Source organism: Agriterribacter sp., assembly GCF_035497235.1.
GTDB lineage: Bacteria > Bacteroidota > Bacteroidia > Chitinophagales > Chitinophagaceae > Agriterribacter.
In genome coordinates this window covers 1-57,671 of record NZ_DATJEB010000043.1, presented here as the reverse complement: position 1 = coordinate 57,671, position 57,671 = coordinate 1, and the positions used below count along the sequence as shown (strand labels likewise).

Here is a 57,671-nt window from a genome sequence, read left to right as displayed (position 1 = left end):
TACCGAACCGGTTGACCCCTCACATCCTTTTAAGGGAAGGTATATTGCGCTTTCATTCAAAGAAAATAAGTTTACAACAACTTCACCCCATTCGGCGCTCCTCAATTATGGAGAGGCTTTTGTTTTGCTCGAAAAAGACAGGGATGGTTTTGCAAAAATAAAAAATGTAGTAAAGCAAAAACCGGACGCCGCGCTTGATTATGTACAGGCTTCCATCAGCTATATTGACAGAAAAAAGGATACAGCAGTCATCCATCTGCAATACCCTTTTGATGCATTTTATATGGATGAATTTAAAGCACCCAAAGCAGAAACGGTGTACCGTGAAAGCACCAGGGATTCAACCCAAAAAACTTATGTGGTAGTAAGCATTCTAAACGGTGATGCTGTAATAAAGGATGTGATGATCAATGATCAATCTATACGGCAGGCAATCAGTCAAATGGATGGCGCCGAATAAATCGCTCCTTCACTTCACTCTTTTCACCTTTCTCTTCTCTCTACCTGATCTTTTCCTTCACCAATTCCTTTACTTTGTCAATAGGCAGTCTTTCCTGTGTCATGGTATCCCGGTAACGGATGGTAACGGTATTGTCCTCCTTGGTTTGGTGATCCACTGTTATACAAAAAGGTGTACCTATGGCATCCATACGGCGGTAACGCTTACCAATGGTATCCTTCTCTTCATAAAAGCAATAAAATTCATCCTGGCAGTTCCTCATAATATCCCTGGCAATTTCAGGCAAGCCATCTTTTTTGGTTAAAGGGAGTATAGCCAGTTTTACAGGCGCTATTTTAGCAGGGATACGCAACACGGTGCGGCTGTCGGCAGACCCGTCTTCTTTGGGAATCGTTTCTTCTTCGTATGCGTTGGAGAGTATGGATAAAAACATCCTGTCTAACCCAATAGATGTTTCCACTACATAGGGAACGTAATTGCCATAAGGCTTACCGGTTGCTGCATCAATATCATTATCATAATACTGCAGCTTCTTTTTGCTATACAACTGGTGCTGGCTCAAATCAAAATCACCCCTGCTGTGTATGCCTTCTACTTCTTTAAAACCTATAGGAAATTCAAATTCTATATCACAGGCTTCCTTAGCGTAGTGGGCTAATTTAACATGATCGTGATACCTGTATTTTTCAGCCGGCATACCTAAACTTAAATGCCACTGCAATCTTGCTTCTTTCCAGTACTTATACCATTCCCCTTCGGTGCCGGGCCGCACAAAGAACTGCATTTCCATTTGCTCAAATTCCCTCATCCTGAAAATGAACTGACGCGCCACGATTTCATTCCTGAATGCTTTGCCGGTTTGCGCAATGCCAAAAGGAATTTTCATGCGGGCTGTTTTTTGTACATTCAAAAAATTTACAAAAATACCCTGGGCGGTTTCGGGCCGCAGGTATACCATGTTGTCATCTGCATTTTCAGCGGCCACTGCGCCGAACTCGGTTTTGAACATCAGGTTAAACTGGCGTATATCCGTCCAGTTGCAGGTACCGCTGATGGCGCATTTGATGTTATGATCTTCGATGAGTTTTTTTAACCCGGCAAAATCATCTGCCGACAGCAGGTTGTCCATTGAAGCCAATAAGGCTTCTGCCGCTTTCTCAGACAGGGTTTCCGCATGTGCTTCAATTAAATGATCTACCCGGTATCTTTTTTTACTGTCTTTATTATCTATCATAGGGTCGCTGAAATTATCAACGTGCCCCGATGCTTTCCAGGTGGTGGGATGCATAAAAATAGCAGCGTCAATGCCTACAATGTTTTCATGCAACTGGGTCATGCTTTTCCACCAGTAGTCGCGGATATTTTTCTTTAACTCAGAACCCCAGGGGCCATAATCATATACCGCGCTCAGCCCATCGTAAATTTCGCTACTGGGAAATACAAATCCATATTCTTTGGCGTGTGCTATTACCGCCTGAAACTTGTTATTATCGTTGGTTGCCATAAGGGCGCAAAGATAAGAGATAAGATGAATTTATGAAGGGCAATCAGCCTTCAGCTACAAGCCATCAGTGGTGATGCAGATTGCAGGGTACAAGTTCCAAGGGAATGCCCCTGAAACCTAAGACCTGTAACCTGCAGCTTTTAACTATACCTTACACGCCTTTTTATAATCGTTTTTTTGCAGCCATTGCAAAACCTTATCCCGCTGGTCGCCCTGCACAATAATTTCGCCTTCTTTCACCGATCCTCCCGTGCCGCAGTAGTTTTTTAATTTTTTGCCCAGCGGTTCAAGATCAGCATCCTTGCCTTTAAATCCGTATACAATGGTTACTGTTTTCCCCGCACGCCGTTTTGTATCCAATACAATTCTTAAGGGCTGTTGTGCCGGGGGTAAGGTACTGATGTCAGCACTTTCTTCTTCAAAAGAAAAGGATGGGTTGGTGCTAAACACATAGCCCCGGGTATCGGGTTTATTTTTTTTAGACATAATAAGAATGTTTTCAGATCAATACCGCTTTTAGGCTTAAATCGGCACTAACCGCATGGTGAATAACGGCGCCCACGCTCACAAAATCCACTCCTGTACGGGCATAGTTAACAATATTTCCCAGGTTAATGCCCCCGCTGGCTTCGGTTTCAAATTTTCCATTAATTACCTTCAGCGCTTCTGCAATCTGCTCCGGTGTAAAATTATCAAGCATGATCCGGTCTGCCCTGCCAAAAGCCACTACTTTTTTTACATCATCCAGATTCCTGGTTTCTATTTCAATTTTCAAGCCCGGTTTTTTTTCCTGCACATAAGTATAGGCTTTTGCCAGCGCTTTTTCAATACCTCCGCAATAATCAATATGATTATCTTTCAGCATAATCATATCATACAATCCCATACGATGATTGAGACCTCCGCCGATCCGCACCGCTTCTTTTTCGAGCAAACGGAAATTAGGCGTGGTTTTCCGGGTATCTAACAGTTGGGTATGATAGCCTTTTAGCAAATCCGTATACTTACGGGTAAGCGAAGCTATACCGCTCATACGCTGCATACAGTTCAGCACCAGCCTTTCGCATTGTAATATAGTATGCACCCTGGCTTCCACTTCAAAAGCGGTTTCGCCAATGCCCATTTCATCTCCATCCTTTTTGAAAGCAGCGAACAGGATATCCGGCTGCATATGCCTGAATATTTTTTCAGCAACTTTCATTCCGGCTAAAATGCCTGCTTCTTTTATTTTCAAGATAGCTTTACCTTTTACAGCAGGTGAAATGCAACTTAATGTGGAATGATCACCATCGCCGGTATCCTCCTGCAAAGCATTTTGTATGAGCAATGCAAGCGCTTCTTCATATGTTGTCATAAAGCAAATCTAAATGAAAATACAGAAAATGTTCATCGAAGAAATATACACTAAAATCGAAGAAAAGATTACGTACAACGAATAGATTACGCAACTGCTGAAATATTGGCAATCTTTGTATTGTCAACGTTGCTACACCTTCAACCCAATAACTGAGAAAACCGGAACCCTGAAAAATTACCGAAATCTTTAATCCAATACCTACAGAAATAGCTGATCTCTATCCCCTGAACCAAATCCAAAATCCTGATCCCCTGGAAAGACAAACTTTCCAGCCTCTTTCAATTGCTATGAAAACCAAAAGCATCTATCGATTTTGAAAACCACCAACAGCCTGGACATGTTACCGCAGACCACCCAAACGATATAAAAGCACACCTCTGATCAAAGAATTATTAAACCGGACGCTATCGCCCGGTTTAATGCATTTTAGCCAATTCACTTTTATTTAAAAAGCCTTGCGTCAAACTCAAAAAAAAGCGCGGATGCCACATCTACCCTTTCGAAATCAGGGTGAGCAGGATTAATCAATACATTATATTCCTGATGAATAATGGCAGAAGGTAATTTTAACAACAGCGACTCTCCGGAGCCTAACCAGGAGTCGCCTATAAACCGGCAATAGTCAATATCTGATTGCCAGTTTTGCTTTAAACCGGCATCTGGCAAGGTTTTTACTTGTATATCCGGTACTTTTATGGTTAATAAGATGTTCGTCCTTATTTCATCGTAACTGGCTTTATGAATAAGCAACTCAAGCAGCGATAAAGAGATAGAGCAACTGCAGTATAACACGGCATTCCCTTTACTGTTCCACCGGCCACCATAACGGCGTGCCCCTTTTCCTGAAATATCTTTACTGTATTTTTCCAATGTAAACCTATACAGCATCATATAAATATACCGTGTTGAATTCGACCTATTTCCTCAGTTAAAAGCTGGATACCTTTTGTAGAAGTAAGCGCATCAAAACCCAACCTCATACCCAATATGTTTTTTTCCCGCTTCAACCAGCGGTAAAGGGCATCGGTATCCGAAAAAGTTTCCTTCCCCAAATCAATCAGTTCACTGATATGCAAAATACGATCGGCGTAAATACCTTCAAAAAAAGAATTATCCCGGGCGTAACGCTGAATGGTTTTTTCGGAAAGATGCAGGATAGCACCCCATTCCTTTTGCGTAAAAGGAGCAAGCGCGGCTATTTTCTCAAACTTCTTATAGGAGAAGCTATCCGTAACCGGTAATGCATTTATCCTGCCGTACACGGCCAAAGGCTCTTCCACCCTGGATTCAAAGTCTTCGGGTTTATCTTGTACCAGCTTCTTCTTCTTTCGTTTCATATAGCGTCATTTACACCCCCAATGTACGACAATTGTCTGATACAAAAAAATATTTTTATCGTTGTACCTGGTTGCAGAAAATTAAAAAGCCGCTGCCAACCCGCAACAGCTTTTTAATTAAACTATATGTTTTATTGTTCAGCTAAAAATTAAACCCTAATCTGAGTCCAAGCAAACCCACCTTCGTATCGAAGTCTTTAAGATGGGTAGTTTCGTAACGAATTCCGGCTTCAAACTTACCCAGGTTAACCCCTACGGAAGGCGCATAGGTAAAGCCTCCGGCCTTCTCTTTAACGATTTCATCGCTTTCACTGCCGGCATCGGCCGAATAAACGGTATAAGCGGCATACCCGGCTTCTCCCATCACAAAAAACTTTCCGGCAAAAATATATTTATAACCGAGCCGTAATGGAATATGAGAGCCTACTTTGATATCATCTTCAGATAAAGATTTAGGTATTACCAGCAATGCACCGGGGGAAAAAGTGGCATAGCCCGGACCGGCTTTAACGGAAAATCTTAGGCTCAGTCCAAACTCAGAACTAAATACGCTTTTAAACCCGGCATCTCCCATTACGGGTCCGCCTTCAAATCCAAAACCAAAGCTGAATGGCTTACCGTTTTTTTGAGCATGCGCCTGGCTCATGTAAACAGTTGAAACAGCAGTAACAAGGAGTAGCATTATTTTTTTCATAGCATAGATTTAGCATAAAACGAATGCATGAAAACAAAATTGCATAAAAGCAATGGCTATGCCTGCTTTTAAACCGTTTCAGTTATGAAAGAAGTAGGGAGACCCGGAGTTTATCTTTTACGGAGTGTATAATTGAGCGGAGTGTCTATTTTGTTTTGCTCTTTGTCGAGCATTACAATTGTTGAATCATCTTGTTTTAAAAAGTATTTAGGCTCATCCGGTCTGTCATAGTTCAAAAAAAACACAGCAGCGTCCTTATCCGTTTTTATCCCTTTTATTATATCCCACTTGCCTTTGCTGGTAAATGTGGTATCGCCGGTATTGATACCCAGGTAGGTTTCTTTTAAAATATAATTGTTATTATCGGCATTGGCTACATCCTGGTATAATGTTAACTCCATTTTAATTCCTTCACAATCAGCGCAGGGTAATATGCCTTCAAACACGCCAATAAGCATACGTGTAGCATCCGGCTCTCCGGGCACCCGCGTTTTTACTGCAAGGGCCGAATCTATATCAGGATTGAAGGAGGGAGTAATTTCGGGACGGCTATTGCAGGCAATAAAGAATAATAATATAACACAGGCAGGCAGCAATATTTTTTTCATACGTCCTTATCTTTTATTAAAGATAAAAAAATAAGATTACCCGGCACACCTATTCTGGTAGGGGGTTTTGGATGTTATTGCACAGGAACATTAATTCAGGTTATTTTATATTACAACCCCAATACCTGTTTTAATTTCAGGTATCCCGTTTTACTCACCGGAACCTTTAACCCGGTATGTAATATTGCTATATAATTTTCCCTTTCGTAGGGGTCGAGGCGGGTAACCTGCTGTATATTTACCATATAAGAACGATGCGTACGTATAAACTGGCGGACATCCAGTACTTGTTCAAAATATTGCATGGTTTTATTTTTCAGGTGCGTACCTGATGCCGTATGTATTTTCACGTAGTCATCAGCGGCTTCAAGGTATTGTATATCGTGTACCGGTATAATTTTTATTTTACCATTACTCTTCACTACTATACGACAGTGCTGAAGGGGTGCCTGGGCAGCCGTTTCTAATAAAGCCGGCGTAAACAGCGCGTCCGTATTGTTAGCCCGCTGCGCTAAGGATTTCTGAAGCGCTTTATCAAAGCGTTCTTTATTAAAAGGTTTTAACAGGTAGTCTATAGCGTGGGTTTCAAATGCACGGATAGCATATTCATCAAAAGCAGTTGTAAAAATAACCGATGGCGGCCGATCAATAAGCTCCAGCATTTCAAACCCGTTGATTTTCGGCATTTGTATATCAAGGAATATAAGGTCGGGCTGGTGCTGCATAATAGCTTTTACACCTTCAAATCCATCGCGGCATTCTTCCAGTACCTCTATCTGTGCATGATTCTGCAAATACTCCTTTACGATGCTTCGCGCCAATGGTTCATCGTCTATTATTAATACCTTAATCATTGTTGAGGGATTTTTACCTGCGTAATAAAAATATTTCCCACAGCGAAAATGCTGAGCAGATCATTCCTGGCAAAGAGGAGTGATAGCCTTCTCTGCACGGAGCTTAATCCAAAGCCCGTTCCTCTTTTAGGTTGTGAAATTTCCGGATCGAAAGGATTTTTCACCGTCACTATAAGCATCTGCCCATCCACAGCAGTATCAATACTAATGGTAATATCACCTGTAGTATCATACAACCCGAATTTAATAGCATTTTCTACTACGGGCTGAAGCAACATGGCGGGTAATGTCATAGACAGCGCCGGTGCTTCAATTCTGATATCCGTTGTTAACCGCCGTCCAAATCTGACTTTCTCTATATCCAGATACAGTTCAAGATATTGTAACTCTTCTGAAAGCATTACCCACATGTGCTCTTCTTTTTTGAGCGTACTTCTCAAATAATCAGATAATTGCTGTATCATTCTTCTTGCTTCAGCAGGCTGGCTGATGACAAGTGCACTGATAGAATTTAAACTGTTGAAAAGAAAATGAGGCTGCAGTTGCTGGCGCAGCTTGTATAATTCCGCATCCCTTACAATTTTCTCTGATTCATTTTTCCTGCTTTCCTGCTCCTTTTGTTCTTCAAGGGTATACCCCAATACACTGATCAATATTACACATCCCGAAACAAGTATGGCTATAGCAAGCCTTATGGGCAAAGATTCATTAAAAGTACTTACCGAAAACTCATCTGCAACATACGGTAATATCATTTTTGCACAGCCCAGCCACAGCAGGGCAAAGCCAATGCACATCAGAAAAAGGTAAGTAAATGACTCCTTACGTGGCAGGTAATACCGGAGACTTGTTATGATGAGCAGCGACATTCCGGCAAGTAAAATATTGCATACTGCACTGTCTAACCACGATGCCTCAAAACTATAACCCCACTCCTGCAGTACCCATGCATGTATGGCAGACCAACTGATCCAGAATATTATAAAATAATACCTGTATTTACTTATAGATAATGCTGATACCGCCACAATATTGATTTTATAAAGCCTGCAAAAAATGCGGGGTGCTATTCAATTGCAAGTTCGCCGCTCTTTTATGTACCAGCTCGGTATAAAGCTCGCCATTTTCCTTTTCTTCAATCCTGCTATACAATTCGGTGCCATCAATCAATTCTGCGATTCTGTATAGCTCAGAAACATTAACGAATTGCCACTGTACTAATTTTTGCGAATTATTATAAAAGCTGTCTTCTTCCTGCTTACCAATAGCAAAAGCTTTCTCAAAAGCCTCCGCATCATCCGGCGCTGCAATCAACCTTAGTTGTTCATCAAACTGCGGCGTATGATCTCCTTCGCCACAAATAATTCGATATACGATTTTCGCGAGAAACCAGTTCATACATGTTCAATTTTGCAGTTAATAACTTTTAATTTCTATACCGCCAAAAATGGTGGTACCATCAATAACCAATACCCTGTTGGGATCGGGGGCAACGTTAGACGGAGACCTTTTATCTTCAAATCCGCCGAAAATAGAGGTAACGGTTGATTTAATAGTCCAGTGAGCAGGTACAATCAGCTTGGTGCCTCCAAAAATTTGTGTAATATCCAGTTTAACCCTGCCCGATAATTCGGACTGGGAGCAGTTAATCTCCGTTCCGCCCATAAAATTGGTAATATCACCTCCCTTAAAATTTTTGGAAAGAATCACTTTTTTTGAACTGCCCAGAATGGCTGTGCTGTCTATAAAATCATCCTCATCATTCCGGTTATATGCTGCATCCTGCTCCGGGTTTGGGATATCAGGGGAGCTCATGTTTTTTTTTTCAGCATCGCTCCCATCCCATCCCCATCTTTCCCGCATCCACTTTTTCCTGGAACCAGCACCAAAGATCATAAACAAGCCTACCGAAATAATGACAAACGGCCATATAAAAGGCTTAAGATCGGCTCCGGGAACAATTTTATCTGCCAGGAAAATACAACCCAGTCCAATTAGTATAACCCAGCCGGGCCCCCTAAAACCATGTTTTAAACCTGTAAATACCCCTACTGCTATTAAAATCATTGGCCAACTCAGCACCCATGAGGGGAAATCGAAAACGGTTTGCCGCAAAATAGCAGCTACTCCTATCAGCAATAAAAATAATCCTGCCAGCACCGTGCCTGTTCTGCTTTCGTTGCAATGTCTTCTGTTTCGCATGTTATCTATAATTTTACACAAAACTACATTGTGCCGTAGCTTGTTACAAGCATATATAGGCTATACTACTTTAATTACCGGTAAAACCCGGATTTTCCCCGGTAAAAATGCCGAACCGCAACGCTTATCCAAAAAAACAACGGTAAATACCTCTTTAAAGATGACTAAATCTTCTGTATGCTATATGCTTTTCAGTACAACCAGTAATTTCTGAAAAAGAAATCAAATAAATTTAGTATTTCTCATTTGCCATTTTCTATTTTCTGCTTCCCAACTCCTATCTTTGCGGCAAATTTCAGGTAACCATGTCTTCAAAATGCCTAAAGTCCTTATTGGTGGCGGCTTTCAGTATATGTATAGCCTTTTATTATAATGCATCTGTTGCACAAGGTGCAGCTAATAACGGGGTTACAGAACAGCAGCACAATGCAGGTCAAAAAGAAGAGGGAGATTTTGATGTTGCAGGTACTATTTTAGATCATATACGGGATCATCATAGCTGGCATTTATGGGGTCATACTGCTATACACCTGCCTGTTATTTTAAAAACAGATAAAGGCTTTGAAGTGTTTTCCTCTTCCAAATTATCAGATGAGCATCATCAGCCGGCAGTGTATAATGGCAACTATCCCTACAAATTAATGGAAGGGAAGATTAAAATAATGAATGCGGATGGCAGTGTAAATGCGGAAGCGTCTAAAAAAGTTTTTGACATTTCCATTACCAAGAATGTAGTTTCCATGTTCATTACTGTTTTCCTGCTCATTATTATTTTCCTGGGAGTAGCCAGGGCCTACACAAAAACAGGCGTTACATCCGCTCCAAAGGGTTTTCAGTCGTTCATTGAGCCTGTCATCATATTTATAAGAGATGAGGTGGGTAAACCTTACCTGGGACATCACGCGCCACGGTTCATGCCATTCCTCCTTACCATATTCTTTTTTATATGGATCAATAACCTGCTGGGATTGGTTCCTTTTTTCCCGGGTGGCGCCAACCTGAGTGGCAATATCGCTTTTACTTTTACCCTTGCGCTGTTCACCTTTGTGATTGTAAATGTTAACGGGAAGAAAGATTACTGGAAACATATTTTCTGGATGCCGGGGCTGCCCACACCTATGAAAATATTTTTGATGCCTATTGAATTACTGGGCGTTTTTATAAAACCCATTTCGCTGACCATCCGGTTGTTTGCCAATATTACAGCCGGGCATATACTAGTATTGAGCTTAGTTTCCCTCATCTTTATTTTTAAAGCTGTGGCGGCATCGGCAATGGCGGTTCCTTTTACGGTTTTTATAAGCGTTATTGAATTGCTGGTAGGTTTTATCCAGGCTTTTATTTTTGCGATGTTATCGGCATTATATATTGGAATGGCCATTGAAGAGCATCATGAACAGGATCTGGTATTATAATCGTTTTTATTCACTTTTAAATATTAAAAAATGGTAGTAGGAAGTGTTGCTGCAATAGGTGCAGGTTTAGCAGCCATTGGTGCAGGTATCGGTATCGGCCAAATTGGTAAGGGCGCCGTTGAAGGTATTGCCCGCCAGCCGGAAGCTGCCAATGAAATCCGTACCAACATGATTGTTGCTGCGGCGTTGGTAGAAGCGGTATCCTTGTTTGCAGTGGTTGTTGCCCTGCTTGGCAATGGCTAAACAAATTTCATTTTGTACAGACCTTTAGCACAGGGCGAAGAGGTCTGTACCTTTAACGTACATTTTTATTCAGCATAAAGCATATTATATGTTATTAGAAATAAACCCCCTGGTGCTTCCCGATCCCGGATTAATGATATGGTCAGCACTGGCATTCCTGATCCTCCTGTTTGTGTTAGGCAAATTTGGATGGAAACCTATTATGAAAGCCATTAGTGAAAGAGAACAGGGAATTAACGATTCTTTGGCCACGGCCGAAAAAGTAAGAGCGGAAATGGCACAGCTAAAAAGCGATAACGAAATATTATTAGTGCAGGCCCGCGAAGAAAGAGCGCAGATATTAAAAGAAGCCAAAGAAATAAAGGATAAAATGATTAATGAAGCCAAGGAACAGGCTAAAGAAGCGGCTGTTAAAATCATGGGAGATACGCAACAGGCAATTGAAAATCAGAAAATGGCCGCTTTAATTGACCTGAAAAACCAGGTGGGCAACATGGTGGTAGAGGTTTCAGAAAAGATATTGCGCCGCGAATTATCAAATAAACCGGAACAGGAGAATTATATAAAGCAACTGACCAGCGAAATTAAACTGAACTAAATTTTGAGAATGAAAATCATGTGAAGCAATCTTCAGTTTAGATTTTCAAATTTTCAAATTTTCAAATTAATACAATGCTCCAACCACGTTTAGCCGGAAGATATGCCAAAAGCTTGATTGATTTAGCGCAGGAGCGCAATCAACTGGAAGAGGCATACGCCGATATTATTTTTTTACAGTCTGTTTGCCGCCAAAGCCGCGAGTTTGTAACCCTCATGCGCAGCCCTGTAATAAATGCAGATAAAAAAAACAGCATTTTAGATGCTATTACTAAGGATAAAGTGGGAGTGCTTACTGCAGCATTTAATAAATTACTGATACAAAAAGGCAGGGAAAGCATTTTACCCGAAATCATAAACGCATTTATTGATCAGTACCATACCATCAAAGGCATTCATAAAGTAAAATTAATTACTGCGGAACCCATAAGTGAAGCATTGCAAAAAGCCATTATGCAAAAAGTAAAAGCAGACGCTGCGCTTCCGGAAATAGAGCTGGAAACAGTGGTGAAAGAAGATCTGATAGGAGGCTTTGTACTGGAATTTGATAATAAATTAGTAGATGCCAGTATACTAAGGGATCTAAAAGATATCCAAAAACAGTTCAGAAGCAATATATATGTAAAGAATATCAGGTAAACAATACCGCCTGTTTAATATAAAAATTGATTAACAATAATACAAAAAATTAAAGGATATGGCAGAAATTAAGCCCGATGAGATAAGCGCGATACTGCGGCAGCAGTTAAGCAATTTTGATGCAGGCGCCGACCTGGAAGAAATTGGCACCGTATTGCAGGTGGGGGATGGTATTGCCCGCATTTACGGCTTAAACAATGTGCGTGCCGGCGAGCTGGTTGAATTTGACAATGGTGTTAAAGCCGTGGCTTTAAACCTGGAAGAAGATAATGTGGGCGTGGTACTGATGGGTGAATCGTCCGAAATTAAAGAAGGACATAAAGTAAAAAGAACCGGTAGCATTGCCTCACTGAAAGTAGGTGAAGGGCTGGTTGGTCGTGTAATTAATGTACTCGGTAACCCTATAGATGGTAAAGGCCCTGTTACAGGCGAACTGTTTGAAATGCCCTTGGAACGCAAAGCGCCAGGTGTAATTTACCGTGAGCCGGTAAAGGAACCATTGCAAACAGGTATTAAAGCTATTGATGCCATGATTCCCATTGGCCGCGGCCAGCGTGAGCTGATCATTGGTGACCGGCAAACAGGTAAAACGGCTATTGCCGTTGATACCATTATCAATCAAAGAGAATTTTACCTGGCAGGTAAGCCCGTATATTGCATATATGTGGCATGCGGACAAAAAGCTTCTACTATCGCCAACGTGATGAAAACGCTGGAAGATAATGGCGCTTTGGAATATACTGTTATTGTTGCGGCTTCCGCCTCCGACCCTGCTCCGCAGCAATTCTTTGCACCCTATGCAGGAGCGGCTATTGGTGAGTTTTTTCGCGATACCGGCCGGCCGGCGCTGATCGTATATGACGATTTAAGTAAACAGGCAGTAGCTTACCGCGAGGTATCCCTGTTGTTACGCCGCCCCCCGGGCCGTGAAGCATACCCCGGTGACGTGTTTTACCTGCACAGCCGCCTGCTGGAACGCGCCGCAAAAGTGATCAGCGATGACGCAGTAGCCAAAAACATGAATGACGTACCCGATAGCATCAAGCACCTTGTAAAAGGTGGTGGGTCCTTAACAGCACTCCCTATTATTGAAACACAGGCTGGTGACGTATCGGCATATATACCCACTAACGTAATTTCCATTACCGATGGGCAGATATTCCTGGAATCGAATCTTTTTAATGCAGGTATCCGCCCGGCCATTAACGTGGGTATTTCGGTTAGCCGTGTAGGTGGTAATGCACAGATCAAATCCATGAAAAAGGTGGCGGGAACGCTTAAGCTCGACCAGGCTTTATACCGCGAAATGGAAGCTTTTTCCAAATTCGGCGGCGACCTGGACGCTGCTACCAAATTAGTATTGGACAAAGGTGCCCGTAACGTGGAAATCCTTAAACAACCGCAGTATTCCCCTTTTTCGGTGGAAAAGCAGGTAGCCATTATTTACCTGGGTACACAGGGATTATTAAGGGATGTACCTGTAAATAAAGTAAAAGAATTTGAGGAATTATTTCTGATAGAAATGGAAAATAAATTACCCGATGTGCTTAATGAGTTCAAAAGAGGCAACCTGCCTGAAGAAGGTGTTAAGAAAATGACGGAAATAGCAAAAGCGCTTATGTCGAGATATAAGTAAGCCATTATATTGATTTTTATACAACAGCCCCGGTAAATTTTACCGGGGCTGTTTACGTTTTAACAGTAGTTCAATACGCTTCTTTATATACTTTCAGCCGGGGTGCATACGTTATAGCGTAGCGAAAATAAGTGTATCCCATTATTCAGTTGATATATGATAACTGGCAGGAATTTTAGTCGAAGAAAAGAGCAGATATATCGAATAGCAAAAGTATAAGGGATTACACGTAATAGCTTTGTTTCAGGAAGCGCATTTTCAGACTATCCAACCTTTTGAAAGCCATAAATACTGGCAATATGAAAATACATTTCTACCCTTCACGAAAATTATGGTGGCAAAAAAGTAGCTTGGTGATCACCATGGCTTTCCTCTGCATTACAACCTATGCACAACCACCATTAGATTCAGCTACCCATTCATGGCCGGTTAGCATTGGAAGGCCTTGCGGGGGTGGAACAAGTACCTGGTCTGCACATGTTTTTAAATATAACGGTATTACCCAAACATTAACAGATTTTGAGAATTGTATTCCAGACCTTAGAGGTCCTGGGTTCAGCATATACGGCGCCGGTATTTCTTTCAATCCGGCAGACCACATGTTATACTATTACCGCTATACCGGGGGAGATACCTATGTTTGGCGTTGGACCCCCGGCAGTGGATGTCCACCACGAACAGCAGTTTTTCAGACTTATAGCAATAAAGCTATCCTCGGATTTGCCTTTGATCCCAGCGGGCTATGTTATCAGTTGATATTTACAGGATCTTCTTCTCCTTACGGTATCGCATTAAGGACTGTTGATTTCACTAATGGTACTTTTGGCCCGCAAAAAAACATTACACTACCTCCGGGAGTCACTATTACTTCACAAAACGGAGACCTTACACTTAGTCCGGACGGAAAGATGCTGATGGTATGGGACAATAAATACATATCGGTTAACTATCAGGATTATGCCACACCTAATTCATTAAACGCCACACTAATTGCCAACTTATCCGGTAACCAAATCATTGGGTTAAATTTTGCAGAGGGTAAACTCATAGCTGCTGACAACAACAATAAATATTGGGACCTTAATATCCTTACCGGTACTAAAACAGCTATCAATCAGTCACCCTGTTACCAGAGTAACGACCTTACTGAAATCATTTCGGGTATTGGTATTGCCAAAAAATTGTCATCGGCTATCCCCACCGGTGTTCCGGGACAGTACAATTTGAGCTACGACATTTTTGTGAAAAATTATGGTGGCTGGCCAATAGAAAATCTGCAGGTTACCGATGTGCTAAGAGGTAACGGCGTCACTTCACCCTTTACTGGTGCAAACAACCCATCCAACATTACGGTTACGCTTATTGATAACCCTGCAGGTGTAGCGCTTAATCCATTATATAATGGTTGGACTAATACCAAATTACTTGATACTTTACAAGTATTACCCAATGTTCCTGTGGCCAACAACCATTTTACTATCCGGATATCTTTCAGAGTGAGTAGTATTCAAATAGGAAAAGTGTATAACAACAATGCTAAAGCTTCAGGTAATGGTTATGCGTACTGGCCCCTGCTGGACATCTCCACTAATGGAGATAACCCGGATCTGAATAACAATGCTAAACCCAATGACCCGGGCGAGAATCAACCCACTCCTTTTGTGGTATTAACCACTGCCGAAATGCCCCCCTGTGAGGCATTGAACAAAATATTATATAAACAGGAATTTGGAACGGGTACCACCATGACTACAAGCATACCCGCAGCTACGGGATCCGCGGGTACAGCAGCCACTGACTATACAGGAAGTACCACGCAGCCATTAGATGTAGAACAATACGCGCTTACTAATAACGCCAGCAATGGTAACACTACACGCTGGATCAGTCGTACCGATCATACCGGCAACTCAAACGGAAGAATGATGGTAGTGAATGCTGATGTAAAATCAAATAAGGTTTACAGTGATAAAATAAATATTTCCTGTGGTAATTTGAAATATTCATTATTCGCCTTCGTATCCAACATCTCTAATTCAACCTATGCGAATTTTTGTGATGCCTTTGGCGGAATAGTGAAACCCAAACTTACCTTTACCGTAAAGGATGCGGCCTCCGGACTCATCATTACCACGCTCACAACGCCAGATATTATAAACCCCAACTGGGAACAATACGGTATGAAGTTCGTAATGCCGGCAACCGTAAATGGCAACCCGGTTACCCAAATCATTATTGAAATTACCAACAATGCGCCTGGTGGTTGTGGTAACGACCTCGCAATAGATGATATTCAATTTGGCTTATGCGACCCTACCCCTACGGTATCGGTTAACAATACTGCCGGTTGCACCAACGGCATAACCACCTTCAGCGCAGCGCTGAGCGATCCGACAGTGATTTCAGGAACCCTGCAATATCAATGGCAGGTAAGTACTGATAATTCTACTTGGACAGATATTTCAGGTGCAAACAGTGTAGATTACACCATCAACCCAGTGCAACCTTCAGATATTGGTAAATACTACCGTGTACTTGTAGCCGCTGCAGGCAGTATCAGTAATGTAAATTGCCGGTATACATCCAGCAGCTTCCAGCTTGCAGCTAAAACGCTGTCAACCGCACCAGCAGGCATTGACGCTTCACCGGCTCAAACTACCTGCCCGGGCAATGCTGTAAACCTTACGGTACAAGGTGGATCACTGGGCACCACCGCGGTATGGAGATGGTACAGGAACAGTTGCGGCGACACGCTTATCGGCACCGGCAATATGATCTCTGTGCTGCCTGCACAAACTACAACCTATTATGTAAGAGCGGAAGGTGATTGTAATACTACTGCCTGTGCACAGGTAACCATAAACATTATACCATGCGTTATTCTGCCCGTTGATTTCCTTCAGTTCAGCGCCGTGCAGCGCGCCTATTCGGTAGACCTTGACTGGAGAATTATTACTTCCGAACTAATCAGCCATTTTGAGGTGGAACGATCCGAAGACGGAAGCCATTTTAAAAAGATAGGCACCGTAACGGGTTCCGTTCCTAAAAATGCAGCGGTAAAATTCAGCTACCAGGATGCAGCTACTGATATGAACAGTAACATTATTTATTATCGTATTAAAGTCATTAGCAAAGACGGGGTAAGTAAATACAGTAATATTCTTACGGTACGTATTTCTTCAGTAAACAATGGAAAATTAAAGATCAGCCCTAACCCGGCATCATTTTCCGTAAACATCAGCTTCTACTCCGCGCTGCGCGGTACAATGGAGCTGCAGCTATTAGATATGACCGGAAAAGTAGTGTTACACGAACAGCAGATGATAGCATCAGGTCAGAACAGTATTACACTTAACCAGCTAAGCCGCCTGAGTGAAGGCATATACACTATACTTGTTCGTACAGGCGACAGGTGGGAAAGAGAGCGGATTGTTATTAAACGATAGCTCAACAACAAGTGACCGGCAATAATATCCTCTCTTAACAGGGAGGATATTTTTTTAAGAGAAATTTCTAACGCCACATCGAATGCCTGTGTGTATTTTCATTATTAACTTCGCTGCATGACAAGAAAAGCGCTTATAGAACAAATTCATTTAAAAAAATCCTACCTGTGTGTAGGGTTAGATACAGACATTACTAAAATCCCCAAACATCTTTTATCGCTGCCCGACCCGGTTTTTGAATTCAATAAACAGGTCATTGACGCTACCAGGGATTATTGCGTAAGCTATAAAATAAATACCGCCTTTTACGAAAGCCAGGGTATTAAGGGATGGGAAGCAATGGAAAAAACAGTGAACTATATCCCTCCTACCCATTTTACCATTGCGGATGCCAAGCGCGGAGATATTGGCAATACCTCTTCCCAATATGCCAAAGCTTTTTTTGAAGTTTTAAATTTTGACGCCATTACCGTAGCGCCTTATATGGGTGAGGATAGTGTACGCCCTTTCCTGGAATACCAAAACAAATGGACCATTGTATTAGGACTTACCTCCAACCCCGGAGCCAGAGATTTTGAATTGCAGCAAACCGGCACAGAAAGAGTATACGAAAAAGTACTGCGAACAGTGTCCGGCTGGGGCTCACCGGAAAACCTGATGTTTGTAATAGGCGCCACACAGGCTGATGAATTCACTAATATCCGCAACATATTACCCCATCATTTTTTCCTGGTACCCGGCGTTGGTTCCCAAGGAGGCAGCCTGAAAGATATTTCTGATAAAGCCATGAATAACGATTGCGGTATACTGATTAATGTTTCACGGGCTATTATTTTTGCCGGCAAAAAAGAAGATTTTGCCACGGAAGCAAAGGCAATTGCAGCACAATATCAAAGGGAGATGAGCGCCTATATAAAATAAAAAAAGCGCAACTACCTATTAGCTGCGCTGTATAAATATTGTTCCTTTATTTATCCGGGAAAGAATATTACAGGCTGAATAAACCTCCGTTATCTTCAGATGAAGAAGGAGTGTCTGCAGAAGGCGGGGTTGGAGAAACCACAGGCGCTGCAGCAGGTGCAGCTACCGGTTTTTTAGCCGGAGCTTTCTTTTTGAGGGCTGCCTTTTTCGCCACTTTCTTCACCGGAGCAGCCTTCTTTACTGCTTTTTTAGCAGGTGCTGCTTTTTTAGGCGCTGCTTTTTTTACCGCTTTCTTTGCCGCTTTTTTAGCAGGTGCCGCCTTTTTAGGTACTGCTTTTTTTACTGCCTTTTTAGCGGGAGCTTTCTTTTTAGGCGCTGCCTTTTTCGCTGCTTTCTTAACCGCTTTTTTAGCAGGCACTGCCTTTTTAGGTGCTGCTTTTTTTACGGCACTTTTTTTCTTTGCTTTAGCCATGATTGTTAGAATTTATTGTGTTTGAAGAAGTGATTTATTGATGCAGAAAATTAGGTAATAATATTTATAATATTAAAAAACATGGTTATTTTTTTTATAGTTGCATACAAAAATCATACACTATTTAATAAACAACTAACCGCTCCTCGTTTTCCCAACCCGGCGGAGCACCTAAGTCATACACCGCCTCCGGATATAATACGGAACAATCGCCCTCTTCTATAAAAATGCCGGTAATGCCCTGCAACAGGTGTTCCTTCAAATACATAGGCACAATAACAATTCTCTTATAACTTACCGCCGAGGCTCCAAAATAGCCCAGCGCCAGCTCATCAGGACGATGTACGTTGTATATATTACCTTCCAATGGAGCAGGCAAAGGGTCGAAAATACTTCCCGTTCTGGCTGTTTGCTCATCAACCTTTTGCCAGAAAATAAAGGACTCCCGGCTTAACGACAGTTGCTTTACTTCTATATAATGCCTGCCAAACCAATATATAGGAGAGCGATGAACCCAATGATGCAGGATAGGCTTCCCATTCAGAGACTGATCGGACAATACATTAATCGCACTGCTCCTGCGGAGCTGTCTGCAATACTCACCAATTTTACAATAAAAACCACAGGACACTCCTGTAGCTTTTCGCGGCAGCATACTTTCAGCAGTCCACCGGTAATAATTACCGGGCGTTGCAGGATCATTGGTATTGGCATATACCAGGAAACCGGTTGGTGTTCTTGCCGTATACATGGGATCAACCTCCACACTCAGGGAATCAATAGCAGGAACAGGAAAAATGGTTTCGGGCTTCGATTGAAATGTATTTCCATCGGAGAGCTTTATCGTAAGCTGGTATGTTTTACCTGTTTCACCGCTGAAATCCATGTCTGTACTTTCATAAAAACCATTACTTGTTCTGGTAAATGAAGTGCTTCCGCCTGCATTATCGCTTAATATAACTTCAGCATCGTTAATATACAACTCACCGGGAATAGCATTGGTATGTGTAAATTGACCGGAATACATAAGCTTTACCGTATAGGGAGGCGGATCTGTTGTAATGCTTCCTTCTACCACAAGCCTGGGCGTAACGCGTCTTATAGGAACCTCCACCTCCTGCTCACAGGCAGTAAAAAAAAAGACAAAAATAAACCCTAAAATAGAATATGGTAACCAGCAGAATTTAACCATATGCGTTTTAAAAATTGTAGTTCCAGGTTATCGAAGGTATAATCGTTCCCAATACGGTAAGCCGGTAAGCGTATAATCCCTGTCCCGCTTTTTTAAAGTACAGTGAATAAGGATTTTTACGGGCATAAACATTATACAGGGAAATATTAATCACACTATATTTTTTTTGCGCGGCGTATCGTCTTGAATCATAGGAAAAAGCTGCATCCAGCCGGTGATAATCAGGGAGCCTGTCTTTATTACGCATAGAATAATCCGGTATCACTATATCATTGATTACATAATTTCCATCCGGGAAACTGGATGGTCTTCCGGTTATATAAACGAAATTAGTGGCAAAGCTCCAACCTTTGCCTAAAAGTATCCTTCCGGTGAACGACAAATTATGCGGCCGATCGAAATTAGACGGGTAATATGCCCCGTTATTCACCATTTCTAAAGGAAAGGCTGTTATTACTCTGTGTAATGACCTTGACCAGGTATAAGCCACATGCCCTGTATAAATACCACTGGCCTTTTCTGCCGAAACTTCAATGCCGTAAGCTTTTCCGTTAGCCGGCAATAAGTCTGATTCGATATATGGATTTAATATAAGCATTGCACCCTTCTTATATTCAACCAGGTTTTTAACTTTCTTATAATATACTTCTGCGGAAGCTTCAAACATATCATTATTAAAATTCCTAAAAATGCCTGCTGCAACCTGGTCACCAAGTTGCGGAGGCGTATAGGGTCCGCTCATTTTCCAGTAATCAACCGGCGTAATAGCAATCGTATTGGATACCAGGTGGAGATATTGGCGGCTCCTGTTATAGCTCAGCTTTAGGGAGGTATTACTGTCGAGCCCAATATTAACAGCTACCCGCGGTTCCCAGCCGCCATATCGTTTAATTATCTTCCCCTTAGTATAGATAAGAGTATCATAAATGGTTTCTTTAGACATGGGATAGCCGGCTTCATATACATAAACACTATGCGGCCCTTTATAGCTGAACGAAGCATATCGCACTCCTGCCTGTATAGCCAGGTTTGAAAAAATATTCCACTCATTATTGATATACCCGGCCAATTCATTGCCTGTTTCTTTTTGCATGGCAAATGTATTGATCACCGAACTGGCGGCACGGGGGCTATTGCTACCCGGATTAATGCTGTAATAAGCAGTACTGCCACCCCATGAAAATGTTGCATTGCGATGCACCCGGGCGCTAAAATTAAGCTTCACTTCTTTCTGATCTATTGCTGTACGCAGGTTAAATTCATATTTTTCCCTGTTACCCCGGATATCGGAAATAAAAGCGCTGTAGTTAGCAATAACCTGGTAGTTTATGTTTTGTATTTTACTTTTCCATTGCAGGACCGCAAGGTTGGATTGCCAGTGGTAAGAAGTATCCTCAGGGAATTTAAAAAAATCATAGCTCCTGTATAAAGTAAGGCTCAGTTTGCTGTTGAGATCTGGGTTGTATGAAAGTTTGGCAATACCATCATAAAAAAAAGCATTGCTCTTTTTTATATCGCCTTTAAACATGTTCATCATCACCTTTGGATAAGCAACTCTTCCGCCTATAAGAAAGTTTATTTTTTTTCCTACAGGGCCATCCGCGAAGAATTTACCGCTGACGGGACTTACAGTGCCTGTAAACCTAACAGCCGAATCATTTCCATTTCTTGCATCCAGGGCAAGCAGCGAGGCAACTCTTCCTCCATACCGGGCCGGTATACTTCCCTTATACAAAGTAAAATCCCGCACCGCTTCGGGACTTATAGCCGAATAAAAGCCAAGCAGGTGTGAAGTATTAAACAAAGGTGTTTCATCCAATAACACCAGGTTCTGATCGGCATTTCCTCCCCGCACATTAAAGCCTCCCGCGCCCTCCCCTGTAGTAGTTACGCCGGCGGCGAGGCTCAGCATCTTAATAATATCCGACTCCCCAAAAACCAATGGCGTTTTTTTTAACCGGGCAACGCTAACCGTTACCGTACTCATCTCCAAATCCGCAACGTTGGCTTTCCTGTTGCGCGAGGCCACCCGTATTTCGGGAAGTTCATCCGGCGGGTTACGCTTCAGCGCTATGTGCAGCAGGGTATCTTCAAGCGGATAAACGGTTAACGAAAAGGTTTTATACCCGAGGTATGAAAAAAATAGTTCCTGTTCATCAATAATTATTCCCAGTATAAAGGCTCCCCTTTCATTTGAAGTAACGCCTGTTTTGCTTTTTTTACTGGACACGCTTACACCCGAAAGCGGAAGCCGGGTATCAAAGTCTATAACCTGCCCTTTTATTGATAGGGTATTTTGTGCTGATGTGGAAACAGACAGGAGTATAAGCACGTAAAGGATTGGAGCTATAGCAAAAACATTATACCGCATAAATCAGGAGTGGTAATACTAAAGGTATTAAATATCCTGTTGCATAGCGGTAAATAGCATATACCCGCAACTCATGCAACAAAAATGGGATATGCAGGCAAAAAAACACAGAAGCAGGAAGACACGTAATAATAGTATATTCCATTTTCGTGTCCCGGAGCTTCTGTGATTCAAAAAATAGCCCGGTTTTGTTAACCCGGGAAAAATTACATTACAAATTAGGCTGGGGTGTATACCGCAAATAAGGTTTTATAATCTTCACACCCTTGGGAAATTTCTTTTCCGCATCTTCATTCGAAATAGAAGGAACAACAATCACATCTTCAGTTGGCTTCCAGTCTGCCGGAGTTGCTACACTGTAGTTAGCGGTTAATTGCAGGGAATCAATAACGCGCAATACTTCATGAAAATTCCGGCCGGTTGATGCAGGATAGGTGATCGTTAGTTTCACTTTTTTATCGGGTCCTATAACAAATAAAGAACGTACGGTAAAGTTTTCAGACGCGTTGGGATGAATCATTCCATAAGCGGTAGCTACTTTCTTTTCAGGATCGGCAATAATCGGAAACCGAACATCCGTATTTTGTGTTTCATTAATATCTTTCACCCATCCAATATGCTTATCCAGCGAATCAACACTTACCGCCAGCACCTTCACATTACGCTTCGCAAACTCATCCTGCAATAAAGCGGTTTTACCCAGCTCAGTAGTGCAAACAGGAGTGAAATCGGCAGGGTGGGAAAACAAAACGCCCCAGCCATCGCCGAGAAATTCGTAAAAATCAATTTTACCCGCGGTTGTTTCGGCGGTAAAATTTGGCGCAATATCACCTAAACGCAAACTCATAATAGATCATTTAAAAGTTATAAAAGGATTGCAAAGATATTCTTTTCCTACCATTTTAGTGGACTATAGAGTTAAAAAAAATTAAATTGTTCTTGCACGGGCTATGGCATCTTTACCAAACCTGTCTTTAACGGCATCTATAGCATTGTATAGGTCCGCCTTCTTTTCACTGTTTTCAAAAAGATTGGTTTGCCTGGCTTCGCCGGTGAACTCACTTAATCTTACGCCCAGCAAACGAACAGGCTGCCCCTTCCGGTAAAGCTTATGAAAAAGCGCCTTAGCCGCCGGTATAAGTTCATCATCATAGCAGGTATAGGGAATAGCCATTTGGCGCGATGTAGTCTCAAAATCGGGATACCTGATCTTTACGGCTATACAACCAGCCATTTTATCATCCTGCCTCAGTTCATGGGCTATACGCTCTGTCATACGTACCAGTTCACTCATAATAAAATCCATATCGGTGCTGCTCACTTCAAACGTATTTTCGGTAGAAACAGATTTAGCTTCATAATAAGGAACCACCTCTCCGTGATGAATCCCCCGGGCTTTATTCCAGAGTTCCGGCCCATAGCTACCCAGCAAAAATTCCAGGTCTGATAACTTCCGGCTGCTTATATCTCCAATAGTTTGTATACCAATAACCAATAGATGCTGGTAGGTTTGCTTTCCAATGCCGGGGATAGCATTAACGGGTAAAGGTGAGAGAAATTCCTCTTCCATACCAGGTTTCACCTGCATATAACCATTGGGCTTAGCCGCATTGGTTGCCATTTTAGCGATCATCTTATTAGGTGCCAGCGCAAAGGAGATAGGCAAACCCGTTTTATCAATAATTTCCTGCCGCAGGTCAATGGTCCATTGCCAGGGATTAAAATACCTGTTCATGCCGGTAAGGTCAAGATAAAATTCATCAATGGAGGCTTTTTCAAATAAGGGTGCCTTTTCTGCTATAATCTCGGTAACCCACCTGGAATATTTGCTGTACTCGCCCCTGGTTCCTTTCACTACTGTTGCCTGCGGACATAACCGCATGGCCGTAGCCATTGGCATGGCAGAATGGATCCCATATTTGCGGGCTTCGTAACTGCAGGCCGCCACTACGCCTCTTTCCTTACTTCCTCCAACAATCAGCGGTCTGCCCTTCAGCGAAGGATTATTGATACATTCCACAGATACAAAAAATGCATCCAGGTCGAAATGTGCTATAGTGCGTGGCTGAGACATGGCTGAAAGAAAAGAAATGTAATTTACTGCATTCGCAACAATATAGCCGCGGCTATGCCTGCAGTTTCCGTTCTCAGGCGCGTATTACCAAGGCTTACAGGCTCAAAGCCGCCCTGTATTGCCATATCAACTTCCGCAGGCGTAAAATCGCCTTCCGGGCCTATACAAACTATCTTATCCCCGGCAAGCGCCGCCGCCCCGGCAAGCCCGCTTTTAGCTGTATCTAAGCAATGAGCAATATACTTATTAACGCCGGCTGCCCCACTGATCCATTCTGTAAAACGCACAGGTTCGGGCAATTCGGGCAACCAGCATTGCTGGCTTTGCAGCATAGCGCTTACCAGAATATTCTTCATTCTTTCCATACGAAAATGGATCCGTTCCGTTCTTTCGCAAATAAGCGGAATGATTGAACTAACGCCTGTTTCAGTAGCTTTTTCAAGAAACCATTCAAACCGGGATGCATTTTTAAGCAGCGAGATGGCAATGGTAACCCGGGGCTGCCGCACAGGAACATCTGATTCGTCTTCAATATACACACTGCACCCTTTTTTATATTGCTCTTCTATCCTTGCCGTAACTTTTTTTCCCCTGCCATTTGTGAGACAAAGTCTATCGCCCTTTTTCATACGCAATACCTGGCTTACATGCCTGGCTGTAGCCTCATCTAACGCAAGTACAGCGCCGGAGGATGATATATCTTCAGCATAAAAAAAGGGAAGCGCCATAACTTAATTTTTTAAAACGGCGCTTCATCATCAAATTGTCCGTCATTCATTTTGCTGCCCTTTTGAATAAACAAACGGGCGTTATTATCTGCTCCATCGCCTGGCACGGGTTTCCAGTTGCCCTGGGGCGCTCCCATACCTCCAAAATCATCGCTTTCCATTTCCGTAAATTTCTGAATATGCAATAGGGCCCGGAGTTTAATGGTTTCGAGCGTACCATTACGATGTTTGGCTATACGCACATGCGTTTCACCTTTATTACTTTCGCCAAATTCGTTGGCGGTAATATTGTAGTATTCCGGGCGATATAAAAACATAACCATGTCGGCATCCTGCTCAATGGCGCCCGACTCCCTCAGATCGCTCAATTGCGGCATTTTATCGCCTTCCTTCCGTTTTTCTACTTCACGGCTCAACTGGCTCAGCGCTATAATGGGTATGCCCAGTTCCTTTGCCAGTCCTTTCAGGTTTCTTGAAATGGTACTGATCTCCTGCTCGCGGTTGGAGCTTCGTTTATCGCCTGTACCGCTCATTAACTGTAAATAATCTATAATAACCAGGCTTACATTATGCTTATTTTTTAACCGCCGGCATTTGGCTCTTAATTCAAAAATATTCAGCGCCGGCGTATCATCTATAAAAATGGGCGCATTTTGCAAACGTTGAATACCGTTACGGTATAACTGCTGCATTTCATGTTCCTCCATTTTACCACGGGCAATTTTCTCGAGCCATATCTCGCTTTCGGCGCTTAAAATACGCTGCACCAACTGTCCGGCGCTCATTTCAAGACTAAAAAAAGCAATGGGTGAAGGCTTGGTAGCATGCAGGGCTGCATTACGGGCGAGGTTAAGCGCAAAAGCTGTTTTACCCACCGATGGACGAGCTGCCAGAATAACCAGGTCGGTAGGCTGCCATCCGTAGGTTATCCGGTCTAAAGAAGGAAAGCCGCTGGGCACACCGGTTATATCTTCCTGCCGGTTACGCATATCTTCAATCCGTTGTATGGTTTTTACCAATACGGTATCAATACTGTCGAAGTTTTTGCGCAGGTGATTATTGGTGATTTCAAAAAGCTTGCTTTCCGCCTCATCCAGCAAATCAAACACATCGGTTGAATCTTCATACGCATCGCTGATCACTTCACCGCTGATGCGGATAAGATCGCGCTGAATGAATTTCTGAAGTATAATGCGGGAATGGGTTTCTACGTTTGCAGAAGATACCACCGCATTGGTAAGTTTGGTTACATAATAAGGTCCGCCCACCAGTTCCAGCTCCTCCTTTGTTCTTAATTCTTCCACCACCGTAAGCAGGTCAATGGGCATGCTCTTTTGTGCCAGGCTTTGCATAGCACGGAAAATACGCTGATGCGCGTCTACGTAAAAACACTCGGGTTTTAATATTTCAATCACCGTATCAAAGGCTGATTTTTCCAGCATAATAGCTCCCAGTACCGCTTCTTCCAGGTCGCGTGCCTGTGGCGGTACTTTACCGTATACCATTGAACTCAGGTCGAGGGAACTTTTTCGGCGGGCTTTACGGTCTTTATTAAGATTAGTAAGATGATCCATTAAATGCTTTTATATATAGTAATCTGTTATACGCTGGCTGCCTGTCAACAGTATAGTATCCGCTTATACAACCTGCATACTTCACTTCCCCGAATTAGCCGAATTGTATGGAACGATGCTTATACTCCTGTATGATTGATGCTAATGTTAATGCATTATTACCGGAATGTTACCAACTGCGTCAGGAAGGCGAATTTAATACCATTGATTTTTGATAACCAAATTACAACTCTACTTTTTTTTATTAATTTATACCAACATGCTTTTACACCTGTTTAACAGGGTTTTCCACTTTTATTTTCCATTTATACACAATTTACCGAAAAAGTATTGCCGATAAGGGAAATAATGCACACCGCTTGTGCGAAACAATTCAGTATGAATTTTTTGGCCGGCCTATTAAAATAACAGTATGGACTTACAGGCTTTTTCAGCGCGCGGCGCAATTTAATTATCTTTGCCGCCACTTTATATTTTGGTATTGAAATTGAAAAAGAAGTAATCATTATATGACCATCAGTTACAACTGGCTCCGCGAATATCTACCGGTAAATATTACCCCTGAAAAATTAGCTGTTATATTGACCTCCCTGGGCCTGGAAGTGGAAAATTTTGAACAGGTTGAAGACGTAAAAGGCAGTTTGGAAGGACTGGTGATAGGAGAAGTGCTGGAAACAGAAAAACATCCTAACGCCGATAAACTTAGGCTAACCAGGGTAGATACAGGTGCAGAAGAACCGTTGCAGATTGTGTGCGGCGCGCCCAATGTTGCTGCCGGTCAAAAGGTAGTGGTAGCGCCTGTTGGAGTCACTATTTACCCCTCTAAAGGCCAGCCGCTTATCATGAAGGTAGCCACTATACGGGGTACAGAAAGCTATGGAATGATTTGCGCTGAAGATGAATTAGGGCTTGGCGACAGCCACGATGGCATAATGGTTTTGCGCGATGATGCAAAACCCGGCACGCCGGCGGCGGATTATTTCCGGCTGCAAAGCGACTGGATTTATGAAATAGGACTTACGCCTAACCGTATGGATGCTATGAGCCACCTGGGCGTTGCTAAAGACATATGCGCTTACCTGAGCGTTCACGACAGGAAAGATTACCCGGTTAAATACCCCTATAACAATCATTTTAAGAAAGACAGGCAGGGCGCTGTTATTGAAGTAAAAATAGAAAACCAGAAAGCATGTGAACGATATAGCGGCGTTCTTATAGAAAATGTAACCATTACAGAAAGTCCTGAATGGCTAAAGCGGCGCATCAGGGCTGTGGGATTACGTCCTATCAGTAATATAGTAGATATTACTAATTTCATATTACATGAAACAGGCCAGCCGCTGCATGCTTTTGATGCAGACCAGGTAAAAGGGAATGCCATCATTGTAAAAAACCTGCCCGAAGGCACTCCTTTCATCACTTTAGATGAAAAAGAAAGAAAGCTGCACGCCGGTGACCTGATGATATGCAACGGCAATGGCGAACCGATGTGCTTTGGTGGCGTATTTGGGGGCCTGCATAGTGGCGTAACCGCCGGCACCAAAAATATTTTTATAGAAAGTGCATGGTTTAATCCTGTTACTATCCGCAAAACCTCCTTCCGGCATAATTTACGCACCGATGCCGCTGCCCGCTTTGAAAAAGGAACAGACATCAGCAATACGGTAACCGTGCTAAAAAGAGCGGCATTACTGATAAAAGAACTGGCAGGTGGAACAATAGCATCGGATATAACGGATGTATACCCCGATCCCAAAGAAAAAAAACAGATCATTCTTACTCATCAGTATCTCAAAAAACTAAGCGGCAAAAGTTACCCTCCCGATACGGTAAAAACAATACTAACGCATTCAGGATTTGAGGTAATACAGGAAGACACGGATAAAATACGGGTAGCCGCTCCTTTCAGCAAGCCCGACATTGAACTACCCGCCGATATTGTGGAAGAAATTATGCGGATTGACGGCTACGACAATGTAGCCATCCCCGGCAGCATTACCATCAGCCCCTCTGTAGAAACCATCGCTTACCAGGAAGCATTAAAAGAAAAAATTGCTCATTACCTGGCGGGCAACGGTTTCAATGAAATATTTACAAACGCTATTACCAACAGCGCCTATTTTGATGAAGCTACATTGCGAACCTCGGTAAAAATGCTGAACAGCCTGAGTGCCGGATTAAATATTATGCGGCCCTCCATGCTGGAAACCGGGCTGGAATGCCTGGCCCACAATATTAACCGTAAAAATAATAATCTCCGCCTGTTTGAATTTGGAAAAACCTACCATACCGGCGGAGTTGGACAATACAAAGAAAAGGAGAAATTATGCCTGTATATAACCGGAATGATAAAAGAAGCCTCCTGGAAAGCGGGGGAAGATAAAAGCGACTTTTACTACCTGAAAGGAATTGCTGAAAGCATTTTGCATGCTGCGGGCTTATCCCATTACCAGTTACAGCCCACCACAGTTCCGCACCTTACATACGGATTGCAAATACGTATCCATACCGACACGGTAATAACACTGGGGCTGGCAGACGCATCGGTTGTAAAACAATTCGACATTAAGCAACAGGTTTGGTATGCTGAAGCAGAATGGGAAAAAATATACCACCACGCGTCAAAACAACAATCCGGATACACCGAAATACCGAGGTTCCCGGCAGTTCAGCGCGACCTTGCCATTGTGGTGGATAAACAACTGCCTTATGAAAAAGTAGAGCAGGCTGTTAAAAATACAAACATAAAAAAACTGCAGGCTGTAAAACTATTCGATGTATTTGAAAGCGACAAGCTGGGCGCCGGGAAAAAATCTTTTGCCATCAACCTGACATTCTTAGATAACGAAAAAACACTGACGGATAATGAAATTGACGGCATGATGCAAAAGATCATGCATACCTTTGAACAGGAGTTACCGGCAGAAATAAGAAAATAAACTATACCTTTTTTGCTGTGTTTGCATGAGCCACCTTAATGAACATATTAGCCGGGTAAACGAAAAGCTGCAATTGCTGCTCAAACAATATCATACATTGGTAAAAGAAAATGACAGGCTAAAGCAGGACCTGGAACAAATAAAGGCGAGTGAGCAAAACATGAAGGAAAAAGCGGCAGGGTTACAACAACAGGTGGAGATAGCGAAAATTTCCTCTGGACAGGCAGGACAGGAAGTTAAATCGGAGCTGGAGAAACGGATTAATACCTATATTAAAGAAATTGATCAATGTATTGCTTTGCTGGGAAATCAATAGTTAAATTCTTTTTACCAGTCGCATGTGCTGCTCCTCTTTTCCTCCCGACAGTTCCAGCGTATACACGCCATAGGGTAAATCGTTCAAACCATCCCAGCAAAAAGAGGTTTGCGCCGGCACTACTTCCGTTTCAAACATGCTGCACACTCTTCCTTTATCGTCCTTAAGTACGGCCCTTAAAGAGGAAGCAGTAGCATCGCTTAGTTCAAAAATCAGGGTGTCAATAAAAATCAGGGATTTTAGTTTTGCAAACATTGGGGATGGTTTTTCGGTTTTAGATTTTATTAATTGCCGGGAGTTATTTTTACTATAACGCAATAAAATCAACTTACTGTTGATAAACTGTGAATAAATTTAACACTAATATTCAGCATATGCAAACGCTCATAGCTATTAATATCGGTATTGGCGACAGAACGTACAGGATTAAAGTAGCGCCTGAAGATGAAGAACAGGTAAGAAAAACCATCAAAATCATTAATGATAAGGTCATTGAATTTAAAACGGAATTTGCAGGTAAAGATATGCAGGACTATGTATCTATGGTGTTGCTATGGTATGCAACCCAGCTACAGAGCGGAAAATCAACGGTTTTGGAAAAGGACGTTACGGAAGCGCTTTCAAAAATAGAAGGGCAACTGAATAAAACGCTTGGGCTATAATACGCCGGCCGGCAGCATACATACGTTTCCGGGCTGCTATTATTTCAACGGGCTATGCCTGTGTATTGGCGCTTTTAAAGAGCCACATATTTTATCAAACATCAACCTCAAAAATGGCTTAATTGTTCAGTCAAATCCCCGTCAGCGTTTAACCGTAACGGAATGGATCAACTGCCCGCCGGCATCATACTCGTCTGTTGAAACCATCGCTCCTCCGTGCGCATAATGCTTCCACTTTCCCGAAAAGAACCCCAGGCTGTACACCCCTTCACTCTTTATGCTTCCATCTTCATAATAATACATTGCGGGTCCTTCAAAGCTACCCTGGCTGTTGAGTTGCAATTTACCTTTCAATTGCCCATTGGCATAATATTCTGCGTAAGCTGTTCTAATATTTTTACGAAACTGTACAAAGCCGGTTATATTACCCGCGGTATCCTTCATGATTTTAGAAACAAGGCTATCTTTGCGGGAATAGTATTGTTCTGCACTGTAAAATTCCCCCGCACCAATTATCCGGGTAAAACCGGTATCGCTGTTATGCCGTATAGCATCAAAGAATACCTTATCTGTTTTACTGATTCCGGGAGGTAAATGATTTACTGTGTTTTTACAACCCATAACCAATATCGCCGCTACAACAGGAAATATAAAAAATTTCATACAATAAAAGTATAAGAAAGCAGCCCTGTAAAAGGCTGCTTATTGCTTGTATAATATAACTTGCGTTTTGGACGTTACTAAAACACATAGAAACAGCAACATTAACAAACCGGTTTTCATTTCCGAACATCCAAAACGCACGTTAACCTATTGTTTTAATTAACAAAAGATGTCCAGCCTTTCCACCACTCCCCTTCAGGCGTACCCGCAGCGCCTACCGCGCCTCTGAAAGTAACAGGCGTAAACCCACTGGCCACCTTAGCGTACGTAAAACTGGCGGAGTTCAGCAAAGGCGATCCGGCCAGCGGTGTAAAATCAGGATTGGCATAATTAAACGCGGCCGCAAGCTTCACTTCCCCGTTTTCAGCCAGTATCTCATTATTATATGCAGCGGTACCAAACCAGTTGCTCACATCGGCATTCGTCCATCCTGTTGCGGTGCCGGTGTTATCAGCGAACTTAGTGGGCGCCGCACAACCGGCAATGGTTGTATTCTGGATTACCAGTTTTCCTGCCGTAATATTTCCCTGAACAGGCGTTCCTTTACTGGCATCAATCAGCAAGCCGGTAGGCCAACCCATTATAACAGAATTGAAGATAGAAGTGCTGGTATTCCGCCTTAATTGTGCGGCTGCATTATATAAACTATTGCCGGTATTGTTTGCTTTTTCACGGGGCCCTATAGCCGTTATATTACTGAATACCGGCGCGGTTTGAGGAGTTAAATCACTGCCGTTGGCATCATTGTCGCTTTCAAACGCTTCTACTTTTGAAATGTCGGCGCGGGATGAATCCCTCAGCACTATACCAAACTGCACATTTCCACGGTAGCCGTTATCGCTGTCAAAATCATCGTCTAATGTTTTATAGGCAATTAAATGGCTGCAGTTTACGGTACCGCCAAACCATTCAAAAGCATCATCTAATGCATAGCTTACCTGCACATAATCAATAGTAGTGCCATTACCTACGCCACCAAAAGTAAGTGAGTTCAATTCTTTATCGGGGAGAAAAGCGTATCCTGCATATTCTATTCGCACATATTGCAGTGAGCCGGAGTTATCTGCATCATCCGCTCCGCCATATAGTCCTAACCCGTCTGCGTTGTTAACACCGCCTTCAATTTCTCCAATACCTGTAGTACCGTTAAAGGAATTGTTTGTTTTTGCGCGTCCCAGCAATACAATACCTCCCCAGTCGCCGGCAGAAGGCGTTGAGGCATCCGATGTAAATACAATAGGTTTTTCCTTTGTTCCGTTAGCAATCAGCTTAGTGCCACGGGTAATAATTAATGCGCCCCGGGTAGCTTTTTCTCCTTCAATCCTTGCGCCTGCTTCAACTGTTAAAGTAGCGCCATCTACCACGTATACTATCCCTCTTAACTTGTACGACACGCCTTCTTTCAGCGTTTTGTCTGCATTAATCTTACCCGAAAGAACAGTAGTTTCACCCGGCGTTCCACCATCACCTCCTTTAATGCTACCGTCTACTTCAATTTTACGGCAACCGGCAGTTACCAGTACGCCCAGAACTGCAAATGCTAATATCTTTTTCATATTCCTGTATTTGTTGATTTTTAAAATGTGCGGTTTTTATTTAATGCTGTATCCAAAAGAAATGCTGACAGTGGTTCCATAATTTCTGCTTATGGCTACTACGTCTGAAGAGCCCAGCTTCAGGTTCTTACTTTTATCTACATCATGATAGAAGTATGCCTTTTTATTGAATATGTCGGATATATTCAGGCGGATGTCGCCTTTATTATTAAGCACTTTTTTAGCTATCTGGAAATCAAGAAGCGGGCGGGAATCTTCCCATATTTCAGGCACCTGTTCATTACCCACATACAAAATCCTGCGGCCAATCTGGTTAAAAAGCAGTGTTGTGCTTATTCCCGCTTTTTCTATATCATATTGCAGTGATCCATTGATAACGTAAGGCGATTGCCCCTGCATGGGCCTGTCAATTTTTACGTTGGGATCATTGACCTTATTAAAGATATAGGAAAGATTGCCCTGGAAAGTGAAGTTCCTGAGTGCATGAGCGAAATCAAGCTTTTTACGAAAATCAAATTCAATTCCATAACCCGTTGCTTCCTCTGCATTCAAAAAATTAAAAGTATTGGTAGCTACGCCGGACTGGTTAAAATATAATTCTATAGGATTTTTAAAATACTTATAGAACACGCCTAAGGTTACCATTTCTCCTGCACGCGGATATAGTTCATACCTGAGGTCAATATTAGTTACTTTGGTTCGTTTAAGTGAACTGGAACCAATAACCGCCGCGCCTAATTCAAAATCGTAGAAGGCAAAATTGGTGAGTTCGCGAAACTCGGGACGAATAATGGTTTGGGAACCCGATAAACGGATATTTGTTTTTGAGTTCAGCTTAAAAGTAAAATTAACAGCGGGGAGCAGGTCGCCTTGTTTGATATGTGCATGGCGCTCGTCATTTTGTTTTACGCTTCCCACCAACTGGTCAAAATGCTCATACCTTGCACCCCAAACCACTCTTAACCACGAACTGAATTGATTATCGAACTGCAGGTACCCGGCATTCAAAATACTATTGGCCATATACCGGTATTGTTTACCAATAATTTCATCAAACTTAAACTTCCTCGGATCGCCGGCATCAAAATTCGCTTCGTTAAATACCTGGTCTTCATTCTGCAGACGTAATGGAGAAGTTCCATCTACCAGGTATATGGAAAAAGGCCTTGAATCGAAGAGCCTGTCTTTTACCTGGAAGAGATAGCCCGCTTTTACGGTTTGGTTTTGTCCAAACAGCATGAACCGGTTTGTTATATCGCCTCCTGCATTGTAAATATAGTCCGACAACATGGAATAAAATACACTGCCTGTTTTCTGGGATTTGGATTCGCCGATCAGCAAATTATAAGGGGCATTGGGCTCCTCTTTTGATTGATTGTACTGAACCCTGCGCTGCTGGGGTATATACCCATCGAGGATATTAAAACTACCATACCAGTTAATTTTAGAACGAAGGGAAGCGATATTATGCTCTCCGATGAGTTGCGTATTAAAAAATGTATTAGAGCGAAAAGCAAGTTCCCTGGCGCGGATATTTTCTCCCAATACCGGGTCCTGCTCATAATCAGTGCCTGTTCTTAAAGTGGTATAGTCAGATGCGTTTATATTCAGGATATTCTTTAAACTGATCTTATTGTTCCTGTTTAATTTAATAGAAAAATTAGCCAATACGCCCGCCAGCACATCGTTGCTGTATTTATGGCTGTTGTAATCAAATAACAGGGAACCCTGGTTATTATTAAAACTATAAAAACCATTATCAAAATCCATGTTCCGGCCGGAGCGGCTGTAGGTTAGCCCCAGGATAGCTCCAAAGTCTTTTTTGAAAAGCTTTGCGTTAAATCCGCCATTGAGCTGAAAAGAAGCATTAAGCGGCGCCTTGCCTTTATGCACAGACCAGTTGGTAGCTATGCTTTTGGCCAGGTTTGTTTTTCCCGCATCGGTTAATGCCTGGAAATTTGTTTTGGTAGGAAAATGATCAGGCAATGCCCTGGTTCCATCATCAATCCCTAACCAGTCAGTGCGTCCTCCATTATAGGTATAAAAATCTTTACCAATTGTTTGGGTATTAAAACCAGTGCCTGCCTGCACAGAAAGAAAATCAGCAGAGGGAATATCCTTCGTATTTACCTGCACCAGCCCTCCGGCCCACTCGCCGGGATATTCGGGAACAAAAGCCTTATTGATCACTATGTTATCAATCATGGAAGAAGGGAAAATATCGAAGGAAAAGGTTTTTCTATCGGGTTCGGTAGTAGATAACTGTACGCCGTTTAAAAGCGCTGTATTATACCGGTCGCTTAGCCCCCTTACAATAAGGTATTTCCCTTCCTGTATACTGGCTCCGGGAATTCTTTTTAATACTTCCCCCGTATTTTTATCCGGAGAACGGCGGATGCTTTCCGCTGAAATTACGGAAGCAACAGTGTTCGTGTTTTTTTGAAACGCGATGATCGAATTTACCGTTTCGCGGCGTGCATTGGTTTTAGTGGCTGTAACAACTACTGTTTCGAGGCTTTTTGCCGCCGGTTCAAGTATAATATTCAATTCATTGGGAACACCGGGCAGCACTTCCACATCTGTAATGCTTTTTTCCGTATAGCTCACAGCAGAAATAATGAAAGCGTACTTAGTGCCGGGAGAAAGCGATATAATGTAGCGGCCTTCTATATCGGTAACCGTTCCACCTGCAGCAGCAACTTTTATGGTTGCGCCCGAAACCGGCTCATTCTTTTCATTTATTACTTTACCTGTTAAAGGAATGGTTTGCGCCTGAATAAATGAAAAGGACAGTATGAAAATAAATAACACACAACTGCTAAGCGTTCTTTGCATACCTGAATTTTCAGCAAAGGAATAGCCCTTGTGTTAACTCATGATGAATGCAAGGTTATCAATATGTTGCTCCTGGATTACCGGAATATTAACAACAGGTATAAAAATGTGGAATAAAAAACCCGCATGTTAAGAAATTATTAACTCTTGAAATCAGGAGCCGGTAGCAAATGATACCTTTACTTTTGCCCAAAGTTTCCGTTATGATTAATTCTATAATGAAGATCTTTTTACCTAAGGATCGGGTTTTTTACGAACTGTTTGAAGAAGTTGCCGTTAAAGTACTGGAAATGGCCAGGAAATTAAAAGAAGTAGTGCACGAACCGGATTACGACAAAAGATCCGCGATAGCTTCCCAGATTGAAGAGCTGGAACATGTGAACGATGATCTTACCCATAAAATATTTACCGAATTAGGCAGAAACTTCATCACACCCTTTGACCGCGAGGATATTCACTACCTGGCATCTGCGTTAGATGATATCGCAGATTATATTTTCGCCTCTTCCAAAAAAATAAAATTTTACCGGGTTAACCCCAACGACCAGGGTATGCAGAAGTTTGCCGAGCTGATTGTTCAGGCATGTGAACATATTAAGGTGGCGGTTCATGAGCTGCGCGATATGAAAAATCTTCGCCAGATAACGGAATCCCTGGTAAAAATAAACAGTATAGAAAACCAGGCGGATGATATTTTTGATATGAGCATTGAGCGGTTGTTTGCAACAGAATTAGACGCCAAAGAAGTAATAAAGAAAAGAGAGATTTACCAGGCTATGGAAATAGCTACAGATAAATGTGAAGATGCCGCTAATGTAATTGAGTCCATTATCGTTAAATATGCATAATGTTTGAGCATTTGAACATTCTTTATCTTCTTATTACCAGACCCTCAAACAAGGATGCATGACCTTATTAGTTGTTATTATCATTCTGGCATTGATTTTTGACTATATTAACGGGTTTCACGATGCCGCCAACTCCATTGCCACTATTGTTTCCACTAAAGTACTCACTCCCTTCCAGGCGGTACTTTGGGCGGCATTGTTCAACTTTGTAGCTTTCTTCATCTTTAAAGATCACGGCGTAGCCAATACCATTGCCAAAACAGTAAAGGAAAGCTATATTACCCTGCAGGTTGTACTGGCGGGCTTGTCGGCTGCCATTATATGGAATCTTATTACCTGGTGGTTTGGTATACCTTCTTCATCCTCACATACTTTAATTGGCGGATTTGCCGGTGCGGCCATTGCGCATGCCGGTTTTTATGCCATAAACATGGCTCCGGTGATGCAGATTGTGGCCTTTATCTTTTTAGCCCCACTCCTGGGTATGATTATGGCACTGGTTATTTCACTATGGTTCATCAATGCTTTCCGAAAAAGTATATGGCCGAAACTCTTTTCTATCGGGCTTATGGTACTTACGGTATTAACACTTTCCCAGATCATGGAGTTTGACCCGGCCAATTTAAAATCGCATTACGAAAGTTATATATTGAAGGTCATCTTTCATTCTCACAATTTTAAGCTGGTGCTGCTTGCTTTAATTATAATGATCATGTGCATATTCACGCTCTTTCTCAGCAGGCTGAATGCACACCGGTCTACGGTATGGTTTAAAAAGTTACAATTAGTTTCTTCAGCGGCATTCAGCATTGGCCATGGTGGTAATGACGCTCAAAAGGTAATGGGCATTATTACAGTAGCGCTCATTTCGCACGGCAGTATTCAAACTTTTGACGAAATGCCTTACTGGGTACCCATATCCTGCTATACCGCCATAGCGCTGGGAACTTTAAGCGGGGGATGGAAAATTGTGAAAACCATGGGCACCCGCATTACCAAGGTAACACCCTTTGAAGGGGTTGCCGCCGAAACGGCAGGTGCCATCACGCTCTTCGTTACAGAACACCTTAAAATACCGGTAAGCACTACCCATACCATTGCAGGCGCCATTATGGGCGTGGGCGCCACCAAACGCCTGTCGGCCGTACGCTGGGGTGTTACCGTTAACCTGCTTTGGGCATGGATTATAACCATCCCTATAAGCGCGCTTATGGCCGCCATCATCTATTGGCTCTCCCATTTCTTTTTTTGATACTTTAATCTGCTTTATTTTAACCCGAAGTGGGTAACTTCGTCCGGGGTAAACCTGCCAGTAACAGCTTACAGGTATCGTACGCTGTTTAGCCGGGAAAAAAGATCATTGCTTTTATACAAATGAGGAAAACGGCAGCGGGAAAGCATATAAACAGGTAGTATATTTATTAAGATAAAACAGATCACTATTTCCAGATGAAAGGAATTATTTTGGCGGGTGGATCAGGTACAAGATTGCATCCCATTACTTATGCTATCAGCAAGCAAATGATGCCGGTTTATGATAAACCCATGATATACTATCCCTTATCAACCCTTATGCTGGCGGGTATCAGGGAAGTACTGATTATTTCAACACCGCATGATCTGCCCAACTTTAAAAAACTGTTTGGAGATGGCAGCCGTTTGGGACTGCAATTTTCTTACGCTGAGCAGGCAGTACCCAACGGACTTGCCCAGGCTTTTGTAATAGGCGAATCATTTATAGGCAAAGAAAAAGTGGCCCTGGTATTGGGCGATAATATTTTTTATGGAAGTGGGTTAGGCCGTACCCTCAGCAATAATATTGACCCGGATGGCGGTATGGTATATGCTTACCAGGTGAGTGATCCGGAACGTTACGGGGTGGTAGCGTTTGATGAACATATGAACGCTTTATCCATTGAAGAAAAACCGGTGAAGCCCAAAAGTAACTATGCGGTTCCCGGGCTTTATTTTTACGATAATGAAGTAATCAGCATCGCTAAAAACCTAAAGCCTTCCCCAAGAGGAGAATATGAAATAACGGATGTTAACAAAGCATACCTGCAGAGGGGAAAATTAAAAGTATCGGTATTAGACAGGGGAACCGCCTGGTTAGATACCGGAACCTTTGATTCGTTAATGCAGGCCTCGTTATTTGTGCAGGTAATTGAACAAAGGCAAGGTATCAAAATTGCCTGTATAGAAGAAATTGCATACAGAAAAGGATTTATTAGTAAGGAACAATTACTGAAAACAGCCGAACCCCTGATGAAAAGCGGATATGGAGAATATCTTTTGAACTTAGTATCTTGAATTAAATTTTTATAACTGGTATGAAAAAAATTCTGGTAACAGGCGGCTGTGGCTATATCGGATCGCACACTATTGTTGACCTGATTGAAAATGGGTTCGACATCATTTCTGTTGATAATAATTCACGCTCCTCTGAGCACTTGCTGGAGGGTATCGAAAAAATTACCGGCAAAAAAGTAAAGAACTATAAGGTAGACCTGTGTGATTTTAATGATACCTATGCCATTTTTGAAGAAAATGAAGATATTGCCGGTATTATCCATTTCGCCGCCTATAAGGCGGTGGGAGAATCGGTGGAAAAGCCGCTGCTGTATTTTGAAAACAACCTGGTTTCCCTCATCAACCTTTTAAAATGCGTTGAATTTTTTAAAATCCCTTATTTCGTTTTTTCCTCATCCTGCACGGTATATGGCAACCCCGATCATATACCCGTAACGGAAACCACGCCTACCAAAGCGGCAGAATCGCCCTATGGTTATACCAAGCAAATGGGAGAACAGATTATTGGAGAGTTTGCACATGTTAACAATACTTCCTGTGTTTTATTACGTTATTTTAACCCTGCCGGAGCACATCCATCGGCGCTCATAGGAGAGCTACCTATTGATAAGCCACAGAACCTTGTGCCGGTTATTACACAATCTGCCATTGGTAAACTGCCCGGGATTACTGTTTTTGGAAATAATTACGCCACACGCGATGGCTCCTGCGTAAGAGATTTCATACACGTAAGCGATCTGGCTCATGCCCATACACTGGCGCTCCAGTACCTGGTGGAACAGAAAAACCAGAAGAATCCTGAAATATTCAACTTGGGTACAGGATCCGGCATTACCGTACTGGAAACCATAAAAACCTTTGAAAAAGTAACCGGCCTGCCTTTAAATTATACGATAGGCGCCAACCGCCCCGGCGATGTAATTGCCATTTATGCCAATAATGACAAAGCCAGGCAGCAATTAGGCTGGCAGCCCCGGTTTACCCTCGAAGATATTTTGAGCACAGCATGGGCATGGGAGCAAAAACTGAAGGAAGATGAAAAATTGTTTACAGGAAAAAATATCCAGTTAAATTAATCCATTATAAAAACATATACATACGAATAAATTATGCTAAAAGACATACAGGTAACAGGACAAAAAGATACAAGAAGTGGATTTGGTGATGGTATTCATGAATTAGGTAAAAACAACCCCAATGTAGTAGCGCTTACAGCCGATCTCGCCGGTTCCCTAAAGTTAAACGCGTTTATTAAGGACTTTCCCGACCGCTTTATACAATGCGGAATTGCCGAAGCCAATATGATAGGTATTGCTGCCGGCTTAACTATTGGCGGTAAAATTCCGTTTACCACCACTTTTGCCAATTTTTCTACAGGCAGGGTATACGACCAGATTCGCCAGTCGGTAGCCTATTCCGGTAAAAATGTAAAAATTTGCGCTTCCCATGCCGGGTTAACCCTGGGAGAAGACGGCGCCACACACCAGATATTAGAAGATATTGGTATGATGAAAATGTTGCCCGGTATGACAGTGATTGTGCCATGCGACTATAATCAAACCAAAGCCGCAACCCTTGCTATAGCCGATTATGAAGGACCGGTATACCTGCGCTTTGGAAGACCCGTTTGGCCCATATTTACCAAAGCCGATGAAAAATTTGAGATCGGCAAGGCGCAATACTTCTCGCAGGGAAGCGATGTAGCCATTTTTGCCTGTGGCCATATGGTTTGGAAGGCTATTGAAGCAGGTATACAATTAGAAGAAAAAGGAATCAGCGTGGAAGTAGTAAACATACATACCATAAAACCACTTGACGAAGAAGCCGTATTAACCACCTTGCGCAAAACAAAATGTGCGGTAACGGTGGAAGAACATAATATTATTGGCGGCCTGGGCGATGCGGTAGGACAGGTAGCTGCACGGCATTTCCCGGTTCCTGTTGAATACGTAGGCACAAAAGATACGTTTGGCGAAAGTGGTAAACCCCTCGAACTTTTAAAGAAATACGGGCTTGATACTCCGGATATTATTGCAGCCGCAGAAAAAGTACTTAAACGGAAGTAAAGTACTTAAAACAAAACCCAGGGTATGGCAGATAATCATGCTGATGATATTTTGTTACTGCAGGAATTCCGCACTCCCGCCACTAAGGAAAAAGCGTTTACCGGTATTATTAAAAAGTACCAGGAAAAGCTATACTGGCATGTGCGCCGTATAGTCATTCACCACGAAGACGCCAACGATGTTTTGCAAAATGTATTTATCAAGGTCTGGAACGGGCTTGATAACTTTCGTGAAGATTCCCAATTGTATACCTGGCTATACCGCGTTGCTACCAACGAATCGCTGACTTATATAGAACAGCAAAAACGAAAATCATCGGTATCTATTGACAATGAAGGAAGCATAGCTAACCAGTTAAGGGCCGATAAGGATTTTGACGCCGGTAAAATAGAATGGAAATTACAAATGGCTATTCAGCAGCTTCCTGATAAACAACGAGTTGTATTTAACCTCCGCTATTATGATGAAATGCCATATGAAGAAATGAGCAGGGTGCTGGATACCTCCGAAGGCGCATTAAAAGCCAGCTATCACCATGCGGTAAAAAAGATTGAAGACTTTATTCTGAATCATTAAACCTTCTACATATAACGTAGTCTTAACATTTAATGAAACGTAATTTCAGATTATGAAATGTAATTCAGATATAGAGAAAGAGCTAGGGGAAATCAGCCCGGCCGTTTCTGAAATTGGGAAAGAAAATGTTTTTCAAACGCCACCCGGGTATTTTGAAAATCTCCCCGAAAAAGTTTTAGCACTTATCAAGGTAAATGAGGAGCAAACTGATGTATCAGCCAATGAAGAAATCAAACAATTATCGCCCCTCATTGCGTCATTAAGAAGTAACCCTGCATTAAGTGTTCCTGCCGGTTATTTCAACACCTTTCCCGGTATCGTTCTGGCTAAACTTGCTGAACCAAAAGAAAAGGCTCCCGTAATTAGTATGAGTACAGGTAAAAAAAGAAAATGGCTGAACTACGCCACGGCGGCCGCAGTAACAGGAGTTATAGGTACAAGTGCATTATTTTTACTCAATACCGGCAATAGCGGTAAAACAATACCTGTTGCTCAAAATGATGGCATCCAGTCTGTATCATCCGGGCTACCCGGAATTACTGATGCCGATTTAGCAAACTACCTTTCCGCGGCACCGAAAACGCCCGAATGGGTTTCAGAAAACGCTGATGCGGAATTTGAGGATGTTGCCTTTTTAAAAATAGATGATACTACGCTTGGTAATATGCTTAAGAACATCCCTGATGAAACACTGAAGAGCTATGAACAGGATATTTCCGGGGAGATATCTTTATAAAAAACTTCATCACAGATTGCGTTTAAAAGTTTTATACTTATACTATCTCCTGCAGATATTATTCTTAAAATGATATGTTATTTTGAAACATTGCTATTAAAATAAAAAATAAATATTTTTTTCGTGAAAAAAATTTTTTTACTTTTTGGATTTATTACATTTGCAACCTTGCTAACCAATGCACAGGAAGTTGCAGACTCCGGAAACGGCAGAGATAAGATAAAAATGCTTGAAATTGGGTATCTTACGAGGCAATTGCAACTCTCTACCTCCGAAGCCGAAAGATTTTGGCCTTTATTTAATAAATACCGAAAAGAATTAAGATTTGCTATCAAGGATAGAAGCATCAATGATGAGCTTGACAGGCAACAGAAGGTCTTAGATATAAGAAAAAAATACCGTAAGGATTTTAGTAATACATTGGATGAAGAAAGAGGGCCAAAAGTATATGAGGCGGAAGACAGGTTTAAAACGATGGTGCGAAAGGAGATGCAGCAACGGATGAAAATGAGACAGGATGGAACGGCGCCCCAACGTAAAAACAAATGATTTTTTAAATACGGAATAATTACCTAATTTTAACTCGGTGTTTTTCATAGGTTAGCAACGGCTGGCTCTTTCTAGGGCTGGCCTTATTTGTTTTAAGGCCCTATGCGTTTTACTCTGTTTGCTACTTTATACCCAAACAGTATAATTCACCGCATGTTCTGAAAAATTTATTAGCTGCCGGAATAGTAATATAAGTTGGCTGGTTATTACGTTTTTGAAATGCTGTCCAGCAAATCCTCTGCAAGATCGTATACAGACTGCATCTCTGCTTCATTAATAACGGGCGTATATAAGGCCACTTCGCACTGCTGAATAAGCAACTGGAATTGGGTAATAATAATATCGTCAAATCCTCTTGCTTTCATTCGCTGCTCTATATCTTTCTTATGGGTGTAAGTGCCGGTAAGCTGTAATTTTTCATTCATATAATTCCACAAAGCCTTGCCCAGTTCTGAATAAAACCCCTGCCCGTTTTGCTGTATAAGCATTAGCCGCGCCTGGAATAAAGGATTAGACAAAAAGCCTGCCTGTGGCGCTGGCTCCTCCTCCCTGTGAACCGGAACCATTTTCTGTTTGCTATTGTTAGCACTTATTAAAACAGGCGCATTACCCGGAAAACGGATATACCTGAATAAAAAGAAACCAAACAAAACCAGCAGCGCTGCAGCTGCTATCATCCATAACCTGCCTGTTCCGGTTTTCGTAGTTTCAAATGCGGCTACTGCCGTGCCGGCACCGGAAAAATTTTTTTTCGCCACAGCAACAGCGTTAATAATAACAGCATCTGTTTTCGCAGTTTTATACTGGTTGGCCTGCGGATCAAAATAGGAGAATTCAACAGGAGGAATCGCTATTATTCCTGTTCGTTTAGGCATTACCGTAAATGCAAAGGTTTTGTACCCCCGCATAGGCGCCACATTTTTTAAAACATTTTCTTTAATATCAGGCTCATAGGCTTCTATATCTTTTGGCCAGTGTACCAAAGGCGCATTAATAACACCAAAATTACCTTCCCCTTTTATAATAACCCTTAGCAGCGCTGCATCATTCAAAGCAATTTCATTTTTGTTAATAGTAGCTTCAATGCTGAAATTTCCCACCGCGCCATCAAATGAGTGGGGCCGGGCGAAAGCCGGAAGCGCCTTTACCGTTACAGGCAATGCATTACTTTTAATATTCACATTTTCCGTTACAATGCCTTCATGGGTAACATTATCCGATTCAAACGATCTCAGCAACTCGGGCAAATGTTCTCCCTTGTCTTTCATGGCCGTTTCAGCACTTACAAAAGAAATGGAATTTTCTACCTCTGCCGGGTCAAGCTCAAGAATGCCCGGCTGGAGCGGGAAAAGCTGGGCTTTGCGGATAAGATATACATTGAAATTTTTACCATTCAGCGTTTCAATGGTGGAAGGCGCTGAAGAAGGATCAACGATATCATATACGCTAAAACCATTAAAAGATGGTCTTTTAGACACTTTTGACTCAGAACGGAGGCGGGTATATAATTTATAGGTGGCTATTACCGGCTCGCCTTCATAACAATGATCCTTACTTACATCTACCTTAATAAAAAGATTTTGCCTGATCTTGTTCTGAATATCTTCGCCTTTGCGGATAATATAATCACTGTATAATTGCTGATCCAGCACATCGTCATACGAGTGATTTTGAAAATTATACCGGTTATTATTATGTTTCGACTCTTTAACCTTAAACCGGATGGTATTAAAAATAAAACGCCTGTTATTTATTTTAGCAGACCCACCTGAAAGTGCGTAATTACCCGGGGCTTCGGGTTGTATAACGTACATAAAAGTAACGTAGCTGTTCACCACGCCGTTAACAGCAGAAGTACCCGTTGTATGCAGTGGACCTTCCACAATTTTACATCCTTTAAAAGAAGGCGGCACAAATTGCTGCACTTCCTCCGCATTCTCCACGGTAAACTGCAGCTTAATGAACTCATCCTGCAGCACAATACTTTTATTAGCTGAAGCGGAAATTTTTACCTGACCCCGGCTTTGCTGAACCGGCAGGCAAAAAACAAACGGCAGTAATGCAAATTGAAGTAAATATTTTCCTATACGATTCATCTTTTATTTTCTCTCCTCTATGCCCGTAACAATCACAATACAAGCATAACAAATGTATGCATTTGGCTACAGGAGACGGGTTGAAAGCGCGGTAAAGTTGCGTTAAAACACCACCGCTACGCTTACCCGCCTGCCCGTTTATCACAATTGTTTAACAGCAAAGGATAAATGAAACAAAACATTTATTCAAACATAATTCAAATATCATTACAGCAGCATAGCAAACAATGTTTTTAGTATCTTGTCCTATTATTTTAATCAAACCATATCATTCGCTGTATGTTACTTCTCGGCATTGACGTAGGCACTTCATCCATAAAAGTATCTGTAGTAAATGCTGCCGATACAACACTGATTGCTTCTGCCCAGTTTCCTGAAACGGAAGCTACCATTATTTCGCAACAGCCCGGGTGGGCAGAGCAGGAACCGGAAAGCTGGTGGCAATATGCCTGCCAGGCTATACAAAAACTTGCCGCCTCCGGCCGTTTTAACCCCCGGGATATAGCGGCTATCGGCATTGCTTACCAAATGCACGGACTGGTAATTGTGGATAAAAACAAAAAGGTTTTACGCCCTTCCATTATATGGTGCGACAGCCGTGCCGTTGAAACGGGTAATAAAGCTTTTACAGCTATCGGCAACGCCTACTGCCGGGAGCACCTTTTAAATTCACCGGGTAATTTCACAGCATCCAAACTGGCATGGGTAAAAGAACACGAGCCTGCTATTTTTGAAAAAGCGGATAAGCTCATGTTACCCGGAGATTATATTGCTATGCGGCTAACACAGGAAATAACCACTTCTCCTGCCGCATTATCAGAAGGTGTTTTATGGGATTTTCAATCCGATGCTGTAGCCCGGCCGGTAATGGATCACTATGGCTTTTCTGACCATATTATTCCTCCGGTGCAATCCGTATTTTCCGTTCATGGCACGGTAACCCCGGAAGTAGCCGCAACATTAGGATTAAAGCCCGGCATCCCCGTATCCTATAAGGCCGGTGATCAGCCCAACAATGCCTTATCACTGAATGTAATGAACCCCGGTGAAATTGCGGCTACAGCAGGCACTTCAGGTGTAATATACGCGGTAAGCGATAAGCTAACCGGCGATCCGCAATCAAGGGTAAACAGCTTTGCACATGTAAACCATACCGCAGCAGAAAAAAGCATAGGCGTTCTGCTATGCATTAACGGCACGGGTATTATGAACAGGTGGATGAAAGATGTGGCCGGCAACCATTTATCGTACGCGCAAATCAATGAGCAGGCAGCAAACATTCCTTTGGGAAGTAACGGGCTTACTATATTGCCCTTTGGGAACGGCGCAGAGCGTATGCTTGGAAATAAGTTGATGGGAGCGCAAATCAGTAACCTGCAGTTAACCACACATCAATCGCCACATCTGTTCCGGGCTGCACAGGAAGGCATTGCCTGCGCTTTCCGTTATGGATTAGACATCCTGAAGGAAAACGGCGTTCGCCCTTCGGTTATCCGTGCGGGAAAAGCCAATATGTTTTTAAGCCCCCTGTTTACAGATCTTTTTGTGAACTTTACCGGCACCCCGGTAGAATTGTATGAAAATGACGGCGCAGTGGGAGCAGCTATAGGCGCAGGCATTGGCGCTGGTATTTACACAAACCCTCAGGAAGCATTCCGAAACTATAAGCCTGTTGCCCTGGCAGAACCCAATAACAATCAAAAAACATATGCAAGCATATATGAAAGGTGGAAGGGCATATTGGAAAAAGCTTTATCATAGCCTGCAGCTCAACTATCGTGTATGTATACTTGCAACATATATATTGGCTGCCGCTCCGGCGCTCGTTTATGCACAGGAGATACAGGGAACGGTATATGATATTACACAAAAGATTCCCCTGCCGGGAGTAAGCGTGCTTACCGTTTCCGGACATGGCACACAAACAGACTCTATGGGGTTTTACAGCATCAGGGTGCTTCCGGCAGATTCCATATGGTTCTCTTACCTGGGGAAAGCCACTCCCAGATACCCGGTTACAACCGTTCAGAACCCTGCTGCCTTTGACATTGCCATACAAATATCGGCTATTGAACTGCCCGGCGTTACCATTAGAAAGCCCAGCTACCGTTTTGATTCTTTACAAAACAGAAGAGAATATGAAAAGGCATTTAATTACCGTAAACCCGGACTTCACGTTTCTTCTTTGTCGCCCGGCAGTGTTGGCGCCGGCGCAGGCGTTGACCTTGACGAGCTGATCAATGTATTTCGCTTTCGCCGCAACAGGAATATGAAATTTTTGCAGGGATGGCTGATAAAAGAAGAGCAGGAAAAATATATAGACTATCGCTACAGCAAATTGTTTATACGAAAGCTTACCCACTTAGAAAGTCCGGAATTAGATAGTTTTATGAAGTATTACCGGCCCCGGTATGAGTATGTGGTTATGCTGAATGATGCTGAATTGGGATTGTATATCCTGGAATGTTTTAAAGAATACAAAACCCCAAAAAGAAGAAGTAGTAATTAATTTTTGATGATCGTATTTGTAAGTATTTTTTATATTTAGCACCCCTGCTTTCCCATATCTACAAAAACGCCATCTGCCCTTATAGCTAACGGCCAATGCTTTAAAAAATACCCTTCGCCGCTTACATTATACCCGGTACGCATATTAAACTTATAGCCGTGCACCGGACATACAATATGGCCCGCCTCATTTATACAGCCATTGCTTAAAAGCCCTCCCGCATGGGGACATTTGGAAGCAAAAGCAAAAAAGGCATCCTTGAATCTGCCCACACAAATCGCTTTATCCCCCGCTTCTGTTAAAGCAATATTATTGGTACCAAACTCCATTTCGCAGATATGATCGGCGATCTTAATCCACCTTTGATTTTTTTCGGGCATTGTGCTGTGAAGGATAATAATGAAGATTACAATATAATTACGCAGTACTGTTCTAAGCCTGGTAAAAAAATTCAGTTTTATAAGGATACCTGATACGGTACAATTCACGGATCTTATCCGTCAGTACTTTACGCAATTCATCAATATTTTGTTTTTCCGTGGCGGCAATAAAAATACAGTTACCCTGCGTTTCATTCACCCATCTTTGTTTCAGTTCTTCCAGCAACTGTGTTCTTGTACCTTCATCCAGCCATTCATCGAAGGTATTTTTTACATACAGGTCCATTTTGTTAAAGATAGTGATCACCGGTTTGTCATAGCACGCCAGGTCCTGCAGGGTTTTATTTACTACTTTCATCTGGTCTTCATATTGCGGATGTGATATGTCCACCACATGCAATAATATATCACTCTCTTTCACTTCATCTAAGGTACTTTTAAAGCTTTCCACCAGGTGATGCGGAAGTTTCCGGATAAATCCAACGGTATCGCTCAGCAGGAAGGGTGTGTTTTCAAAAACCACTTTGCGGGTGGTGGTATCCAGCGTGGCAAACAGCTTATTCTCGGCAAATACTTCGCTTTTGCTCAGTACATTCATGATCGTAGATTTTCCTACATTGGTGTACCCCACTAACGCAGCGCGAATAAATTCACCCCGGTCTTTCCGTTGCGTAAAAGCCTGCTTATCTATTTCTACCAGCCTTTTACGTAAAAGCGATATTTTGTCCCGCACAATACGCCGGTCGGTTTCAATTTCCGTTTCCCCCGGGCCTCTCGTTCCTATACCGCCACCCAGCCGCTCCAGGTGTTTCCACATGCCTCTTAACCTGGGCAGCAGGTACTGGTACTGCGCCAGTTCAACCTGGGCCTTGGCCTGGGCGGTTTTAGCGCGATTGGCAAAAATATCCAGTATCAGATCGCTCCGGTCTATCGTTTTAATGCCCAATATTTTTTCAATATTGGAAATCTGCGAACCGGTAAGCTCATCATCAAAAATAGCAACCTGAATATCGCCATGTTTCTCAATATACAGCCTGATCTCTTCCAGCTTGCCTTTACCTATAAATGTTTTGCTATCGGGATGCGGCAGCTTCTGATAGAATTTTTTTACTGCTTTTGCACCGGCTGTTTCAGCCAAAAAAGCCAGCTCTTCAAGGTATTCCTTCAACTGGTGTTCCGTTTGCAACTTATGCACCAGCCCCACCAGCACCGCTTTTTCTTCCTGTAAAAATTTACTTTTTTTATCTATCAATCCTTAAAATTTAGAACTGCAAAGGTAAACGATGCATAATAAAAAACGGATGTCACTATTAACATCCGCTTCCGTTTAAAAATATAATAAATTAAATTTATAACCCGCTTATCGTTAGCCCGATAGAATAGGGCTTAACATTTGGACCAGCGCCTTCCCTGATGAATTCATTAAACTGGTAGGTGCCAAAAATCGAAAACACGCCATATCCCACACGAAGCGTACCCGCTAAGCGGGTAGTATTAAAATTTCTTTTGTCTTTCACTTTTTGGGTATAGCCACCATATCCTTCCCTGTCGCGGGTTATTTTAGCCTTGGTATGGGCATCTATCATGGTTCCCACTTTAACGCCTAAAGCCACTTTGAAGGACTTGTTATAGTTTGTTGGGTTACTGGCGAACCGAAGCTCTACAGGAACTTCCAGGTAGCCTGTAGCTATCTTATATTTTTTATAGGAACTCACCGTATCATGCGCAAAGTTCAGGGGATATTTTCTCAGGTCAACCGTGGTTTTTTTAAAAAACATATTGTCGGTACCCACTCCTGCTCCTATGGCTGCACTGAAGCGGGGATCCGATTTAAAGGGAAAATCAAACATGAAGTACATGTTAAAGGTTCTGCTTAAGCCTCCTGTTCTGAGTGTATCAGGAGATCCTGCCCAGCCATTATAGCCCACCTGTATCATAAAATGGTCTGCAGCGCGGCCTGAAAACTGGCTGTTGTTCCGGCTTTTTTGCCGGGAAAGCGTGTCTGTTTCCGTTTGTGCCCATAAAAAATTACCCCATACTATCAATGAAATAACCAGTAAGAAACGCTTCATAAATTAAATTGAGTGACAAATGTATCCTGCAACAGGTTAATAAAAGGTTAAAGAGAACAAATATAAAAGACATTTTTCTTAACCCGGAAAACAAAAAGAATAGTAATAAAACAACTGCCAGCGCTTACATCTAACCTTTCATCTTCCCCGGAAAAGATGCGCAAGGTATTGATATTAGGGTATATTTTAAAAAATGAATGGGTGCAGGTAAGGGTTACAATAGCTTAACCCTGAAAAAAACGTAAAGCAATTCAAAAACCTTATTACCTCAAACTTTTAATTAGTCTCCGTACATAATTGCCGCCTGATAGTCTGAAAAAGTTATTATACTTGCTGCATTTATAATACCGCTTTTATGAACCGCTCCATTTTAATTGTTGTATCTGTCGCATTACTACTTGGCTCCTGCAATCAACCTGAAACAACTTTTGGGGAAGAAGACGGTCTTGCCGCTTTCAGCGCCGATACTCTGGGAAAGCATATCGCTGAACTTTCGGGTGATGATTTTGAAGGAAGAAAGCCATTTACTGAAGGAGAAACAAAAACGATTCATTATCTGAAGGATAAATTCATTGCAGCGGGGCTGGAACCCGGCAACGGTGAAAGTTATTTCCAGGAAGTGCCGATGGTGAACATTACTACCCATGCTGCGCCAGCTATGCAGGTACAATCTGCCAAAGGAAATTTTACTTTAAAAGGACTGGATGATTATGTGGTATGGACAGATAAAACAGATACTTCCGTTTCGCTTGATAACGATGAACTTGTGTTTGCAGGTTATGGCGTGGTAGCCCCGGAGTATAACTGGAATGATTACGAAGGATTGGATGTAAAGGGGAAAGTGGTGATGGTATTGGTGAATGATCCCGGTTTTAACGCAGGTGATACGTCTTTGTTTAAAGGAAAAACGATGACCTACTACGGTCGCTGGACGTATAAATTTGAAGAAGCCGCCCGGCAGGGCGCCAAGGGCTGCCTGGTCATTCACAATACGGAAGCGGCGAGCTATCCGTTTACAGTAGTTCAGAACAACTGGAATGCCTCCCGTTTGCGTTTAGACCCACGGGGGAAAAATGAGAAGATATGCGATGTGATTGGTTGGATATCGGCGCCGGCGGCGCAAAAATTATTGATTGCTGCAGGTAAGGATACAACCTTACTTGCCTCAGCCGATGTGAGAGGATTTAAAGGGACACCTTTAAACCTGAAGTTATCAACTACCATACGGGTGAAAACCAATTACAATCAGTCCAATAATGTAATTGGCAAAATAACAGGCAGTAAATATCCCGATGAAACCATCATATATACCGCGCACTGGGATCACCTCGGTATTGGAACGCCCGATGAAACCGGCGACTCCATTTACAATGGCGCATTAGACAATGCGAGTGCAACAGCGGGACTGGTAGAACTGGCGCGTGGGTTTAAAAGCCTGCAAACAAAACCTGAACGGACTATTGTTTTTTTGTCTGTAACCGCTGAAGAGCAGGGATTATGGGGTTCGGCTTATTATGCTCAAAACCCTGTTTACCCGGCCAATAAAACCGTGGCCAATATTAATATGGATGGATTGAACTGGTATGGAAAAACAAAGGATGTGATTATAGTAGGACAGGGACAATCGGAGCTGGAAGATTACCTTCGGGAAGAAGCCGCCAAAGTGAACCGTGTTATTACGCCCGAAGTGCATCCCGAAGCCGGCTACTATTACCGCTCCGATCATTTCAATTTTGCCAAAGCAGGTATACCGGCTTTATACGTCGGCAGTGGCATTGATGTAATTGGTAAAGAAAGCGGGTATGGTAAAAAAATGGATGATGAATATACTGAAAAGCATTACCATCGCCCCTCCGATGAATACGATGGCGCCACCTGGAAATTAGATGGCGCCATTGATGATCTTCAACTGCTGTTCAGAGTAGGGCGCCGCCTGGCGTATGGACAAAACTGGCCGCAATGGAAAACGGGGTCTGAGTTTAAGGCGATAAGGGAGAAGAGCAGGTAAATTGCTACGTAGCTGCAATAATGTAGTAGTTGAATATTTTCACTTTTAAAAGTGAAAAACATCAACTATCTTTATAAATAAAACAAATATAATGGCTGCAACTGATGTGAAACAAAAAAGCACCGTTCGGAGGAAATTCAGAAACTTCGATTTGAGCGATGAGATAAAGATGGTAGGCGCTGCCCGTAAGGGTATCAGTGCAGAGGTGTTTTACAACTTTGCCCACTTAATAAAAATGCCTGAGAAAAACCTCGCCGAACTGCTTTATATTCACCCCAGGACAATAAACAACTATCGGGAGCAGGAAAAAAATCTGGCGCCTGTTGAAAGTGAACACCTGCTCAGGCTCATTGCCCTTTTTGCAAAGGGAGAGGAGCTTTTCGGTAATGCAGATGAATTTAATTACTGGTTGCAAAAGCCTTTCTGGAGCACAAAGGAAAAGCCAATAGACTGGCTGACTACTCCCGGTGGCGTTGGATTGGTGTCGGATGAATTAGACCGGCTGGCACATGGATATGTTGCTTAAATAATTACTGCATGCTGGTGTATCGTATTGTTCATAAAGCATATAGTCAGACGCTCTTTGCTCCGGGTATAAGCGGTCGCTGGAACGGAAAGGGGCGCAAAGTAGTGTACACCGCGGAATCTGTGCCGCTGGCATTTCTGGAAAACATGATCCGCAGAAAAGGAGTAGGATTCAACGGGGATTTTAAAATAATGATCATCGAAATACCCGACACGCTCAGCATTACTGAAATAAAAGAAACTGATATGAAAAACGGGTGGAGAGATTTTACAGATTACAGCAAATGCCAGCCACTCGGAAACGCATGGTATGACAAAAGCGATACGCCTGTTTTAAAAGTACCTTCCGCCGTATTGCCCGGCAACTTTAATTATGTGCTCAATCCCATGCATCCTCATTATACACAAATTGCTCTGATAGAAACCACCAACCTGGTACCCGATGAGCGCATTGAAGATATTCTTAAGCGATACCGGTAATGATAGTCTGTATTTTTCATGAAAGGATGGCCAGCGTTATTTTTTCAGCGCTGCAATAATAGTTCTGAAGCTTTCTATTCCCGCCTCCAGGTTTTCAACAATCTCCTCCGCCAGTTCATCCGGATCAGGCAGATTATCCAGATCGGCCAGTGATTTATCTTTTAACCAGATAATATCCAAACTGGTTTTATCCCTGGCGATGATCTCATCATAGGTAAATTTTCTCCAGCGTCCATCAGGATTGGTTCCACTCCATGTTTGTTTTCGTTTATGCCTGTTGGTTGGGTTATACCAGTTAATGAAATCCTGCAGGTCTTCCAGTTTCAGCGGATTCTTTTTTAAGGTATGATGAATATTGGTGCGGTAATCATATATCCACACTTCTTTGGTCCACGGATTTTTGCTGGACGGTTTGCCGTCAAAGAACAGCACATTCGCCTTTACGCCGTTGGCATAAAAAATACCTGTAGGCAAACGAAGGATGGTATGCAGGTCGGTAGTTTCCAATAGTTTCTTTCTTACCGTTTCTCCTGCGCCACCTTCAAATAAAACATTATCCGGTAAAACAACCGCGGCAAAACCGGTTGTTTTGAGCATGCTTTTGATATGCTGTACAAAGTTGAGCTGTTTATTGCTGGTGGTTACCCAAAATCCTGGCGGTTGTACGTAAGGTCTTCTTTTTCCTGTTCGCCTTCTTCGTTGGTGAAGGTCATGCTGCTTTTTTTGCCAAAGGGTGGGTTGGCCAAAATATAATCGTAGCGGTTTTCAGAAGCGGCAATTAAGGAGTCGTTGGGAGATATCATTACCTGTTCACTGTCTATATCTCCAATATTGTGCAGGAACAAATTCATCAATGCCAAACGCCGGGTGCCCGCTACAATTTCGTTGCCGAAAAAGGTTTCGTATTTAAGGAATTTCTTTTGTGATTTATCCAGTTCATGGTTTTCCGTTATCCAATCATAAGCGGCTAAGAAAAAACCACCGGTACCACAGGCAGGATCGGCAATGGTTTTATTCGGCTCGGGCCGCAGGCATTCTACCATCGTTTTAATCAATGCTCTTGGCGTGAAATACTGTCCGGCGCCGCTCTTGGTATCTTCGGCATTTTTTTCCAGCAGGCCTTCATAAATATCGCCTTTGTCTTTTACACCCATCAGCACCCATTGCTCGGCATTAATGAGCGCAATAAGTTTATACAGTTTAGCGGGGTCAGTTATTTTATTCTGGCTCTTGGTAAATATTTGTCCCAGTATACCTTTTTCCTTTGCCAGTTCCCGCAGCAGGTTATTGTAATGAACCTCTAATTCATCACCACTTTTATTGGTGAGGGTAGCCCAATTGTATTTTGAAGGGATAGGCATTTTGCGGAGATGTGGCGGTTTACTGTACTCATCTGCCATTTTTAAAAACAGCAAATACGTTAGCTGTTCTAAATAATCACCGTATCCTACGCCATCATCGCGAAGGGTGTTACAGAAGGCCCATACTTTGGAAACGATGGAAGACGTGTTTGCAGAATTGCTACTCATAAATACTTTTATTCACTAAAAATACTGACATAATTTTTATAGATATAGGTCTTCCCCCATTTGCTGTTTTCATCTAATGGCTTCAAAATACCCAAATCAATAAACCTTTCAATTAACTTTCCTGCGCCAGCCCTGGTGAACTTCATGGTATTTACTACCATAGCACTGCTGGCAATAGGAGTTTTAAATAGCTCCTTCAGGAACAATACGCCACTTGTTGCTTCTCTTTTACCAAGTGCTTGTATCTTTCTCATGTCTTCTTCCCGAAGCATGGTTATTTTTTTTGAGGTAGTAATACCTTGGTTAGCCGTATCAATTACGCCATCCAGGAAAAAATGTAACCATTCGTTCGTTTTATTATCATGATATGCATTCAGCTTGTCGTAATACAATTGTTGATGCTTTTTAAAAAAGCTGCTTAAAAACAAAACGGGTTTTTCTAAAATAGCCCGCTCAAAAAGAAATAGCGTTATCAGCAACCTTCCCGTTCTGCCATTGCCGTCTAAAAATGGGTGAATACTTTCAAACTGTGCGTGCAGTATTCCCGCCTGCAATACCGGCATCAATGATGTATCATGAATAAATTTTTCAAAGTCGGCCAAAGCGTTCTGCATAGCAGCTACCGGCGGTGGGATAAATGATGCGTTATGCAAGGTTGTACCGCCTATCCAGTTTTGTGTTCGTCTAAATTCGCCCGGATCAGAAAAATGGCTTGACCTGGCATCCGTCATCAACTCTTTATGCAGCTCCCTCAGAAAACGCAGAGAAAAAGGAAAATCTGCAAGCCGTTTGGTACCATAATTCAAAGCTTTAATGTAAAATAATATATCGTCTGCGTCTGTATCTTTTACATTTACACCAGCACTCATTTCAAGCGCATCCATCATGGTTGCTCTCGTGCCTTCTATTTGTGCTGAACTGGTAGCATCTTTTATTATATACATGCTTAAAAAGAAATCCGCATCAGGTAATACATGGGTAATGCCATCCAGTTTGCCTATCAGCCTTTCTGCCATAGCAGCCTTAGCTATCAAATCAGCCGGGAAATCCAGTAGGTTTACTGATGGAAATGGATCTGGTATAAAAGCCGTATATCCCTCTGGCTGTTTTATTAATTTTCCTATTCCCATAGTATCATTTTAGTAAACATTCGTTCCACAAATGTAAACTAAATATGCACTTGGTTTACAATAAAGAAAGTCATGTAAACGATCTTTCATGATGCAATCATGCTAAATAGCTGACTATCAATTAGTAAAGATTTTATATACCAACCTCTCCTCAAACGCTTTCTTTAATACTTTGCCTCAATGCCTCTGCCTGTTGCAGGCTTTGGGTAATGCCTATTTCCACTCTTTTCCTGTATGATTAACCCGGTTGATGATGCCCACCACGTCCGTTTTACGGGAAAGTATATAAGTATCATCCACCAATAAAGAAATATAGGCTTCGTAATGCGCTAAAAAATACTGACGAAAATCCTTATCGCTGAATAAATAATGCAAATAGTCGCTTTGCTTTTTTACCATCAGCATTTCAAGGTAAGACATGATGCAGGTATCCAAACTTTCCCATAGCCCCGGTTGATGAATGTACAATTTATCAATTGCCACCGCTTTATCTATCTGGTTGTTCCAGGCGTACACCATCGCCACTATATTATAACCCATCATTTGCCGTGAAATTTTTTGCAAAATGGTGTTGGCGTCGCTATTATAAATTATTTGTTGTGAATCGAGAAACGCTTTCCCGGTTTCCGCATGCTGCAAAGCAAGTTCCCGGTTGCGGCCCTGCTGCAACAACTCATAGGCAATTTTCAGACTTTGCTCTTTTTCTTCCAACACCCGTTCATCATCGGCGTCTGTCGTTGCGGGGGTTTTAGAAGCAAGATTGTAAGCCGGTGGATTATTCCAAAACTCCTCTGCTTTTTGTGGCCAGTCGTAGCGAAGCTCCAGAAAACTTCGGTCTTCAAAATCTTCAATGCAGTCAATCCACCGGGCGGCATGCAGGTATTCGGTTAACCGGTAGTTGTGCAGCAGCACATAATCATCGCCGGGGAAACAATAATCTTTGGGTAGAAGTTTTCGTGAAATGTCTTCCGGGGGAATATTTTTGAACTGCTCCGGCAGTGCCTGTTTTCTTACCGTTACAAAATCCAGATCATGATTCGGTTCCCAGTCAGGAACCAGAAACATATGAATAAGATCGTAGATAGCATCTGTACGGCTTTGGGCTACCAGGTGGCCATACCAATTATCATTAGGTGAAGACATACGGTTGTTTTTATTTTATTCCAATCAACCTCCCCTCAAACGCCCTTTTTAAAATACTTTGCCTTAATGCTTCCGCCTGTTGCAGGCTTTGGGTTATACTTTCTTCCATTTTATCGGATATGCTGAGGCGGGATTCAATTTGCTGGACGATTTGGGTTTGTTCGTTGAGTGAACAAACAGGAATCGGATAATTTTTAAGCAGGGAAGATTCTATGCTTTCTACAGTCGTTCCGTCTTTACTACATTCTCTCCTGATATCTTCGTTTTTTGCCTGGACGTACCAATATACATAATCAGGCAGAATATTTTTGGGTGTAAAGGCTTGTATATCTTGATTGACTGTAACATCACTTGCGGTAATTGCTACAGGTAGGGTTCTACGTAGAATTCCACTACGCACAACAAAAAGAATCGAGCCCTTGCTCACTAATTTAGTAGATGAATTTTCAATTGCAACTGAAGTGATTTTATCTATGGTATCATAAATTACTTTTGCCTTCATATCCTTAGGAGAAACCCAAAGAATAGTTCCATTATTCCAAAATGTTTTATTTGCTTTGCTAGGTGTACCACCCCCTTTCCATGTTCCAATATCATTAAGCTTTTGAATCTTCCACCCCTCCGGCAACGCTCCATTATCTGAACCATGATTTATGTGATTATTTTGATTTGCCTGATTATTTTTTGTTTTACAATCAGCCGCAGGTTCTGCAGCAAGCATTACATCATGTTCATCATGTAAATCGTAAGAATCATGGTTCAGACCTTTTGTCAGCTTTCCCTCAAACGCCCATTTCAACACAGCCTGCCGGTAGGTTTTTAGTTGCTGCTGGGCGGTACACAGGTTTTCTATGCCTTTGTCTAAGGCACTAAAGAGTTCCTCTATTTTGGAAACGATGGCTTGTTGAGCGGGTTTGGGGGGAAGAGGAAGGTCTAAGTTTTTTAATATTGTTTGGCTGATGTTTGGTTGTGCTCCACCAATTCCCTGATTAACTAATTTTTGTTTCTTATAAAATAAATAATTGTATAAAAAATGAGAGTTGATTTTTTCATTTTCATAAATCCCGCAAATTGCCTGATTGGTTGCAGCATCAGCTCCAAGAAATGCAAGCTTGCCTATTGTTGCTCCATAAAGCGCAATCAACAAAGTTCCCTTCGGAAATATTTTTGCACTTGAGTTTTTTATTGCTTCCTCAGAAATCTTTTCTTCTGTATCTGTTATTAACCCTTTATCAAGTTCACCTGATTTTACCCAAGGAATATTTCCATTATAATATTTAGTGTATTGACAAATTAATTTAGAAACATTTATTATATTTGTGTTACTAAAATCAATTTAGATGTCAACACAAATAAAGCTAAGCAAAAAAGAATTGTTGTATTTAGGAGAGCAAAAGCGGTCTGGTAATGTGAGTTTAC

Annotated in this window: 55 protein-coding genes (1 of these 55 running past the window's edge); 24 read left to right on the top strand and 31 right to left on the bottom strand. The window is 42.3% G+C overall.

Annotated features, from left to right (window positions below; genetic code table 11):
- Positions 1-460 carry the 3' portion of a GDYXXLXY domain-containing protein gene (locus VL121_RS15485; RefSeq protein ID WP_325406960.1) on the top strand. Its footprint begins 119 nt before the window's first position, so 460 of the gene's 579 nt are visible here — the last part of the coding sequence; the start codon falls outside the window, past its left edge; the stop codon is at positions 458-460.
- Positions 461-500: 40 nt separating this feature from the next.
- Here the strand turns inward: VL121_RS15485 and VL121_RS15480 are convergent, their stop codons facing one another.
- The 11 genes from VL121_RS15480 to VL121_RS15430 all read right to left on the bottom strand — a co-directional run bounded on the left by VL121_RS15480 (position 501) and on the right by VL121_RS15430 (position 9,016).
- On the bottom strand, positions 501-1,964 hold the full coding sequence (locus VL121_RS15480; protein WP_325406958.1) for a glycine--tRNA ligase: 1,464 nt from the start codon (positions 1,962-1,964) through the stop codon (positions 501-503).
- 144 nt (positions 1,965-2,108) lie between these two features.
- Complete coding sequence (locus VL121_RS15475) at positions 2,109-2,450, bottom strand: translation initiation factor (RefSeq protein WP_325406956.1); 342 nt, start codon at positions 2,448-2,450, stop codon at positions 2,109-2,111.
- A 13-nt stretch (positions 2,451-2,463) separates the two neighbouring features.
- Positions 2,464-3,318 carry a carboxylating nicotinate-nucleotide diphosphorylase gene (gene nadC, locus VL121_RS15470; RefSeq protein ID WP_325406954.1) on the bottom strand — a complete coding sequence of 285 codons (855 nt, stop codon included), beginning with the start codon at positions 3,316-3,318 and terminating at the stop codon, positions 2,464-2,466.
- A 444-nt stretch (positions 3,319-3,762) separates the two neighbouring features.
- Complete coding sequence (locus tag VL121_RS15465) at positions 3,763-4,212, bottom strand: RES family NAD+ phosphorylase (RefSeq protein WP_325406952.1); 450 nt, start codon at positions 4,210-4,212, stop codon at positions 3,763-3,765.
- Entirely contained in the window at positions 4,209-4,658 is a 450-nt protein-coding gene (gene parS, locus VL121_RS15460) for a type II RES/Xre toxin-antitoxin system antitoxin (protein ID WP_325406950.1), read from the bottom strand. The genes VL121_RS15465 and parS (VL121_RS15460) overlap by 4 nt, the downstream gene beginning before the upstream one ends.
- Positions 4,659-4,800: 142 nt before the next feature.
- Positions 4,801-5,352, bottom strand: coding sequence for a hypothetical protein (locus VL121_RS15455; RefSeq protein WP_325406948.1), 552 nt, complete (start codon positions 5,350-5,352; stop codon positions 4,801-4,803).
- A 110-nt stretch (positions 5,353-5,462) separates the two neighbouring features.
- A complete protein-coding gene (locus VL121_RS15450) occupies positions 5,463-5,960 on the bottom strand; it encodes a copper resistance protein NlpE (protein WP_325406946.1) in 498 nt (165 codons plus the stop codon).
- Positions 5,961-6,070: 110 nt separating this feature from the next.
- Positions 6,071-6,814 carry a LytR/AlgR family response regulator transcription factor gene (locus VL121_RS15445; protein ID WP_325406944.1) on the bottom strand — a complete coding sequence of 248 codons (744 nt, stop codon included), beginning with the start codon at positions 6,812-6,814 and terminating at the stop codon, positions 6,071-6,073.
- Entirely contained in the window at positions 6,811-7,842 is a 1,032-nt protein-coding gene (locus tag VL121_RS15440; RefSeq protein WP_325406942.1) for a sensor histidine kinase, read from the bottom strand. The genes VL121_RS15445 and VL121_RS15440 overlap by 4 nt, the downstream gene beginning before the upstream one ends.
- Before the next feature lie 10 nt (positions 7,843-7,852).
- Positions 7,853-8,212, bottom strand: coding sequence for a DUF4288 domain-containing protein (locus VL121_RS15435; protein ID WP_325406940.1), 360 nt, complete (start codon positions 8,210-8,212; stop codon positions 7,853-7,855).
- A gap of 18 nt (positions 8,213-8,230) precedes the next feature.
- Positions 8,231-9,016 (bottom strand): LiaF transmembrane domain-containing protein, encoded by a 786-nt coding sequence (locus tag VL121_RS15430; RefSeq protein WP_325406937.1) that lies wholly within the window; start codon positions 9,014-9,016, stop codon positions 8,231-8,233.
- Positions 9,017-9,321: 305 nt separating this feature from the next.
- Here VL121_RS15430 and atpB point away from each other — a divergent pair, with 305 nt between their 5' ends.
- From atpB to pyrF, 7 genes are all read left to right on the top strand, one after another.
- Positions 9,322-10,431 carry a F0F1 ATP synthase subunit A gene (gene atpB, locus VL121_RS15425; protein WP_325406933.1) on the top strand — a complete coding sequence of 370 codons (1,110 nt, stop codon included), beginning with the start codon at positions 9,322-9,324 and terminating at the stop codon, positions 10,429-10,431.
- Between the two features lie 30 nt (positions 10,432-10,461).
- Positions 10,462-10,674, top strand: a complete 213-nt coding sequence (gene atpE, locus VL121_RS15420; RefSeq protein WP_152269873.1) for an ATP synthase F0 subunit C — start codon at positions 10,462-10,464, stop codon at positions 10,672-10,674.
- Positions 10,675-10,762: 88 nt separating this feature from the next.
- Positions 10,763-11,272, top strand: coding sequence for a F0F1 ATP synthase subunit B (gene atpF / locus VL121_RS15415; RefSeq protein ID WP_325406930.1), 510 nt, complete (start codon positions 10,763-10,765; stop codon positions 11,270-11,272).
- 74 nt (positions 11,273-11,346) lie between these two features.
- Entirely contained in the window at positions 11,347-11,910 is a 564-nt protein-coding gene (gene atpH / locus VL121_RS15410; RefSeq protein WP_325406927.1) for an ATP synthase F1 subunit delta, read from the top strand.
- Positions 11,911-11,968: 58 nt separating this feature from the next.
- On the top strand, positions 11,969-13,546 hold the full coding sequence (gene atpA, locus VL121_RS15405; RefSeq protein ID WP_325406924.1) for a F0F1 ATP synthase subunit alpha: 1,578 nt from the start codon (positions 11,969-11,971) through the stop codon (positions 13,544-13,546).
- Between the two features lie 299 nt (positions 13,547-13,845).
- Positions 13,846-16,992 carry an Ig-like domain-containing protein gene (locus VL121_RS15400; protein ID WP_325406921.1) on the top strand — a complete coding sequence of 1,049 codons (3,147 nt, stop codon included), beginning with the start codon at positions 13,846-13,848 and terminating at the stop codon, positions 16,990-16,992.
- Positions 16,993-17,109: 117 nt separating this feature from the next.
- Positions 17,110-17,913 (top strand): orotidine-5'-phosphate decarboxylase, encoded by an 804-nt coding sequence (pyrF, locus tag VL121_RS15395; RefSeq protein ID WP_325406919.1) that lies wholly within the window; start codon positions 17,110-17,112, stop codon positions 17,911-17,913.
- Between the two features lie 67 nt (positions 17,914-17,980).
- Here pyrF and VL121_RS15390 read toward each other — a convergent pair whose 3' ends face one another.
- From VL121_RS15390 to dnaB, 7 genes are all read right to left on the bottom strand, one after another.
- A complete protein-coding gene (locus tag VL121_RS15390; RefSeq protein WP_325406916.1) occupies positions 17,981-18,385 on the bottom strand; it encodes a hypothetical protein in 405 nt (134 codons plus the stop codon).
- Positions 18,386-18,509: 124 nt separating this feature from the next.
- Positions 18,510-19,577 carry a DUF4249 domain-containing protein gene (locus VL121_RS15385; protein WP_325406913.1) on the bottom strand — a complete coding sequence of 356 codons (1,068 nt, stop codon included), beginning with the start codon at positions 19,575-19,577 and terminating at the stop codon, positions 18,510-18,512.
- Positions 19,578-19,584: 7 nt separating this feature from the next.
- Entirely contained in the window at positions 19,585-21,948 is a 2,364-nt protein-coding gene (locus tag VL121_RS15380) for a TonB-dependent receptor (RefSeq protein WP_325406910.1), read from the bottom strand.
- A gap of 211 nt (positions 21,949-22,159) precedes the next feature.
- A complete protein-coding gene (locus VL121_RS15375; protein ID WP_325406907.1) occupies positions 22,160-22,795 on the bottom strand; it encodes a peroxiredoxin in 636 nt (211 codons plus the stop codon).
- 81 nt (positions 22,796-22,876) lie between these two features.
- A complete protein-coding gene (dinB, locus tag VL121_RS15370) occupies positions 22,877-24,022 on the bottom strand; it encodes a DNA polymerase IV (RefSeq protein ID WP_325406904.1) in 1,146 nt (381 codons plus the stop codon).
- Between the two features lie 23 nt (positions 24,023-24,045).
- The gene (locus VL121_RS15365; RefSeq protein ID WP_325406900.1) at positions 24,046-24,750 is read right to left on the bottom strand and encodes an RsmE family RNA methyltransferase; all 705 of its coding nucleotides are present in this window, start codon (positions 24,748-24,750) and stop codon (positions 24,046-24,048) included.
- An 11-nt stretch (positions 24,751-24,761) separates the two neighbouring features.
- Positions 24,762-26,324 (bottom strand): replicative DNA helicase, encoded by a 1,563-nt coding sequence (gene dnaB, locus VL121_RS15360; RefSeq protein WP_325406896.1) that lies wholly within the window; start codon positions 26,322-26,324, stop codon positions 24,762-24,764.
- 509 nt (positions 26,325-26,833) lie between these two features.
- Here dnaB and pheT point away from each other — a divergent pair.
- Together pheT and VL121_RS15350 are read left to right on the top strand one after the other, a co-directional pair.
- The gene (gene pheT / locus VL121_RS15355; protein ID WP_325406892.1) at positions 26,834-29,263 is read left to right on the top strand and encodes a phenylalanine--tRNA ligase subunit beta; all 2,430 of its coding nucleotides are present in this window, start codon (positions 26,834-26,836) and stop codon (positions 29,261-29,263) included.
- A gap of 25 nt (positions 29,264-29,288) precedes the next feature.
- Entirely contained in the window at positions 29,289-29,579 is a 291-nt protein-coding gene (locus VL121_RS15350) for a hypothetical protein (protein WP_325406889.1), read from the top strand.
- Here VL121_RS15350 and VL121_RS15345 read toward each other — a convergent pair whose 3' ends face one another.
- Entirely contained in the window at positions 29,580-29,834 is a 255-nt protein-coding gene (locus VL121_RS15345; RefSeq protein ID WP_325406886.1) for a hypothetical protein, read from the bottom strand.
- Positions 29,835-29,953: 119 nt separating this feature from the next.
- Between VL121_RS15345 and VL121_RS15340 the strand changes: the two genes are divergently transcribed.
- Positions 29,954-30,241: a cell division protein ZapA gene (locus VL121_RS15340; protein ID WP_325406882.1), complete on the top strand. Its 288-nt coding sequence runs from the start codon at positions 29,954-29,956 to the stop codon at positions 30,239-30,241.
- 141 nt (positions 30,242-30,382) lie between these two features.
- On the opposite strand, the gene VL121_RS15335 is transcribed toward VL121_RS15340, so the two are convergent.
- The 3 genes from VL121_RS15335 to VL121_RS15325 form a co-directional block, all read right to left on the bottom strand.
- Complete coding sequence (locus VL121_RS15335; RefSeq protein WP_325406878.1) at positions 30,383-30,904, bottom strand: toxin-antitoxin system YwqK family antitoxin; 522 nt, start codon at positions 30,902-30,904, stop codon at positions 30,383-30,385.
- 155 nt (positions 30,905-31,059) lie between these two features.
- On the bottom strand, positions 31,060-32,460 hold the full coding sequence (locus VL121_RS15330) for a hypothetical protein (protein ID WP_325406875.1): 1,401 nt from the start codon (positions 32,458-32,460) through the stop codon (positions 31,060-31,062).
- Positions 32,461-32,496: 36 nt separating this feature from the next.
- Positions 32,497-35,295, bottom strand: coding sequence for a TonB-dependent receptor (locus VL121_RS15325; protein ID WP_325406872.1), 2,799 nt, complete (start codon positions 35,293-35,295; stop codon positions 32,497-32,499).
- 203 nt (positions 35,296-35,498) lie between these two features.
- On the opposite strand from VL121_RS15325, the gene VL121_RS15320 reads away from it, so the two are divergent.
- The 8 genes from VL121_RS15320 to VL121_RS15285 all read left to right on the top strand — a co-directional run bounded on the left by VL121_RS15320 (position 35,499) and on the right by VL121_RS15285 (position 42,380).
- Entirely contained in the window at positions 35,499-36,143 is a 645-nt protein-coding gene (locus VL121_RS15320) for a DUF47 domain-containing protein (protein WP_325406870.1), read from the top strand.
- A gap of 58 nt (positions 36,144-36,201) precedes the next feature.
- Positions 36,202-37,395 (top strand): inorganic phosphate transporter, encoded by a 1,194-nt coding sequence (locus VL121_RS15315; RefSeq protein WP_325406868.1) that lies wholly within the window; start codon positions 36,202-36,204, stop codon positions 37,393-37,395.
- A gap of 197 nt (positions 37,396-37,592) precedes the next feature.
- The gene (rfbA, locus tag VL121_RS15310; protein ID WP_325406866.1) at positions 37,593-38,453 is read left to right on the top strand and encodes a glucose-1-phosphate thymidylyltransferase RfbA; all 861 of its coding nucleotides are present in this window, start codon (positions 37,593-37,595) and stop codon (positions 38,451-38,453) included.
- 20 nt (positions 38,454-38,473) lie between these two features.
- Positions 38,474-39,529, top strand: coding sequence for a UDP-glucose 4-epimerase GalE (galE, locus tag VL121_RS15305; protein WP_325406864.1), 1,056 nt, complete (start codon positions 38,474-38,476; stop codon positions 39,527-39,529).
- A gap of 33 nt (positions 39,530-39,562) precedes the next feature.
- Entirely contained in the window at positions 39,563-40,519 is a 957-nt protein-coding gene (locus tag VL121_RS15300) for a transketolase family protein (RefSeq protein ID WP_325406862.1), read from the top strand.
- 24 nt (positions 40,520-40,543) lie between these two features.
- The gene (locus VL121_RS15295; protein WP_325406861.1) at positions 40,544-41,095 is read left to right on the top strand and encodes an RNA polymerase sigma factor; all 552 of its coding nucleotides are present in this window, start codon (positions 40,544-40,546) and stop codon (positions 41,093-41,095) included.
- 52 nt (positions 41,096-41,147) lie between these two features.
- Complete coding sequence (locus tag VL121_RS15290) at positions 41,148-41,831, top strand: hypothetical protein (protein ID WP_325406859.1); 684 nt, start codon at positions 41,148-41,150, stop codon at positions 41,829-41,831.
- Positions 41,832-41,954: 123 nt separating this feature from the next.
- Positions 41,955-42,380, top strand: coding sequence for a hypothetical protein (locus VL121_RS15285; RefSeq protein WP_325406857.1), 426 nt, complete (start codon positions 41,955-41,957; stop codon positions 42,378-42,380).
- A 206-nt stretch (positions 42,381-42,586) separates the two neighbouring features.
- On the opposite strand, the gene VL121_RS15280 is transcribed toward VL121_RS15285, so the two are convergent.
- Positions 42,587-44,476 carry a BatD family protein gene (locus VL121_RS15280; protein WP_325406855.1) on the bottom strand — a complete coding sequence of 630 codons (1,890 nt, stop codon included), beginning with the start codon at positions 44,474-44,476 and terminating at the stop codon, positions 42,587-42,589.
- A gap of 279 nt (positions 44,477-44,755) precedes the next feature.
- On the opposite strand from VL121_RS15280, the gene VL121_RS15275 reads away from it, so the two are divergent.
- Both VL121_RS15275 and VL121_RS15270 read left to right on the top strand, forming a co-directional pair.
- On the top strand, positions 44,756-46,237 hold the full coding sequence (locus VL121_RS15275) for a xylulokinase (protein ID WP_325406853.1): 1,482 nt from the start codon (positions 44,756-44,758) through the stop codon (positions 46,235-46,237).
- The gene (locus VL121_RS15270) at positions 46,197-46,985 is read left to right on the top strand and encodes a carboxypeptidase-like regulatory domain-containing protein (RefSeq protein WP_325406851.1); all 789 of its coding nucleotides are present in this window, start codon (positions 46,197-46,199) and stop codon (positions 46,983-46,985) included. The genes VL121_RS15275 and VL121_RS15270 overlap by 41 nt, the downstream gene beginning before the upstream one ends.
- 35 nt (positions 46,986-47,020) lie before the next feature.
- On the opposite strand, the gene VL121_RS15265 is transcribed toward VL121_RS15270, so the two are convergent.
- The 3 genes from VL121_RS15265 to VL121_RS15255 all read right to left on the bottom strand — a co-directional run bounded on the left by VL121_RS15265 (position 47,021) and on the right by VL121_RS15255 (position 49,437).
- Positions 47,021-47,365: a Rieske (2Fe-2S) protein gene (locus VL121_RS15265; RefSeq protein ID WP_325406849.1), complete on the bottom strand. Its 345-nt coding sequence runs from the start codon at positions 47,363-47,365 to the stop codon at positions 47,021-47,023.
- A gap of 52 nt (positions 47,366-47,417) precedes the next feature.
- Positions 47,418-48,617: a GTPase HflX gene (gene hflX, locus VL121_RS15260; RefSeq protein ID WP_325406847.1), complete on the bottom strand. Its 1,200-nt coding sequence runs from the start codon at positions 48,615-48,617 to the stop codon at positions 47,418-47,420.
- A 97-nt stretch (positions 48,618-48,714) separates the two neighbouring features.
- Positions 48,715-49,437, bottom strand: a complete 723-nt coding sequence (locus VL121_RS15255; RefSeq protein WP_325406845.1) for an outer membrane beta-barrel protein — start codon at positions 49,435-49,437, stop codon at positions 48,715-48,717.
- Positions 49,438-49,792: 355 nt separating this feature from the next.
- On the opposite strand from VL121_RS15255, the gene VL121_RS15250 reads away from it, so the two are divergent.
- The 3 genes from VL121_RS15250 to VL121_RS15240 all read left to right on the top strand — a co-directional run bounded on the left by VL121_RS15250 (position 49,793) and on the right by VL121_RS15240 (position 52,450).
- Positions 49,793-51,445, top strand: coding sequence for a M28 family metallopeptidase (locus tag VL121_RS15250; protein ID WP_325406843.1), 1,653 nt, complete (start codon positions 49,793-49,795; stop codon positions 51,443-51,445).
- A gap of 91 nt (positions 51,446-51,536) precedes the next feature.
- Complete coding sequence (gene parS / locus VL121_RS15245; protein WP_325406841.1) at positions 51,537-51,971, top strand: type II RES/Xre toxin-antitoxin system antitoxin; 435 nt, start codon at positions 51,537-51,539, stop codon at positions 51,969-51,971.
- A gap of 11 nt (positions 51,972-51,982) precedes the next feature.
- A complete protein-coding gene (locus VL121_RS15240) occupies positions 51,983-52,450 on the top strand; it encodes an RES family NAD+ phosphorylase (RefSeq protein WP_325406839.1) in 468 nt (155 codons plus the stop codon).
- A 36-nt stretch (positions 52,451-52,486) separates the two neighbouring features.
- Here VL121_RS15240 and VL121_RS15235 read toward each other — a convergent pair whose 3' ends face one another.
- From VL121_RS15235 to VL121_RS15215, 5 genes are all read right to left on the bottom strand, one after another.
- A complete protein-coding gene (locus VL121_RS15235) occupies positions 52,487-53,047 on the bottom strand; it encodes an HsdM family class I SAM-dependent methyltransferase (RefSeq protein WP_325406837.1) in 561 nt (186 codons plus the stop codon).
- A gap of 44 nt (positions 53,048-53,091) precedes the next feature.
- Positions 53,092-53,979 carry a type I restriction-modification system subunit M gene (locus VL121_RS15230; RefSeq protein WP_325406835.1) on the bottom strand — a complete coding sequence of 296 codons (888 nt, stop codon included), beginning with the start codon at positions 53,977-53,979 and terminating at the stop codon, positions 53,092-53,094.
- Positions 53,980-53,987: 8 nt separating this feature from the next.
- On the bottom strand, positions 53,988-55,109 hold the full coding sequence (locus VL121_RS15225; protein ID WP_325406833.1) for a Fic family protein: 1,122 nt from the start codon (positions 55,107-55,109) through the stop codon (positions 53,988-53,990).
- Between the two features lie 213 nt (positions 55,110-55,322).
- Complete coding sequence (locus VL121_RS15220) at positions 55,323-56,252, bottom strand: hypothetical protein (RefSeq protein WP_325406831.1); 930 nt, start codon at positions 56,250-56,252, stop codon at positions 55,323-55,325.
- Between the two features lie 10 nt (positions 56,253-56,262).
- A complete protein-coding gene (locus VL121_RS15215) occupies positions 56,263-57,546 on the bottom strand; it encodes a restriction endonuclease subunit S (protein WP_325407096.1) in 1,284 nt (427 codons plus the stop codon).
- Positions 57,547-57,671: the final 125 nt, after the last annotated feature.

Excerpts from the sequence above, each read along its gene's own strand:
- VL121_RS15480 (WP_325406958.1), bottom strand. The coding sequence starts at position 1,964 with ATGGCAACCAACGATAATAACAAGTTTCAGGCGGTAATAGCACACGCC.
- VL121_RS15475 (WP_325406956.1), bottom strand. The coding sequence starts at position 2,450 with ATGTCTAAAAAAAATAAACCCGATACCCGGGGCTATGTGTTTAGCACC.
- nadC (WP_325406954.1), bottom strand. The coding sequence starts at position 3,318 with ATGACAACATATGAAGAAGCGCTTGCATTGCTCATACAAAATGCTTTG.
- VL121_RS15465 (WP_325406952.1), bottom strand. The coding sequence starts at position 4,212 with ATGATGCTGTATAGGTTTACATTGGAAAAATACAGTAAAGATATTTCA.
- parS (WP_325406950.1), bottom strand. The coding sequence starts at position 4,658 with ATGAAACGAAAGAAGAAGAAGCTGGTACAAGATAAACCCGAAGACTTT.
- VL121_RS15455 (WP_325406948.1), bottom strand. The coding sequence starts at position 5,352 with ATGAAAAAAATAATGCTACTCCTTGTTACTGCTGTTTCAACTGTTTAC.
- VL121_RS15450 (WP_325406946.1), bottom strand. The coding sequence starts at position 5,960 with ATGAAAAAAATATTGCTGCCTGCCTGTGTTATATTATTATTCTTTATT.
- VL121_RS15445 (WP_325406944.1), bottom strand. The coding sequence starts at position 6,814 with ATGATTAAGGTATTAATAATAGACGATGAACCATTGGCGCGAAGCATC.
- VL121_RS15435 (WP_325406940.1), bottom strand. The coding sequence starts at position 8,212 with ATGAACTGGTTTCTCGCGAAAATCGTATATCGAATTATTTGTGGCGAA.
- VL121_RS15430 (WP_325406937.1), bottom strand. The coding sequence starts at position 9,016 with ATGCGAAACAGAAGACATTGCAACGAAAGCAGAACAGGCACGGTGCTG.
- atpB (WP_325406933.1), top strand. The coding sequence starts at position 9,322 with ATGTCTTCAAAATGCCTAAAGTCCTTATTGGTGGCGGCTTTCAGTATA.
- atpE (WP_152269873.1), top strand. The coding sequence starts at position 10,462 with ATGGTAGTAGGAAGTGTTGCTGCAATAGGTGCAGGTTTAGCAGCCATT.
- atpF (WP_325406930.1), top strand. The coding sequence starts at position 10,763 with ATGTTATTAGAAATAAACCCCCTGGTGCTTCCCGATCCCGGATTAATG.
- atpH (WP_325406927.1), top strand. The coding sequence starts at position 11,347 with ATGCTCCAACCACGTTTAGCCGGAAGATATGCCAAAAGCTTGATTGAT.
- atpA (WP_325406924.1), top strand. The coding sequence starts at position 11,969 with ATGGCAGAAATTAAGCCCGATGAGATAAGCGCGATACTGCGGCAGCAG.
- VL121_RS15400 (WP_325406921.1), top strand. The coding sequence starts at position 13,846 with ATGAAAATACATTTCTACCCTTCACGAAAATTATGGTGGCAAAAAAGT.
- pyrF (WP_325406919.1), top strand. The coding sequence starts at position 17,110 with ATGACAAGAAAAGCGCTTATAGAACAAATTCATTTAAAAAAATCCTAC.
- VL121_RS15390 (WP_325406916.1), bottom strand. The coding sequence starts at position 18,385 with ATGGCTAAAGCAAAGAAAAAAAGTGCCGTAAAAAAAGCAGCACCTAAA.
- VL121_RS15385 (WP_325406913.1), bottom strand. The coding sequence starts at position 19,577 with ATGGTTAAATTCTGCTGGTTACCATATTCTATTTTAGGGTTTATTTTT.
- VL121_RS15380 (WP_325406910.1), bottom strand. The coding sequence starts at position 21,948 with ATGCGGTATAATGTTTTTGCTATAGCTCCAATCCTTTACGTGCTTATA.
- VL121_RS15375 (WP_325406907.1), bottom strand. The coding sequence starts at position 22,795 with ATGAGTTTGCGTTTAGGTGATATTGCGCCAAATTTTACCGCCGAAACA.
- dinB (WP_325406904.1), bottom strand. The coding sequence starts at position 24,022 with ATGTCTCAGCCACGCACTATAGCACATTTCGACCTGGATGCATTTTTT.
- VL121_RS15365 (WP_325406900.1), bottom strand. The coding sequence starts at position 24,750 with ATGGCGCTTCCCTTTTTTTATGCTGAAGATATATCATCCTCCGGCGCT.
- dnaB (WP_325406896.1), bottom strand. The coding sequence starts at position 26,324 with ATGGATCATCTTACTAATCTTAATAAAGACCGTAAAGCCCGCCGAAAA.
- pheT (WP_325406892.1), top strand. The coding sequence starts at position 26,834 with ATGACCATCAGTTACAACTGGCTCCGCGAATATCTACCGGTAAATATT.
- VL121_RS15350 (WP_325406889.1), top strand. The coding sequence starts at position 29,289 with ATGAGCCACCTTAATGAACATATTAGCCGGGTAAACGAAAAGCTGCAA.
- VL121_RS15345 (WP_325406886.1), bottom strand. The coding sequence starts at position 29,834 with ATGTTTGCAAAACTAAAATCCCTGATTTTTATTGACACCCTGATTTTT.
- VL121_RS15340 (WP_325406882.1), top strand. The coding sequence starts at position 29,954 with ATGCAAACGCTCATAGCTATTAATATCGGTATTGGCGACAGAACGTAC.
- VL121_RS15335 (WP_325406878.1), bottom strand. The coding sequence starts at position 30,904 with ATGAAATTTTTTATATTTCCTGTTGTAGCGGCGATATTGGTTATGGGT.
- VL121_RS15330 (WP_325406875.1), bottom strand. The coding sequence starts at position 32,460 with ATGAAAAAGATATTAGCATTTGCAGTTCTGGGCGTACTGGTAACTGCC.
- VL121_RS15325 (WP_325406872.1), bottom strand. The coding sequence starts at position 35,295 with ATGCAAAGAACGCTTAGCAGTTGTGTGTTATTTATTTTCATACTGTCC.
- VL121_RS15320 (WP_325406870.1), top strand. The coding sequence starts at position 35,499 with ATGATTAATTCTATAATGAAGATCTTTTTACCTAAGGATCGGGTTTTT.
- VL121_RS15315 (WP_325406868.1), top strand. The coding sequence starts at position 36,202 with ATGACCTTATTAGTTGTTATTATCATTCTGGCATTGATTTTTGACTAT.
- rfbA (WP_325406866.1), top strand. The coding sequence starts at position 37,593 with ATGAAAGGAATTATTTTGGCGGGTGGATCAGGTACAAGATTGCATCCC.
- galE (WP_325406864.1), top strand. The coding sequence starts at position 38,474 with ATGAAAAAAATTCTGGTAACAGGCGGCTGTGGCTATATCGGATCGCAC.
- VL121_RS15300 (WP_325406862.1), top strand. The coding sequence starts at position 39,563 with ATGCTAAAAGACATACAGGTAACAGGACAAAAAGATACAAGAAGTGGA.
- VL121_RS15295 (WP_325406861.1), top strand. The coding sequence starts at position 40,544 with ATGGCAGATAATCATGCTGATGATATTTTGTTACTGCAGGAATTCCGC.
- VL121_RS15290 (WP_325406859.1), top strand. The coding sequence starts at position 41,148 with ATGAAATGTAATTCAGATATAGAGAAAGAGCTAGGGGAAATCAGCCCG.
- VL121_RS15280 (WP_325406855.1), bottom strand. The coding sequence starts at position 44,476 with ATGAATCGTATAGGAAAATATTTACTTCAATTTGCATTACTGCCGTTT.
- VL121_RS15275 (WP_325406853.1), top strand. The coding sequence starts at position 44,756 with ATGTTACTTCTCGGCATTGACGTAGGCACTTCATCCATAAAAGTATCT.
- VL121_RS15270 (WP_325406851.1), top strand. The coding sequence starts at position 46,197 with ATGAAAGGTGGAAGGGCATATTGGAAAAAGCTTTATCATAGCCTGCAG.
- VL121_RS15265 (WP_325406849.1), bottom strand. The coding sequence starts at position 47,365 with ATGCCCGAAAAAAATCAAAGGTGGATTAAGATCGCCGATCATATCTGC.
- VL121_RS15255 (WP_325406845.1), bottom strand. The coding sequence starts at position 49,437 with ATGAAGCGTTTCTTACTGGTTATTTCATTGATAGTATGGGGTAATTTT.
- VL121_RS15250 (WP_325406843.1), top strand. The coding sequence starts at position 49,793 with ATGAACCGCTCCATTTTAATTGTTGTATCTGTCGCATTACTACTTGGC.
- parS (WP_325406841.1), top strand. The coding sequence starts at position 51,537 with ATGGCTGCAACTGATGTGAAACAAAAAAGCACCGTTCGGAGGAAATTC.
- VL121_RS15240 (WP_325406839.1), top strand. The coding sequence starts at position 51,983 with ATGCTGGTGTATCGTATTGTTCATAAAGCATATAGTCAGACGCTCTTT.
- VL121_RS15235 (WP_325406837.1), bottom strand. The coding sequence starts at position 53,047 with ATGCTCAAAACAACCGGTTTTGCCGCGGTTGTTTTACCGGATAATGTT.
- VL121_RS15230 (WP_325406835.1), bottom strand. The coding sequence starts at position 53,979 with ATGAGTAGCAATTCTGCAAACACGTCTTCCATCGTTTCCAAAGTATGG.
- VL121_RS15225 (WP_325406833.1), bottom strand. The coding sequence starts at position 55,109 with ATGGGAATAGGAAAATTAATAAAACAGCCAGAGGGATATACGGCTTTT.
- VL121_RS15220 (WP_325406831.1), bottom strand. The coding sequence starts at position 56,252 with ATGTCTTCACCTAATGATAATTGGTATGGCCACCTGGTAGCCCAAAGC.